Annotated in this window: 54 protein-coding genes and 1 tRNA gene (2 of these 55 cut by a window edge); 29 read left to right on the top strand and 26 right to left on the bottom strand. The window is 64.9% G+C overall.

Going from position 1 to position 56453, the window contains the following annotated elements; all coding sequences use genetic code 11:
• Positions 1-150 carry the 5' end (the start) of a bifunctional isocitrate dehydrogenase kinase/phosphatase gene (aceK, locus tag DNX69_RS16650; protein WP_110787058.1) on the bottom strand. Its footprint begins 1683 nt before the window's first position, so only the first 150 of its 1833 coding nucleotides appear in the window; it begins with the start codon at positions 148-150; its stop codon lies off the left edge, out of view.
• 390 nt (positions 151-540) lie between these two features.
• Here aceK and DNX69_RS16655 point away from each other — a divergent pair, with 390 nt between their 5' ends.
• From DNX69_RS16655 to DNX69_RS16665, 3 genes are read left to right on the top strand one after another with little or no spacing between them, the layout of a single operon-like run.
• The gene (locus DNX69_RS16655) at positions 541-1713 is read left to right on the top strand and encodes a DNA cytosine methyltransferase (RefSeq protein ID WP_110787059.1); all 1173 of its coding nucleotides are present in this window, start codon (positions 541-543) and stop codon (positions 1711-1713) included.
• Entirely contained in the window at positions 1710-2129 is a 420-nt protein-coding gene (locus DNX69_RS16660) for a very short patch repair endonuclease (RefSeq protein WP_110787060.1), read from the top strand. The genes DNX69_RS16655 and DNX69_RS16660 overlap by 4 nt, the downstream gene beginning before the upstream one ends.
• 3 nt (positions 2130-2132) lie before the next feature.
• Positions 2133-2954, top strand: coding sequence for a hypothetical protein (locus DNX69_RS16665; protein WP_110787061.1), 822 nt, complete (start codon positions 2133-2135; stop codon positions 2952-2954).
• Positions 2955-2960: 6 nt separating this feature from the next.
• On the opposite strand, the gene lepA is transcribed toward DNX69_RS16665, so the two are convergent.
• Positions 2961-4772: a translation elongation factor 4 gene (gene lepA, locus DNX69_RS16670; protein ID WP_110787062.1), complete on the bottom strand. Its 1812-nt coding sequence runs from the start codon at positions 4770-4772 to the stop codon at positions 2961-2963.
• A 144-nt stretch (positions 4773-4916) separates the two neighbouring features.
• On the opposite strand from lepA, the gene DNX69_RS16675 reads away from it, so the two are divergent.
• Complete coding sequence (locus DNX69_RS16675) at positions 4917-6452, top strand: glycosyltransferase family 39 protein (protein ID WP_110787063.1); 1536 nt, start codon at positions 4917-4919, stop codon at positions 6450-6452.
• A gap of 18 nt (positions 6453-6470) precedes the next feature.
• Here the strand turns inward: DNX69_RS16675 and DNX69_RS16680 are convergent, their stop codons facing one another.
• The 5 genes from DNX69_RS16680 to DNX69_RS16700 all read right to left on the bottom strand — a co-directional run bounded on the left by DNX69_RS16680 (position 6471) and on the right by DNX69_RS16700 (position 10463).
• The gene (locus tag DNX69_RS16680) at positions 6471-6803 is read right to left on the bottom strand and encodes an HPr family phosphocarrier protein (RefSeq protein WP_110787064.1); all 333 of its coding nucleotides are present in this window, start codon (positions 6801-6803) and stop codon (positions 6471-6473) included.
• Positions 6800-7201, bottom strand: a complete 402-nt coding sequence (locus DNX69_RS16685; protein ID WP_011155923.1) for a PTS sugar transporter subunit IIA — start codon at positions 7199-7201, stop codon at positions 6800-6802. Before DNX69_RS16685 ends, DNX69_RS16680 begins: the two co-directional genes overlap by 4 nt.
• Positions 7202-7389: 188 nt before the next feature.
• A complete protein-coding gene (locus DNX69_RS16690) occupies positions 7390-7857 on the bottom strand; it encodes an HPr kinase/phosphorylase (RefSeq protein WP_110787065.1) in 468 nt (155 codons plus the stop codon).
• The gene (locus DNX69_RS16695; RefSeq protein WP_110787066.1) at positions 7854-9656 is read right to left on the bottom strand and encodes a sensor histidine kinase; all 1803 of its coding nucleotides are present in this window, start codon (positions 9654-9656) and stop codon (positions 7854-7856) included. Before DNX69_RS16695 ends, DNX69_RS16690 begins: the two co-directional genes overlap by 4 nt.
• Before the next feature lie 105 nt (positions 9657-9761).
• Entirely contained in the window at positions 9762-10463 is a 702-nt protein-coding gene (locus tag DNX69_RS16700) for a response regulator transcription factor (RefSeq protein ID WP_110787067.1), read from the bottom strand.
• A gap of 234 nt (positions 10464-10697) precedes the next feature.
• On the opposite strand from DNX69_RS16700, the gene DNX69_RS16705 reads away from it, so the two are divergent.
• Complete coding sequence (locus DNX69_RS16705; RefSeq protein WP_110787068.1) at positions 10698-11432, top strand: HugZ family protein; 735 nt, start codon at positions 10698-10700, stop codon at positions 11430-11432.
• A gap of 191 nt (positions 11433-11623) precedes the next feature.
• Entirely contained in the window at positions 11624-13237 is a 1614-nt protein-coding gene (locus tag DNX69_RS16710) for a phosphoenolpyruvate carboxykinase (protein WP_110787663.1), read from the top strand.
• 82 nt (positions 13238-13319) lie between these two features.
• Here the strand turns inward: DNX69_RS16710 and DNX69_RS16715 are convergent, their stop codons facing one another.
• Entirely contained in the window at positions 13320-14171 is an 852-nt protein-coding gene (locus DNX69_RS16715) for a hypothetical protein (RefSeq protein WP_234826990.1), read from the bottom strand.
• 315 nt (positions 14172-14486) lie between these two features.
• Here DNX69_RS16715 and bla point away from each other — a divergent pair, with 315 nt between their 5' ends.
• Positions 14487-15362: a class A beta-lactamase gene (bla, locus tag DNX69_RS16720; protein WP_110787070.1), complete on the top strand. Its 876-nt coding sequence runs from the start codon at positions 14487-14489 to the stop codon at positions 15360-15362.
• A gap of 18 nt (positions 15363-15380) precedes the next feature.
• Here bla and DNX69_RS16725 read toward each other — a convergent pair whose 3' ends face one another.
• Both DNX69_RS16725 and DNX69_RS16730 read right to left on the bottom strand, forming a co-directional pair.
• Positions 15381-16538 carry an endonuclease/exonuclease/phosphatase family protein gene (locus tag DNX69_RS16725; RefSeq protein WP_110787071.1) on the bottom strand — a complete coding sequence of 386 codons (1158 nt, stop codon included), beginning with the start codon at positions 16536-16538 and terminating at the stop codon, positions 15381-15383.
• Between the two features lie 110 nt (positions 16539-16648).
• Positions 16649-17452 (bottom strand): sulfite exporter TauE/SafE family protein, encoded by an 804-nt coding sequence (locus DNX69_RS16730; protein ID WP_110787072.1) that lies wholly within the window; start codon positions 17450-17452, stop codon positions 16649-16651.
• 141 nt (positions 17453-17593) lie between these two features.
• Here DNX69_RS16730 and DNX69_RS16735 point away from each other — a divergent pair, with 141 nt between their 5' ends.
• Together DNX69_RS16735 and DNX69_RS16740 are read left to right on the top strand one after the other, a co-directional pair.
• Positions 17594-18490 carry an MBL fold metallo-hydrolase gene (locus DNX69_RS16735; protein WP_110787073.1) on the top strand — a complete coding sequence of 299 codons (897 nt, stop codon included), beginning with the start codon at positions 17594-17596 and terminating at the stop codon, positions 18488-18490.
• Between the two features lie 129 nt (positions 18491-18619).
• On the top strand, positions 18620-18982 hold the full coding sequence (locus tag DNX69_RS16740; RefSeq protein WP_110787664.1) for a hypothetical protein: 363 nt from the start codon (positions 18620-18622) through the stop codon (positions 18980-18982).
• 125 nt (positions 18983-19107) lie between these two features.
• Here the strand turns inward: DNX69_RS16740 and rpoH are convergent, their stop codons facing one another.
• A complete protein-coding gene (gene rpoH, locus DNX69_RS16745) occupies positions 19108-20007 on the bottom strand; it encodes an RNA polymerase sigma factor RpoH (protein ID WP_110787074.1) in 900 nt (299 codons plus the stop codon).
• 221 nt (positions 20008-20228) lie between these two features.
• Positions 20229-21233, bottom strand: coding sequence for an RluA family pseudouridine synthase (locus DNX69_RS16750; protein WP_234826991.1), 1005 nt, complete (start codon positions 21231-21233; stop codon positions 20229-20231).
• A gap of 42 nt (positions 21234-21275) precedes the next feature.
• Between DNX69_RS16750 and DNX69_RS16755 the strand changes: the two genes are divergently transcribed.
• The 3 genes from DNX69_RS16755 to DNX69_RS16765 all read left to right on the top strand — a co-directional run bounded on the left by DNX69_RS16755 (position 21276) and on the right by DNX69_RS16765 (position 23873).
• Positions 21276-21611, top strand: coding sequence for a hypothetical protein (locus tag DNX69_RS16755; protein ID WP_110787075.1), 336 nt, complete (start codon positions 21276-21278; stop codon positions 21609-21611).
• Between the two features lie 224 nt (positions 21612-21835).
• A tRNA-Glu gene (locus tag DNX69_RS16760) sits at positions 21836-21910 on the top strand.
• 97 nt (positions 21911-22007) lie between these two features.
• Positions 22008-23873 carry a site-specific integrase gene (locus tag DNX69_RS16765; protein ID WP_133256021.1) on the top strand — a complete coding sequence of 622 codons (1866 nt, stop codon included), beginning with the start codon at positions 22008-22010 and terminating at the stop codon, positions 23871-23873.
• Positions 23874-23951: 78 nt separating this feature from the next.
• On the opposite strand, the gene DNX69_RS16770 is transcribed toward DNX69_RS16765, so the two are convergent.
• Positions 23952-24662, bottom strand: a complete 711-nt coding sequence (locus DNX69_RS16770) for a GIY-YIG nuclease family protein (RefSeq protein WP_133256022.1) — start codon at positions 24660-24662, stop codon at positions 23952-23954.
• Between the two features lie 132 nt (positions 24663-24794).
• On the bottom strand, positions 24795-25340 hold the full coding sequence (locus tag DNX69_RS16775) for a recombinase family protein (protein WP_110787078.1): 546 nt from the start codon (positions 25338-25340) through the stop codon (positions 24795-24797).
• Positions 25341-25587: 247 nt separating this feature from the next.
• On the opposite strand from DNX69_RS16775, the gene DNX69_RS16780 reads away from it, so the two are divergent.
• The 4 genes from DNX69_RS16780 to DNX69_RS16795 all read left to right on the top strand — a co-directional run bounded on the left by DNX69_RS16780 (position 25588) and on the right by DNX69_RS16795 (position 28519).
• A complete protein-coding gene (locus DNX69_RS16780; RefSeq protein WP_110787079.1) occupies positions 25588-26307 on the top strand; it encodes a hypothetical protein in 720 nt (239 codons plus the stop codon).
• Between the two features lie 75 nt (positions 26308-26382).
• A complete protein-coding gene (locus DNX69_RS16785; protein WP_110787080.1) occupies positions 26383-27042 on the top strand; it encodes a hypothetical protein in 660 nt (219 codons plus the stop codon).
• Between the two features lie 425 nt (positions 27043-27467).
• Positions 27468-27926: a helix-turn-helix domain-containing protein gene (locus DNX69_RS16790; protein ID WP_110787081.1), complete on the top strand. Its 459-nt coding sequence runs from the start codon at positions 27468-27470 to the stop codon at positions 27924-27926.
• A 2-nt stretch (positions 27927-27928) separates the two neighbouring features.
• Positions 27929-28519 carry a PIN domain-containing protein gene (locus tag DNX69_RS16795; protein ID WP_110787082.1) on the top strand — a complete coding sequence of 197 codons (591 nt, stop codon included), beginning with the start codon at positions 27929-27931 and terminating at the stop codon, positions 28517-28519.
• Positions 28520-28600: 81 nt separating this feature from the next.
• Here DNX69_RS16795 and DNX69_RS16800 read toward each other — a convergent pair whose 3' ends face one another.
• Together DNX69_RS16800 and megL are read right to left on the bottom strand one after the other, a co-directional pair.
• Positions 28601-31234, bottom strand: coding sequence for a sensor domain-containing protein (locus tag DNX69_RS16800; protein WP_234826992.1), 2634 nt, complete (start codon positions 31232-31234; stop codon positions 28601-28603).
• Between the two features lie 154 nt (positions 31235-31388).
• Entirely contained in the window at positions 31389-32573 is a 1185-nt protein-coding gene (megL, locus tag DNX69_RS16805) for a methionine gamma-lyase (protein ID WP_110787084.1), read from the bottom strand.
• 109 nt (positions 32574-32682) lie between these two features.
• Between megL and DNX69_RS16810 the strand changes: the two genes are divergently transcribed.
• Positions 32683-33177 (top strand): Lrp/AsnC family transcriptional regulator, encoded by a 495-nt coding sequence (locus DNX69_RS16810; RefSeq protein WP_110787085.1) that lies wholly within the window; start codon positions 32683-32685, stop codon positions 33175-33177.
• On the opposite strand, the gene DNX69_RS16815 is transcribed toward DNX69_RS16810, so the two are convergent.
• From DNX69_RS16815 to DNX69_RS16830, 4 genes are all read right to left on the bottom strand, one after another.
• Positions 33129-33923 (bottom strand): 50S ribosomal protein L11 methyltransferase, encoded by a 795-nt coding sequence (locus tag DNX69_RS16815; protein WP_207803156.1) that lies wholly within the window; start codon positions 33921-33923, stop codon positions 33129-33131. The two genes, DNX69_RS16810 and DNX69_RS16815, sit on opposite strands and share 49 nt — an antisense overlap.
• 101 nt (positions 33924-34024) lie before the next feature.
• Positions 34025-34462 (bottom strand): thioredoxin TrxC, encoded by a 438-nt coding sequence (gene trxC / locus DNX69_RS16820; protein WP_110787086.1) that lies wholly within the window; start codon positions 34460-34462, stop codon positions 34025-34027.
• 82 nt (positions 34463-34544) lie between these two features.
• Positions 34545-35528 (bottom strand): zinc-dependent alcohol dehydrogenase family protein, encoded by a 984-nt coding sequence (locus DNX69_RS16825; protein WP_110787087.1) that lies wholly within the window; start codon positions 35526-35528, stop codon positions 34545-34547.
• 75 nt (positions 35529-35603) lie between these two features.
• Complete coding sequence (locus DNX69_RS16830; protein WP_110787667.1) at positions 35604-35825, bottom strand: ChaB family protein; 222 nt, start codon at positions 35823-35825, stop codon at positions 35604-35606.
• 229 nt (positions 35826-36054) lie between these two features.
• Between DNX69_RS16830 and DNX69_RS16835 the strand changes: the two genes are divergently transcribed.
• Positions 36055-36777, top strand: a complete 723-nt coding sequence (locus DNX69_RS16835; RefSeq protein WP_110787668.1) for a protein-L-isoaspartate(D-aspartate) O-methyltransferase — start codon at positions 36055-36057, stop codon at positions 36775-36777.
• A gap of 153 nt (positions 36778-36930) precedes the next feature.
• A complete protein-coding gene (locus DNX69_RS16840) occupies positions 36931-37755 on the top strand; it encodes a universal stress protein (RefSeq protein ID WP_110787088.1) in 825 nt (274 codons plus the stop codon).
• A 163-nt stretch (positions 37756-37918) separates the two neighbouring features.
• On the opposite strand, the gene DNX69_RS16845 is transcribed toward DNX69_RS16840, so the two are convergent.
• On the bottom strand, positions 37919-39199 hold the full coding sequence (locus tag DNX69_RS16845; protein WP_110787089.1) for an alpha-glucosidase/alpha-galactosidase: 1281 nt from the start codon (positions 39197-39199) through the stop codon (positions 37919-37921).
• A 225-nt stretch (positions 39200-39424) separates the two neighbouring features.
• Between DNX69_RS16845 and DNX69_RS16850 the strand changes: the two genes are divergently transcribed.
• The 5 genes from DNX69_RS16850 (at position 39425) to DNX69_RS16870 (ending at position 46729) form a co-directional block, all read left to right on the top strand.
• Positions 39425-40363, top strand: coding sequence for a 1-phosphofructokinase (locus DNX69_RS16850; protein WP_110787090.1), 939 nt, complete (start codon positions 39425-39427; stop codon positions 40361-40363).
• Between the two features lie 121 nt (positions 40364-40484).
• Entirely contained in the window at positions 40485-42797 is a 2313-nt protein-coding gene (locus DNX69_RS16855; protein WP_110787091.1) for an FdhF/YdeP family oxidoreductase, read from the top strand.
• Positions 42798-43063: 266 nt separating this feature from the next.
• Complete coding sequence (gene glgC / locus DNX69_RS16860) at positions 43064-44326, top strand: glucose-1-phosphate adenylyltransferase (protein ID WP_110787092.1); 1263 nt, start codon at positions 43064-43066, stop codon at positions 44324-44326.
• Positions 44323-45774: a glycogen synthase GlgA gene (gene glgA, locus DNX69_RS16865; RefSeq protein WP_110787093.1), complete on the top strand. Its 1452-nt coding sequence runs from the start codon at positions 44323-44325 to the stop codon at positions 45772-45774. The genes glgC and glgA overlap by 4 nt, the downstream gene beginning before the upstream one ends.
• 163 nt (positions 45775-45937) lie before the next feature.
• Positions 45938-46729, top strand: a complete 792-nt coding sequence (locus tag DNX69_RS16870; protein WP_110787094.1) for a crotonase/enoyl-CoA hydratase family protein — start codon at positions 45938-45940, stop codon at positions 46727-46729.
• Positions 46730-46909: 180 nt separating this feature from the next.
• Here the strand turns inward: DNX69_RS16870 and radC are convergent, their stop codons facing one another.
• Both radC and DNX69_RS16880 read right to left on the bottom strand, forming a co-directional pair.
• On the bottom strand, positions 46910-47623 hold the full coding sequence (gene radC / locus DNX69_RS16875; RefSeq protein WP_425327309.1) for a RadC family protein: 714 nt from the start codon (positions 47621-47623) through the stop codon (positions 46910-46912).
• A gap of 115 nt (positions 47624-47738) precedes the next feature.
• Positions 47739-47981, bottom strand: a complete 243-nt coding sequence (locus DNX69_RS16880; RefSeq protein WP_110787096.1) for a hypothetical protein — start codon at positions 47979-47981, stop codon at positions 47739-47741.
• Positions 47982-48089: 108 nt separating this feature from the next.
• On the opposite strand from DNX69_RS16880, the gene DNX69_RS16885 reads away from it, so the two are divergent.
• Together DNX69_RS16885 and DNX69_RS16890 are read left to right on the top strand one after the other, a co-directional pair.
• Positions 48090-49082, top strand: a complete 993-nt coding sequence (locus tag DNX69_RS16885; RefSeq protein ID WP_110787097.1) for a Ku protein — start codon at positions 48090-48092, stop codon at positions 49080-49082.
• A gap of 237 nt (positions 49083-49319) precedes the next feature.
• Positions 49320-49850, top strand: a complete 531-nt coding sequence (locus DNX69_RS16890) for an REP-associated tyrosine transposase (RefSeq protein ID WP_110787098.1) — start codon at positions 49320-49322, stop codon at positions 49848-49850.
• Between the two features lie 122 nt (positions 49851-49972).
• Here the strand turns inward: DNX69_RS16890 and DNX69_RS16895 are convergent, their stop codons facing one another.
• The gene (locus DNX69_RS16895; RefSeq protein ID WP_207803157.1) at positions 49973-50809 is read right to left on the bottom strand and encodes a helix-turn-helix transcriptional regulator; all 837 of its coding nucleotides are present in this window, start codon (positions 50807-50809) and stop codon (positions 49973-49975) included.
• 98 nt (positions 50810-50907) lie between these two features.
• Here DNX69_RS16895 and DNX69_RS16900 point away from each other — a divergent pair, with 98 nt between their 5' ends.
• On the top strand, positions 50908-51813 hold the full coding sequence (locus DNX69_RS16900) for an SDR family oxidoreductase (RefSeq protein WP_110787100.1): 906 nt from the start codon (positions 50908-50910) through the stop codon (positions 51811-51813).
• 199 nt (positions 51814-52012) lie between these two features.
• On the opposite strand, the gene map is transcribed toward DNX69_RS16900, so the two are convergent.
• Positions 52013-52837 (bottom strand): type I methionyl aminopeptidase, encoded by an 825-nt coding sequence (map, locus tag DNX69_RS16905; protein ID WP_110787101.1) that lies wholly within the window; start codon positions 52835-52837, stop codon positions 52013-52015.
• Between the two features lie 204 nt (positions 52838-53041).
• Between map and DNX69_RS16910 the strand changes: the two genes are divergently transcribed.
• Positions 53042-54835 (top strand): potassium/proton antiporter, encoded by a 1794-nt coding sequence (locus tag DNX69_RS16910; RefSeq protein WP_110787102.1) that lies wholly within the window; start codon positions 53042-53044, stop codon positions 54833-54835.
• 25 nt (positions 54836-54860) lie between these two features.
• Here the strand turns inward: DNX69_RS16910 and mepA are convergent, their stop codons facing one another.
• Complete coding sequence (gene mepA, locus DNX69_RS16915) at positions 54861-55823, bottom strand: penicillin-insensitive murein endopeptidase (protein ID WP_110787103.1); 963 nt, start codon at positions 55821-55823, stop codon at positions 54861-54863.
• 386 nt (positions 55824-56209) lie between these two features.
• On the opposite strand from mepA, the gene DNX69_RS16920 reads away from it, so the two are divergent.
• On the top strand, positions 56210-56453 hold the start of the coding sequence (locus DNX69_RS16920) for a putative bifunctional diguanylate cyclase/phosphodiesterase (RefSeq protein ID WP_110787104.1). 1994 nt of this gene lie beyond the right edge of the window; 244 of the gene's 2238 nt are visible here — the first part of the coding sequence; the start codon lies at positions 56210-56212; its stop codon lies off the right edge, out of view.

Below are 56453 nucleotides of genomic sequence, written 5' to 3' on the forward strand. Positions count from 1 at the left end.
ACGCGCCAGCAACCGTGCCTGATCGTCCGGATCGTCGGTGCGATACAGTGCGTCGAGCAGGTCGAAATCCGGCTCGGCGATCCGCGTGGCGTGCTCGATCTCCGCGGCGCCGAGCGGCCGGGCGCGGATGTGGGGCGGGGAGGCGGTCATAGCATCGGGTCAGCGCATCTAATAGGTTCACCCCTCCGGCCGCCCGTCAGCGCCGACCTCTCGGCCGGCCGCAGGAAGAACCGCCGGAGCGATCCGACCATCATGGGAGGCTTTGGCCCTCGAAAGCGTGATCTGACGCAAACCACCCCCCGCCGAAAGGCGGATGCGACAATCTGCCGGGGCTACACGTCTCCTACAGCGGCAACGAGCGTGGTTCGGCGATCGATGCGGACAGTGTCGGGGTCCTGGCCCCGCAGGATGTTTCTCGGATGTACCCCCGTTTTGGTTCTCTGCATCAGCCGTCTCGGACGAGCGAAAAGCAGCAGCGCGTGCTCCGAAACAGAACTTGCCAAATGCGAACGATTCGGGAACATTGCGGGCGAGGGCATCATGAAAATTGCAGGACTCTTTGCCGGCGTTGGGGGGCTGGAGCTCGGATTGCATCGGGCCGGCCATGAGACCCTTGTGCTTTCAGAGATATGGGATCCCGCCGCTGCGGTGCTGGAGCGCCGCTTCGCAGGCGTACCAAATGCCGGCGACGTTGCGGACCTTCGTTCGCTGCCGACGGGCATAGAACTGCTAACGGCTGGATTCCCCTGCCAAGACCTCAGTCAGGCGGGAAAGACGGCGGGCATCAAGGGACGGAAGTCCGGTCTGGTCAGTCACGTCTTCCGGCTGATCGACCGCAGCCGGCCGAAATGGGTGCTGCTGGAAAACGTCTCCTTCATGTTGCGCCTCGATGCCGGCAGCGCCATGACCCGCTTGGTCACCGAATTCGAACAGCGCGGTTATCGCTGGGCCTATCGCGTGGTGAATTCGCTGAGCTTCTTGCCGCATCGCCGCGCGCGAGTGTTCTTCTTGGCGAGCCTCGAAGGCGATCCTGCCGATGTCCTTTTGGTCGACGACGCGGAGCCGGCGGAGCTGCAGACCAATCTGCAGAGCCACGCCCACGGCTTCTATTGGACCGAGGGAACGCGCGGGTTGGGATGGGGACCGGATTGCGTGCCGACCCTCAAGAACGGGTCCACGATCGGTATCCCTTCGCCGCCGGCGATTTTGCTGACGAACGGCGAGATCGTCACGCCCGACATTCGCGACGCCGAGCGGCTCCAGGGTTTGCCTGCGGATTGGACGAAGCCCGCGGAACAGGTCGCGCGCGCATCTTTCCGGTGGTCACTGGTCGGAAACGCCGTGAGCACGCCGGTCGCCGCGTGGATCGGAAAGCGTCTGGTCAAACCCGGAACTTACAATCCGTCACGCGACGGCGCTGACGTGGTGAAGGGGAACTGGCCGAAAGCTGCGCGGTCCGACGGAAAAGTTCGGCGCGCGGTGTCGATCTCCGAGTTTCCGAAATGGGCCAAACGCGACCGCCTCGAAGACTTTCTGCGCCACGAGCCCAATCTGTTGTCGGCACGTGCGACGGCAGGGTTTCTGTCGCGGATCGAGAAGAGCAGCCTGCGGTTCGTACCGGGCTTCAAGGACAAGGTTCGCAATCATCTCGAGCACGTTCGCGCCATCGACTCGTTCGTCGAACCGAGCCGCCTGCTCGTCGCCGCGGAATGACATCGCTGGGTTACGAGAAGCCCACGGACCCGGCTCGCTCCGCATTGATGCGGCGCGTCCGTCAGACAGGTACCAAGGCGGAAGACGAGGTAGCGGCGATCCTCCGTCAATCGGGTTTGCGCTTTCGCCGCAACGTCAAGTCCCTGCCGGGCTCACCCGATTTCGCCAACAAGACCCACCATTGGGCGATATTCGTCAACGGCTGTTTCTGGCATCGTCATCAGGGATGCGGTCGAACGACCACGCCGACCCGTAATCGGGATTTCTGGTTGGCGAAGTTCGCGGCGAACGTAAAGCGGGACAAGATCAAGACGTGCTTGCTGCGGGCACTGGGGTTCAGAGTAGTGACGATCTGGGAATGCGAAGTTCGCATGCCGACCAAAGTGCGACGTCGGCTGAAAGCGCTGATGAGGTAGCCGATGGCGAAAGCCAAGACACCCACAAGGCGGTTCACGACGGACAAGACCGACGTATCGGAGAATTCGATTCGTCGGGAGCTCGATTGGGCCGGTGATCGCAGCGTCGTCGAGAAAGGCTCTGCTACCGACAAGAAAAACTACGCAGAAAGCCTTTCGCGCGCTCTGTCGCAACGGTTTGCGGACGCCCTTCGAAAATCGTTCGACGGAATCTTGCCGAACCCGGACGGTCTCGGTCAAGAATCCAAAGCACGAACCGGCAAAGGTCTGAAGAAGCTCGACGTGAATTACTCGACGGTCGAGCTCGGGTTGGGACTCGGAGTCTCGATCAAGACGATCAATTTTCGCGACGCCAAGACCAAACGCTATACGAAGAATTACACGCGGGTCGACAACGAGCTGAGGGCCGAAGCTGCAGACTACCATGAGCGGCAGCCGTATTCGGTGCTGTGTGCGGTCATCTTTGTTCCGCTCGATGCCTGTGATGACGGGGGTAGTGCGCCGTCGAGCTTCGGACAGGCGATCCAAACCTTCCGCTATCGGGCCGGTCGCGAGAAGCCGGTCGACGATACGACTCTCTTCGAGAGGATATTGATCGGGCTTTATGATGCCGAGCCAGCGAGCTTTGGCGTTACCGGGTTCTTCGATGTGATGGACGCGCCGCCTCGCACCGGACGTCCTTCGTCCCTGATGACCTTCGAACAAGCGATCAGCACAATTGTCGAAGCCTACGATGCGCGGAACAAGTCAGCATTCAAATGGGCCGAGGGCGACACGGAGATTCTCGCTGCGCCTGAGCGCCAAGAGGATGACGAGGAGATCTAGGTCCCCTCAACTATCCACCTTCAACGCCGCAATGAACGCCTCTTGCGGAATGTCCACCTTGCCGAACTGCCGCATCTTCTTCTTGCCCTCCTTCTGCTTCTCCAGAAGTTTGCGCTTTCGGGTGATGTCGCCGCCGTAGCATTTGGCGGTGACGTCCTTGCGCAGGGCGCGGACGGTTTCGCGGGCGATCACCTTGCCGCCGATCGCCGCCTGGATCGGGATCTGGAACATGTGCGGCGGAATCAGCTCTTTCATCTTCTCGACCATGGCGCGGCCACGGCCTTCGGCGCGCGTGCGGTGCACCAGCATCGACAGCGCGTCGACCGGCTCGGCGTTGACCAGGATCTGCATCTTGACGAGATCGGCCGGCTTGTAGTCGGTGAGGTGATAGTCGAACGAGGCGTAGCCCTTCGATACGCTCTTGAGCCGGTCGTAGAAGTCGAACACCACCTCGTTGAGCGGCAGATCGTACTTCACCATCGCGCGGGCGCCGACGTAGGTCAGCTCCTTCTGATTGCCGCGGCGGTCCTGGCACAGCTTGAGCACGCTGCCGAGATATTCGTCGGGCGTCAGGATCGTGGCTTCGATCCAAGGCTCCTGGATTTCGGCGATCTTGACCACGTCCGGCATGTCGACCGGATTGTGGATCTCCATCTCGGTGCCGTCGGTGAGCTTCATCTTGTAGATCACGCTCGGCGCGGTCGCGATCAGGTCGAGATCGAACTCGCGGCTGAGCCGCTCCTGGATGATCTCGAGATGCAGCAGGCCGAGGAAGCCGCAGCGGAAGCCGAAGCCGAGCGCCGCGGAGGTCTCCATCTCGAACGAGAAGCTGGCGTCGTTCAGCCGCAGCTTGCCCATCGCGGCGCGCAGCGTTTCGAAATCGTCGGCATCGACCGGGAACAGGCCGCAAAACACCACCGGAATCGCCGGCTTGAAGCCCGGCAGCATGTCGGTGATCGGTTTCTTGTCGTCGGTGATGGTGTCGCCGACCCTTGTGTCGGCGACTTCCTTGATGGCCGCGGTGATGAAGCCGACTTCGCCGGGGCCGAGCTCGTCGACATTGACCATCTTGGGGGTGAAGAAGCCGACCCGCTCGACGTCGTAGGCGGCGCCGGTGCCCATCATCCGGATGCGCTGGCCCTTCTTGAGCACGCCGTCGACCACGCGCACCAGCACCACGACGCCGAGATAGACGTCGTACCAGGAATCGACCAGCAGCGCCTTCAGCGTGGCGTCGCGGTCGCCCTTCGGCGGCGGCAGCCGGGTGACGATCGCCTCCAGCACGTCGGGCACGCCGAGGCCGGTCTTGGCCGAGATCATCACCGCGTCGGAGGCGTCGAGCCCGATCACGTCCTCGATCTGCTGCTTGATCTTCTCCGGCTCGGCGGCCGGCAAGTCGACCTTGTTGAGCACCGGCACGATCTCGTGGCCGGCGTCGAGCGCGTGATAGACGTTGGCGAGCGTCTGCGCCTCGACGCCCTGGCTGGCGTCGACCACCAGCAGCGAGCCCTCGCAGGCCGCCAGCGACCGCGACACTTCGTAGGCGAAGTCGACGTGGCCGGGGGTGTCCATCAGGTTGAAGATGTAATCCTTGCCGTCCTTGGCATGGTATTTCAGGCGCACGGTCTGCGCCTTGATGGTGATGCCGCGCTCGCGCTCGATGTCCATCGAATCGAGCACCTGCTCCTTGCCGGCCATTTCACGGTCGGACATGCCGCCGGTGATCTGAATCAGCCGGTCGGCGAGCGTCGACTTTCCATGGTCGATATGGGCGACGATGGAAAAGTTGCGGATGTTATCGATGGGGACGGTGGTCATGGCCGCGAGATAGCACCCGGACTCCGGCCCGGCAAGGCGAACGGAAGCCGCAAGCTCCCGAAAAACCGCTGGTTTTGCCGCGCTTGACGCGGCTGGCGGAAGCGGATGATGTCCGGCCCCGCACGCCTCCAGCCCAGGGCCCGGATGTCTCCTCCTTCTCCTCCCCGCCGCGCCTTCGCCCCTTTGACGCGCTGGCTCGATGCCTTGCTCGATCCCAAGCGGCAGGAGCTTACCGTCGTCTGGACGTTGCTCGCCTATATGGCGATCTGGACCGCGTACCGGATCATCGCCACCTGGCCGCGCGATCTGCACGCCGACGAGACCGAGCTGTATGGCTGGTCGCGGCATCTGGCGCTCGGCACCGACAAGCACCCGCCGTTCTCGGCCTGGGTGGCGCGGGCCTGGTTCACGCTGGTTCCGGCGTCCGATCTGTCGGTGCATCTGCTGGCGACCGCCAATATCGCGCTGACGCTGTACATCGCCTGGCGGACGATGCGGCGCTACATGGACGCCGAGAAGTCGCTGTTCGGGCTGGCGCTGCTGACGCTGATCCCGTTCTTCAATTTCATCGCCCTGAAATACAACGCCAATGCGGTGCTGCTGCCGCTGTGGGCGCTGACCATTTATTGCTTCCTGCGCGCGCTGGAAAGTCGTGCGGCGCTGTGGGCGGGGCTCGCGGGGGCGTTCGCGGGCGCCTCGATGCTGGGGAAATACTGGTCGATCGTGCTGGTGGTGGCGCTCGGGCTCGCGGCGCTGATCGATCCGCGGCGCGGCCGGTTCTTCGCCTCACCGGCGCCGTGGCTGATGATCCTGTGTGGCGGGGTGGTGCTCGGGCCGCATGTCTGGTGGCTTGCCGCCCACGATTTTCCGACCTTCGCTTACGCTGCGGCGCATGAATCGGCCGGCTTGGCCGACAATTTGCGGGATACGCTGACCTATCTGCCCGGCACGCTGGCCTATGCGGCGGTGGCGCTGATCACCGCGGCGGTGGTGCTGCGGCCGTCGCGCGCGGCGCTGGCCGATATCGCATGGCCGGGCGATCCGCAGCGGCGCACCATTCTACTGATCCAGCTGTTGCTGCTGGGCGCGCCAATGCCGGTGGCGCTGGCGACCGGTATCCGCATCGTGCCGCTGTGGGCGATGCCGGCCTACACGCTGCTGCCGCTCGTGCTGCTGGCCTCGCCGCTGATCGCGGGCGGGCGCGACGCGGTGCGGCGCGGGCTGATCGTGGCGTCCGCGGTGTCGCTCGGCTCACTGGCGCTGTCGCCGGTGGTGGCGCTGGTGATCCACCTGAACGATCCGCCGGGGCCGTTCGAATATGCCTCGCTGCTCGCCGACCATGTCGACGGCGAATGGCGCCGGCACAGCGACGAGCCGGTCCCCTTGGTGGCCGGCGAAACCGTCCTGGCCGAAAACACCGCGTTCTATCTGCGCACCGATACGCTGGGCTTCGAAACCACCGACCTCGCGGTGCTGAAGCAGCGGGCGGCGCGCGGCGCGGTGCTGGTCTGTCCGGCGGAGGACAAGGGCTGCATCGCGACCGCCGAACAGATCGTCGCCGGTCAGCCGCAGATCCTGCGCGGCAAGGTGTGGCTCAGCCGACCGCTGTTCGGACAGCCGGGCGGGCGGGTCAGCGATGTGTTCTTCCTGGTGCTGCCGACAGCGACGAGCGCGAAATAGCGGGCGGGCAGCCGGCGGCTATTCCTCTTCGCCGAACTTCGAGCCCATCAGCTCGGTGAGCGCATCCAGCGCCTGGCGCGCTTCGGGGCCGCTGGCCGAGACGGTGACGGTGGTGCCGATCCCGGCCGCCAGCATCATCAGGCCCATGATCGAGGTGCCGCCGACGGTCTCGCCATTGCGGGTGACCCAAACCTCGGCGTTGAAGCGCTCGGCCATCTGCACGAACTTGGCCGAGGCCCGCGCATGCAGGCCGCGCTTGTTGATGACGGGGATCTCACGGGAGATCTTGTCGCCGGAAACGCCGGAGGCTTGGTCCGGTCCAGAACCTGGCTGAGGCGCGTCGACGGTCATTTACCGGCCAATACCCGACTGGCGATGGTGACGTATTTGCGTCCGGCCTCCTGGGCCAGCGCAATCGCCTCGGGCAGCGAGCGTTCTTCGCGGACCTTGGCGAGCTTCACCAGCATGGGCAAATTAATGCCCGCGAGCACTTCGACTTTCGGCCGGCTCATGCAGGAAATCGCCAGATTGGACGGCGTGCCCCCGAACATGTCGGTCAGGATCGCGACGCCTTCTCCGCTATCGACGCGGTTCACCGCCTCGATGATGTCACTGCGGCACAGATCGGCGTCGTCTTCGGCGCCAATCGTGACGGCTTCGATTTGTTGTTGTGGCCCCATCACGTGTTCCAGCGCTGCCTTGAACTCGTCGGCAAGGCGCCCATGGGTCACAAGTACCAGACCAATCATCGGAAACTCCTCGCGGGTGCCTTTGGTGCACCGCGCGAACCGGTCACTTTGACCATCCAGAGCCCCTATGCAAGAGGGGTCTTCGCGATTCTCCGTCGAAGGCAAGGCGCTGAGGAGCTGCGGCGGGGCCGTTCAGTGACGATTGTGTGGCTGATATAGTTACCAAATCGCTGCCAACCAACCTCCAATTAAGCATCCTCATCGGTGACGCAGGTTGTCGTCAGGGCGGCTACTACCAAGGGTAGTGGATCGTAGCCGGGTCCGATCGGGACCCGCGGCAATTGGACGCCGCCGATCTCGGTCCGGAGCGATGCCGTGTCCGGCATTCGCGCCGCATCCGACGCCGCGAGGTCGACCACCAGGCCGGCCACCGCGGCTGCGGTCGAGGCGATCTGCCGAAGCCCAAGGCCTCGAATCTCGATCATGCCCGCAAGCTCCGGCACTCGCCGAACCACCAGCCGTCCGTGGTCGGGTTCCATAAAGACACGGTCGTCGCCAATAAGTTCCGCCCGTGGGATCTGGCCGGCCCGGCCGGCCAGGATCAGCGCCCAAGCAAGCCGGGATTTGCCGGATCCGGAGGGGCCGCGAATCACCACCGCCAAGTCCCCGACCTTCACGGCCGAGGCGTGGACGGTGCGCGGCGCAGGCTCGGTCATGTCGCCGGCAGCCGGACGATGAAGCGGGCGCCGGCCACGGTCGGCTCACCATCCTTACCGCGCGGACCCGCGCGGTTCTCGGCCCAGATCTTGCCGCCATGGGCCTCGACGATCTGCTTGGAGATCGACAGCCCGAGGCCCGAATTCTGGCCGAAGCCCTGGTGCGGCCGGTCGGTGTAGAAGCGCTCGAAGATCTTCTCCAGCGCGTCGTCGCGGATGCCGGGGCCCTCGTCCTCGACGATGATCTCGATCTCGGTCTTGCGGCGACGGCACAGGATGCGGACTTTGCCGCCCTCGCGCGAGAACGACTGCGCGTTCGACAACAGATTGGAAATCACCTGGCCGAGCCGGGAGTCGTGGCCCGGCACCGTGAACTGATCGGCGGCCGGGCCGTCGAATTTGACCTCGACCAGCGCGTTGTGCCCGAGCCGGGTCTCGTTGGCGACCAGCGTCAGCGTCGTCAGCAGCCGTCGCAGATCGACCTGCGCGGCATCCTGGCGCTGCAATTCGGCGTCGAGCCGGCTGGCGTCGGAAATGTCCGAGATCAATCGGTCGAGCCTTTTGACGTCGTGTTCGATCACGCTCAGCAGTCGCGCCCGGCTGCTGTCGGTTTTGGCCAGCGGCAGCGTCTCGACCGCCGAGCGCAGCGACGTCAGCGGGTTCTTCAGCTCGTGCGACACGTCGGCGGCGAAGCGTTCGATCGCCTCGATCCGGTTGTACAGCGAGTCCGTCATGTCGCGCAGCGCGCCCGACAGGTGCCCGATCTCGTCGCGGCGCTTAGTGAAATCGGGGATTTCGACACGGGCGCGGATACGGCGACGGACCCGTTCGGCCGCGTCGGCGAGCCGCCGCACCGGGCCGGCGATGGTCGAGGCCAGCAGCACCGACAGCACGAACATCACCGCTGCGGCGAGGCCGAAGATCTTCAGGATTGCCAGCCGCTCGGCGGTGACCATCTGGTCGATGTCGTCGCCCTGGGTCGACAGCATCAGCGAGCCGTAGATCGCCCGGAAGCGCTGCACCGGCACCGACACCGAGACGATCACTTCGCCGCGATCGTTGATGCGCACCATGCTGCTCTTCTGGCCTTTGAGCGACTGCGCGACCTCCTGATAGCCGTTGCCGTTCTCCGGCCCGAGCTCCCGATACAGCGGCAGGTCGCCGCGATTGAGCCAGGTGCGGATCGCGATCATCGCCCGCTCGACGATGCCGGGCTTCTCTGCGGTGGGTGGCGGCAGCTCGAACCGCATCACGTCGCCGCGGCCGTACAGGCTGCGGCTGTCGAGGATCAGCACGCCGTCGCGGTCGTAGATCCGGGCGCGGGTCTTGGTCGGCGAGATCAGCCGCCGCAGCACCGGCGCGACCCGCTCCGGATTGATCGGGAAGTCCAGCACCGCATATTCGTCCGGCGGGCCATAGCTCTCGCCGGGCTTGAGATCGAGCAGCCGGTCCGGATCGATGGTGATGGTGTTGGTTTCGACCGTTGCCGAGGCTGCGATCGCGCCGGCGATGATTTCGGCCTGCACCAGCAGGCTCTGGGCGCGGGCGTCGATCAGGCCGGCGCGGAACTGCGACAGGTACAGAATGCTCGTCGACAGCGCGAGCAGGCCGGCGAGATTGAGCGACAGAATCCGCCGTGTCAGGCTGGAGAAACTGAGTGTGAAAAAGAACTGTCCGGTGCGGCGCACCCAATCGAACGGGCGCGGCCAACGGCGGCCGTGGGTCGCAGTCTGGTCGCGACCCGAGGACGCGTCCTCGTCGTCGCGGACATCTGGATCAGGCGAGGTGCGATCTAGCAATGGCCATCAGCCCGATGATTACCGACACGCGCTCGGCGCGCGTCGCGGAGTGTAACGCAATGCGGCGACATCGTCAGCCGCAGCGCCGGCGGCAAGCCGCCCGGATCAGACTTCCTTGAAGCGATAACCGACGCCGTACAGCGTCTCGATCATCTCGAACTCGTCGTCGACCGCCTTGAACTTCTTGCGCAGCCGCTTGATGTGGCTGTCGATGGTTCGGTCGTCGACATAGACCTGGTCGTCATAGGCCGCGTCCATCAAGGCATTGCGGCTCTTGACCACGCCGGGCCGGGTCGCCAGCGCCTGCAGGATCAGGAATTCGGTGACCGTGAGGGTCACCGGCTCGTTCTTCCAGGTGCAGGTGTGGCGCTCCGGGTCCATCCGCAGCGGGCCGCGGTCGAGCGCCTTGGCGTCGTTTTCCTTCGGGGCGGCGGCCGGGTCCTTCGGCGCCGAGCGACGCAGCACCGCCTTGACGCGCTCCACCAGCAGCCGCTGCGAGAACGGTTTGCGGATGAAATCGTCGGCGCCCATCTTCAGGCCGAACAGCTCGTCGATCTCCTCGTCCTTCGAGGTGAGGAAGATCACCGGCAGATCGGACTTCTGACGCAGCCGGCGCAACGTTTCCATGCCGTCCATCCGCGGCATCTTGATGTCGAGGATGGCGAGGTCGGGTGGCGTGGTCCGGAACCCGTCGAGTGCCGAGGCGCCGTCGGTATAGGTCATGATCCGGTAGCCTTCGGCTTCCAGCGCGATCGAGACCGAAGTCAGAATGTTGCGGTCGTCGTCGACCAAAGCGATTGTAGGCATGAAGCTTCTTTCCGAAACGGCGTGGCGAGACAGCGAAACGATTCGGCGATCCGCGGTGTGAGGTGGCCCAGAAAGCACAGTCAACCAGCAATGCAAGCTGGGCTGAAATGTGGCCGGTTCCGAATTCGCGCGATCGGGCCAAGCCGGCCCTGATATATGCCGCTTTTTCGGGCTGCAAAGGGGCCCGACGTGCCAATCGTTGGCAGAAACTGAACTCCAACAGACAGGTCTTCGATGCAGCCGACCCCCGATTTCAGCGCCCCCAAGCTTGCCAAATCGCTGCTGCGCCGCCGCCGCGAGGGTGCGCTGGCGACCCTGATGGAGAACGATGGTGCGCCGTACTGCTCACTGGTGAACCTCGCCAGCCATCCCGACGGCTCGCCCCTGCTGCTTATCTCGCGTCTTGCGATCCACACCCGCAACCTCCTCGCCGATCCTCGCGTGTCGCTGATGCTCGACGAGCGCGCCGCCGGTGATCCGCTCGAGGGGGCGCGGATCATGCTGCTGGGCCGGGCCGTTTCGGCGCGCCCTGAGGAGCTCCCGTTGTGGCGGCGGCGGTATCTCGCGGCGCATCCGGGGGCGGAGGGCTACATCGACTTCGCCGATTTCTCGCTGTTCAGGATCGAGACATCAGGGCTGCATCTGGTGGCCGGGTTCGGCCGGATCCTGGACCTTTCGCCCGACCGTTACTTGACCGATCTCACCGGCGCGGAGGCTCTGCTCGAGGTCGAGGCCTCCGCAGTCGAACACATCAATGCGGATCATTCAGGTACAATGAAGTTGTACGCCACTCGATTACTCGGCGCTGCCGAGGCCGACTGGCGCTGCACCGGCATCGACCCGGAAGGGTTGGACCTGCAATGCGAGCGCGCGACCCTGCGTCTCGATTTTCCAAGCCGCGTGGAAAACTCTGTTGCATTGCGGGACATGCTGAAACGCATGGCTGACATTGCCCGCAAAACGGAATGACTTGAGCCAGCGCAATGTCGCTCGGCGGTAAACGAAATAATGCCGGCCGGGTTGGCAAAGCCCTCGTTCGCCACTATTCAGTCGCCCCACCGGACCCGGCAGGTATATACTGATGTCTACCGCGGCCGGTGATGCGCGTTGGCGGCAATCGCGCGATCGAGACAACGCGGATTCCTCAGGAGGATCTATTCGTGCAAGAGACGGGCGTGCATAACGGTGCCTACGGCGCCGACAAATTCGGCCTCAAAAATCTCAAAGGCGTGTACTGGAACTTCGGTGCGCCCCAGCTCTATGAGCACGCGCTGAAGAACAGCGAAGCGGTGCTGTCGTCGGACGGCGCGCTGGTCGCGGACACCGGCGTGTTCACCGGCCGCAGCCCGAAGGACAAGTTCACGGTCCGCGACGCGACCACCGAAAACACCATGTGGTGGGGTGGTAATCAGTCGATCACTGCCGAGCAGTTCGAGACGCTGTATCAGGACTTCCTCAAGCACGCCGAAGGCATGAGCCTGTTCGCGCAGGACCTGTACGGCGGCGCCGATCCGACCTTCCGCATCAAGACCCGCGTTTACACCGAGCTCGCCTGGCACTCGCTGTTCATCCGCACGCTGCTGCGCCGTCCCGAGCGCGCCGAGCTGGAGAACTTCGTTCCTGAGCTGACGCTGATCGATTTGCCGAGCTTCCGCGCTGATCCGAAGCGCCATGGCTGCCGCTCCGAAAACGTCGTCGCGATCGACTTCGCCCGTAAGATCGTGCTGATCGGCGGCACTCAGTACGCCGGCGAAATGAAGAAGAGCGTGTTCACCACGCTGAACTACTACCTGCCCGAGAAGGGCGTGCTGCCGATGCACTGCTCGGCCAACGTCGGCCCGAACGGCGACACCGCGATCTTCTTCGGCCTGTCCGGCACCGGCAAGACCACGCTGTCGGCCGATCCGAACCGCACGCTGATCGGCGACGACGAGCACGGCTGGGGCAAGGACGGCGTCTTCAACTTCGAAGGCGGCTGCTACGCCAAGTGCATCAAGCTGTCGGCCGAAGCCGAGCCGGAGATCTTCGCCGCCTCGACCCGCTTCGGCGCGGTGCTCGAGAACGTCGTGCTCGGCGACATCGATCGCAAGCCGGACTTCGACGACGGCTCCAAGACCGAGAACACTCGCTCGGCCTATCCGCTGGAATCGATCCCGAATGCGTCGCTGACCGGCCGCGCCGGCCAGCCGAAGAACGTGGTGATGCTCGCCGCCGACGCGTTCGGCGTGATGCCGCCGATCGCCAAGCTGACCCCGGCGCAGGCGATGTATCACTTCCTGTCGGGCTACACCGCCAAGGTGGCCGGCACCGAGCGCGGCGTCACCGAGCCGACCCCGGAATTCTCGACCTGCTTCGGCTCGCCGTTCCTGCCGCGCGATCCGTCGGTGTACGGCAACATGCTGCGCGAGCTGATCGCCAAGCACAATGTCGACTGCTGGCTGGTCAACACCGGCTGGACCGGCGGCATCTACGGCACCGGCCACCGCATGCCGATCAAGGTCACCCGCGCGCTGCTGACCGCGGCGCTCGACGGCTCCTTGCGCAACGTCGAATTCCGCACCGATCCGTATTTCGGCTTCGCTGTGCCGACCGCGCTGCCGGGCGTGCCGAGCGAAATCCTCGACCCGGTGAAGACCTGGGCCGACAAGGCGGCGTTCGACACCACCGCGCGCAAGCTGGTCGGCATGTTCCAGAAGAACTTCGCCAAGTTCGAAGCGCAGGTCGACGCCGAAGTCCGCGCCGCTGCGCCGGACGTCAAGATGGCCGCCGAATAAGCGCGCCGACGATCGATCGAAATACGAAGGGCGGCCTCTTGCGAGGCCGCCCTTTTTTATTGGCTGCGCGCGGCGGTCGCGATTACTTCAGCGACGCGGTCTTGCCGGTGGCGACGGTCGTCACCGAGCCGTCTTCGAGGCTGATCCGATAGACCTCGCGCAGCACGTTGCCGGCGAAGCCGAGCTCGACGATCGACACGGTCTTGAAGGTGGTGTCGATGCCGTCCGGCAGGATCTGGTTGAACTCCTTGGCGGCCTGATTCATCTGCGCCTGCAGTTCCGGCGTGAACTTGGCCATGCTGTAGACCAGCGTGGTGTGCGGATTGTGCGAGCGCAGCTCCTTGCCGTCCTTGACGACGTTGACGCCGCTGACGCCGACGGTGCGGACCAGATCCTTGGCGGCGTCGCCCATCGCGGCATAGACCGGGCCGGTGCAGCGCGGCAGCGGGCCGTCGCGCAGCGGAGTCAGTGCCGCGGTCGCGGTGGTGTTGAACGCCATCATGTCGTCGAAGCTCTTGCCTTCCTTGACCAGGCCGAGGTCGAACCACCATGGCCGGCCGGCGCCCTTGGCGGCTTCGGTGGTGTAGAACGTCTTCAGCTTGACGGTGAGCACCGGCGGCAGCTTCGGCATCGCCGCCAGCATCTTCTCGGGCGTCGCCGGATCAGCGCTGTGGACGTGCACCACGGTGACGTGCGGGATGTTGAACATCTGCGCTTCGGTGTCGAGCTTGGCGTTGAGCAGCTTTTCCTTCAGCGGGCCGCGGATGGTGCTGTCGAGCACGTCGTTGACGTTCTTGGGCAGGGTGTAGACCAGGCCGAAGGTGCGGGCGTGATCGCGGAATTCGGATTTCGACAGCGCGCTGTTGTCGATCGTGCCGTCGGCGGCAGCGGCGACGCCGGCGGAGACCGCCACGGCGATGAGCGCGGAAGTCATCGAAGTCAGCAGGATATTGCGCATGAGTTGGCCCTTCGCGGGATTTGAACGGAGGCGATGCGATCGCGCCGGCGCGGTCCGGATCGGGCGCGACGTTGGATCGGCATCGAGCGGTCGATGACGAGACATCGACTGCGAATTACCGATGCCGCATGACAGTGTTGTTGCAGACACCCGGCCGTGGCGTGAGGCGCACTGTCGCAGATCGGCGCGACGGCAGGCGCCAGATCGTCGCGATGGACGACAAAGTGGCCGCAACACCGCCTCGATTGGTCCTGATACGTATCGCGCCAAATGCTGCGTAGCGGGTGATGAATGATCAATCGGCGTGAATTGATAAAGGCGGCAACGGGGCTTGCCGGATTTGGCCTGTTCGGCAGTTCTGCCGCATTGGCAGCCGACGCATTGGCTGATCGATGCGCGCGGCTCGAAGCCGACAGCGGTGGCCGGCTCGGCGTCGGTGTGCTCGACACCGCGAGCGGCCGCATCGTCGGTCATCGGCTCGACGAACGATTTCCGATGTGCAGCACCTTCAAGGTGCTGGCCGCCGGTCTGGTTCTGTCCCGCGTCGACCGCAAGCAGGAGAGCCTCGATCGCCGGGTCAGCTATACTAAGTCGGACCTCGTCACCTATTCGCCGGCGACCGAGAAACACATCGAGGGCGGCATGACGATCGCCGAGCTGTGCGCGGCGGCGATTACGCTGAGCGACAATACTGCCGCCAATCTGTTGCTCGGCAGCTTCGGCGGACCGGCCGGCCTCACCGCGTTCGCCCGCTCGCTCGGCGACGAGACGACGCGGCTCGACCGGATCGAGACTGAACTCAATGAGGCATTGCCGGGCGATCCCCGCGACACCACCTCGCCGCGGGCGATGGCGCAGGATCTGCGCGCGCTGACGCTGGGCGACACGCTGTCGCCCACTTCACGCGCGCAACTGATCGCCTGGCTCAAGGCCAACACCACGGGCGGCACGCGCTTGCGCGCCGGCGTGCCGGCGGGCTGGACCGTGGGCGACAAGACCGGAACCGGCGATCGCGGCACCGCCAACGATGTCGCGGTGCTGTGGCCGCCACAGCGCGCGCCACTGATTGTCACCGTGTATCTCACCGGTGCCACGGCGGCGCGCGATCAGCAGAGCGCGATCATTGCCGCGGTGGGCGCTGCGGTCGCGACCAAGTGGGGCGGTTGAACCTCCCCTAGCCGCGGCCTACGCCGCTTTCTTCGCCGTCTTCCTTTTGGCGGCCTTCTTCGTCGCCTCCTTGGTCTTGGCCGTCTTCTTCGCGGTTGCCTTCCTCGCCGATATCTTCCCCGTCGTTGCCCTTGCGGCTCTCTTGCTCGCGCCCGGCGCCGCGTCGGCGTCCTCGCGCATCAGGTTCCTCAGATAGGCGTCGGTCTTGTCGACTTCGAATTCGGTCCACATGATCAGGTGGTCGGACATCTGATAAGTCCGCCAGCTGTCGAACTTGGCGGTCGTCGGCATCACCTTCTTGTACGTTCGTGCGTCGTTGAAGATGTATCGATAGAAATTGAAGACGCCGGCGGCCTCGCATTTCAGGCCGCTGCCCTGCCGATAGAACGCGATCTGGTCGTAGAACTTGTCCTCGGCGACGTTGCTGCCCTTCTGCCGCAGCAATTCCTCTGGAATCGTGAACCTGTTCTTGGTCAGCGCCTGGAAGGTGGCGTCCTCGCGGCCGAAAATGTTGAAGTCGCCGAGCAGCACCAGGTTTTCCGGCGAGTAGTCGACCGGATGGTCGAGGTCGATGTAGCTCTTGGCCTTGGTCGCCAGCAGTTTGGCGGTCTCCTCGATATCCCGGAGACGATCGGGATCGTCCTTCTTGCCGGTGCCGTAGTAAATATGGACCGTGCAGAGATTGAACTTCGCCCAGCCGGACTGGAAGCCGCAGATGAACGGCGTCCGCGCGACCTGCGCGACCAGCTCGGTGGCCGATTTGCTCGGCAGCACCAGTTCACCGGCGAGCCCGGTGAAGCTCACGCGCGAGCGGTTGAACAGAAAAGCGAGCCGTTCCCCGTTGCCGCGGGAGCCGAAGGTGACGTCGGTGTAAACGTAGTCCCAGTCGCGGCCGAGAATCCGGACGACCTGCTTGAGCGCGACCAGATCCTGCCGCACCTCCTGCACCGCGACCAGGTCGAACCGATTGATGCATTCGGCGATGCAGTACAACGCGTCGAGGGTGCGGCCGCCATATTTGGAGCCGCCGAACTCGCGGATGTTCCAGGTGGAGAGCAGGAAGTTGCCCGGCTGCTTCGGCGGCAGCTTGCGCAGGCCGGCGCGCAGCGCGATCAAGGCGGTGATGATGCGGGCTCGATCGGGCCCCTTCAATCGGCGTAATCCGGTGTAGTCCATCTAATCCTCCCTTGGTGCTGAAAGGAGGAAGTGTAGCTGCGCACAACCAAGAGACGCAACGCCCCGGCGCGCGAGGTCGGCGCACTCGCAGACGGCCGCGCCCAGGATAGTCAGGATAGGAAGTACATCGCGCCGCGATAGCAGACGTACAGGCCGACCGCGATCACCACGACGGAGAACACGCTGCGCAGCACCTTGTCGTGGCCGCCGATCAGCTTGCCGGTGCCGATTCCGATCAGGCCGCCGAGCAGGCCTCCGCCGATGAAGGTGCCGGCGAGCCGCCAGTCGATCAGTCCGGACAGCGCGTAGCTGGTCGCAGTCGAGGCGCCGAACGCCACCACGGCGACGAGCGAAGTGCCGATCGCCGAGATCAGCGGCATGCCGGTGGCGAGGATCAGGCCGGGTACGATCAGGAAGCCGCCGCCGATGCCGAAGAAGCCGGCGAGCAGGCCGACGCCGAATCCGGTGCCGATCAGCCGCGGCAGCATCGCCTTGGCGGTGGCCAGCGTCAGCCTCACCATCGGGTCGCCGCCGCCGCTGCGCTTGCGCGACATCAGCGTGCCGATCACGATCATCAGCAGCCCGAACAGGATCAGCAGCTTCTGGCCGTCGATCTGCTTGGCGATGGTGGCGCCGGCGAATGCGCCGCCGATTCCCGCCGCCGAGAACACGATCGCGCAGGCCCAGCGCACATTGCCGGCGGCCCAATGCGACAGCATGTTGGCAAGTGCGCTGATCGCCACCGCGATCGACGACGTGCCGATCGCCATGTGCGGCGAGCGCACCCCGACGACATAGACCAGCAGCGGCACCGCCAGCACCGAGCCGCCGCCGCCGATCAGCGCCAGGATGAAGCCGACCAAACCGCCGCAAGCGACGGTGACGAGATCGCCGGAGGCTATCAGTCCTGTCACCGCGGTCGTTCCCGCAGTGCGAAGACAGTGGTTGCATTGCGGAGCATGGAATTCTCCAGATTGACACTTGCAGAATGCGAATATGCTAATAAATCTCACATGCGCGCAACATTCATTCTACCCGAGAGCAGGACTGTGATCATGTCCAGTGCACCCCAGGCGGCCATCCGGGCATTCTTCGACGAGCCGACCAACACCGTCAGCTATCTGGTCTCCGATCCTGCGAGTGGTCGCGCCGCGGTGATTGATCCGGTGCTCGATTTCGACCACCGCGACGGCTCGGTCGACATCCGCTCGGTCGACACCATCCTGGCGGCGGCACACGACGCCAAGCTCACGATCGAGTGGGTGCTGGAGACCCATGCGCATGCCGACCATCTGTCCGGCGCGCCGTATATCAAGGCCAAGACCGGCGCCAAGATCGGCATCGGCGAGCACATCAAGGACGTGCAGAAGATCTTCCGCCCGCTGTTCAACGCCGACGATCTCGCCACCGACGGCAGCGACTTCGATCATCTGTTCAAGGACGGCGAGCGGTTCACCATCGGCGGCCTCGAGGTCGAGGTGATGCACACGCCCGGGCATACGCCGGCCGACATCGCCTACAAGATCGGCGACGCGGTGTTTGTCGGCGATACGCTGTTCATGCCGGACTATGGCACCGCCCGCGCCGACTTCCCGGGCGGCGACGCGCATCAGCTCTATCGCTCGATCCAGAAACTGCTGGCGCTGCCGCCGCAGACCCGCCTGTTCATGTGCCACGACTACAAGGCGCCGGGCCGCGACAGCTATGCCTGGGAGACCACCGTCCAGGCGCAGCGCGACGGCAACGTGCATTTGCGTGGCGGGGTGAGCGAAGACCAGTTCGTCGAGATGCGGACCAAGCGCGACGCGACCCTGAAGGCGCCGACGCTGCTGCTGCCGTCGATCCAGGTCAACATCCGGGCCGGCCGCTTTCCCAAGGCGCAGCACAACGGCGTGCACTACCTGCTGCTCCCGGTCCGGCCGCGTGCCGGCGCAGAAGCCGTGGTGAATTGAGGCTCGGCCGGTCGTCCTTCAGGCGCGCTGCGACAATCCGGCCGGGCCGCGCCCCCAATCCTTAACGTTGCATTAACCCGAAGCGGTGTGGAGTGACGCGGCCGAATTCTCGAAGCCATGGAGAGCACGATGGGCGACATCCTCAGTGCGATCGCCACCGGCTACAGCCAGGCGGGACTGCTTAATCCGTCGCGCACGCCGTACAAGAATGTCGATCCGGAGAGCTATCAGGGCACCTGGAGCGGCACCTATTCGAACACCAAGAAGTTCGCCATCACGGTGTCGAACGTCCAGGGCTTTCGCGCCCAGGTGAAGTATCAGAGCGAAGGCACGATCAAGTACCAGAGCGTGCTGATCAAGGACAATTCGTTCCGGGTCGGCGACACCAAGTTCACGCTCGGCAACAATGGCAGCGCCTCGATCCGCACCGCGGTCACCGATCCGGTCACGAACCAGGTCAATCTGCTTCAGGGCACCGCCAAGCGCGACTGAGGCGGGCGGTCGCCGCGATCCGGCATCGCCACGATCGAACGCAACGCCCGGCCAAACAAAAACCCCGCCGAAGCCGGCGGGGTTTGGTGTTTTCAGCTCGCGTGCTGGTCAGGTTTGCGGCGCGATCAGTGCGCGGCTTCCAATGCCGCCTGTTCCTGCTGGGCGATGGTGCCCTTGACGGCGCTCTGCACCTTCTCGAACGCCCGCACCTCGATCTGCCGCACGCGCTCGCGCGAGACGCCGAATTCGGCCGCGAGGTCTTCCAGCGTCATCGGTTCGTCGGCGAGGCGGCGGGCCTCGAAGATCCGCCGCTCGCGGGCGTTGAGCACCTGGATCGCGCCGTTGAGCGCGGCCCGGCGCTGGTCGAGCTCTTCGTGCTCGGCCATTACTGCTTCCTGGCTCGGCGACTGATCGACCAGCCAGTCCTGCCATTCGCCGGGCTCGCCGTCGTCGCGGATCGGCGCGTTGAGCGAGGCGTCGCCGCCGAGGCGGCGGTTCATGTCGACCACGTCCTGCTCGGTGACGCCGAGGCGGTTTGCGATCACCTTGACCTGGTCGGGATGCAGATCGCCCTCGTCGAGCGCCGAAATCTTGCTCTTCGCCTTGCGCAGGTTGAAGAACAGCTTCTTCTGGTTCGCGGTGGTCCCCATCTTCACGAGCGACCACGAACGCAGAATGTACTCTTGAATCGACGCCTTGATCCACCACATCGCGTAGGTGGCGAGGCGGAAGCCCTTCTCGGGCTCGAACCGCTTCACCGCCTGCATCAGGCCGACGTTGCCTTCCGAGACGACTTCGGAGATCGGCAGGCCATAGCCGCGGTAGCCCATCGCGATCTTGGCGACGAGGCGAAGGTGGCTGGTGACGAGTTGATGCGCCGCGTCGCGATCACCGTGTTCGCGCCAGCGCTTGGCCAGCATGTATTCTTGCTGGGGCTCGAGCATCGGAAACTTGCGGATTTCCGCAAGGTAACGAGCAAGGCCGGATTCTCCGTTGAGAACCGGCAGCGTAGCAGCACGGGCCATTGAGCGCCCTCCAATTGGGTTTCAGGCCCCCGATAGCGGGCGGCCAGGCAGACAGACCGCTGTGTCAAAGCCGACCGGCCTGCGATGTTCCGCGTTGGCTCATCCCAACGCACCTGCAATATACAATAGGTTAGTCGCGCAAGTTTAGTTACGGTCTTGTCACGTCGTTGTTACGCCGCAACAACGCTGTGAAATGATTTACGTTTTCTGACTTCGCTGCGTCATTCCGTCGCCGCCAAAGCGGCCTGCAGGCGGGCCAGATCGGCCGGCAGCGGTGATTCCCAGCTCATCACCTCGCCCGACGACGGGTGCTCCAGCGTCAGCAGATAAGCATGCAGCGCCTGCCGGCCGAGCTCGGACAGCGCGGCGCGGGCGGCCGGGACGAGCTGATTCGCCTTGGTCTTGAAGTGCGGCCCATAGACGTCGTCGCCCAGCAGCGGATGGCCGGAATGCGCCAAGTGGACCCTGATCTGATGCGTCCGCCCGGTCTCGAGCTGGCAGGCGATCAGCGACGCCACTGGCTTGCCGTCCTTGCCGGCAAAGCTCTCCAACACCTCCCAATGGGTGATCGCCTCGCGGCCGCCCTGGCGGACCGCCATCTTTTCCCGCGCGTGCGGGTGGCGGTCGATCGGCGCGTCGATGGTGCCGTATGTCCGGCCCGGCACCCCCCAGACGAAGGCGAAATAGCCGCGGCGCAGTTCCCCGGTGCGGCCATGGTCGGCAAATTGCGCGCTCAAGGACTGATGCGCCTTGTCGTTCTTGGCCGCCACCATCAGGCCGGTGGTATCTTTATCCAGGCGATGCACGATACCCGGCCGCCGCACCCCGCCGATTCCGGACAGCGATGCGCCGCAATGCGCGATCAGGGCGTTGACCAGGGTTCCGGTCTCGTGCCCGGCCGCCGGGTGGACCACCAGCCCGCGCGGCTTGTCGAGCACGATGATGTCGGCGTCCTCGTAGACGATGTCGAGCGCGATGGCTTCGCCGGCCGGTTCCGCCGGCACCGGCGGCGGCACGTCGATTGTGATCGTCTCGCCCGGGGAGGCGTGATAAGCGGGGTCGCGGACCGGGTTGCCGGCGATCGCCACCCGGCCGTCGAGGATCAACGCCTTCAGCCGCGACCGCGACAGCTCGGGGCAGCGCGCCGCCAGCACGCGGTCGAGCCGCGCCGAGCCCTCGTCGCCGGCCACCACCACAGTCACGGGATTTTCCGGCGTTTCGGCCACGATCGTACCTTCCAAAACACCCGCCTTGAGACAGAGATTCGCATGACCGACACCGCCACGCCCGACCCCACTCCAGAGCAGGCCGCGCTGTTTGCGCGGGTGCGGCGGATGATGCTGATCGCGGGTCTGACCACCACGGTGGCGGTCGCCGCGGTGTTGATCGCCATCGGCTATAAGCTTTTCCGCGCCGAGGGAAGCGCGCCGGCCGCCACCGAGCACACGCTGCGGCTGCCGAAGGGGGCTCGCGTGGTCTCCACCGCCTCCGCCGGCGACTATGTGGTCGTCACCCTGGACATCGGCGGCGCCACTGAACTGCGCACTTTCGAGGCCAAAACCCTCAAACCCACCGGCCGCTTGACCTTCGCCAGCGAGCCGTAGGCGGCGGATGGGGCGGTACGCCGTTCGGGCACCGTTCGATTGTTGAGCCGACCGCTGCCCCATCAAAGCCGTCATGGCCGGGCTTGACCCGGCCATCCACGCCACAGGCACGGACATTTCTTGCCGATGGATGCCCGGGCCGAGCCCGGGCAGGACGGATTTCGGAAAAGGCCGCCCCCGATCTTGCGGCGGCGCGGTTTCGCGGCTATTGGTGCGGCCCTCACGCTCCCTTCGTCTAGCGGTTAGGACGCGGCCCTCTCAAGGCTGAAACAGGGGTTCGATTCCCCTAGGGAGCGCCAACGCCATTCATGGCGTTGATCTGTCAGTCTTTTCTGCATAATCCATAGCTTACGTCGGCCCGCTGCTACATGCGCTTGCTACATGCAGGGCCGTTTGATGGGCTTCATGACGTACCTAATCCGCCGCGGGGTGACGTGGCATTTCCGCTTCCGCCTTCCCGACGACCTCCGAGGCCGTGCTGTCGCCGCGTACTGGCCGAACAACCTCTCTGCGCTGATCAATCCGAAGCTCGGCAGGATCAAGCAGGAGATCACCGAGAGCCTGCGCACCTCCGACAACTCGATTGCGAGGGCACGGGCTGGCGTCCGGATCAGCGATACCGAACTGCTGGTCCGTGAGGCCCGCCGGTTTCTTGCCGAGGGTCCGGCGCGAACCATTCCCGAGGACGTGATCGAGCACCTTGCTCAACGTCGCCTCCAAGAACTGTTGGCCGCTGACGACGCGGTGCGGGCCAAGGGCCTCGGGCTCGACATGACAGCGATGCGGAGCGCGGCGGCGTCGGGGCTGCTCATCTGCAAACGAGAGAACCAACCGCCGCACGGTCCCACATCGCCGGATCGATCCGGTATGACGCGTGACGATCTCGACCTGTTCGCGTTCGGCGTCGACCGGTTGGCCGCCGACCTCCGTCTCGGCGTGGCATTGCGGCGACCTCCGAACTGGGTTCAAGCCGCTGTAGATGCGGCGCTGGCCGAACGAGGCATAGTGCTTCCCCCGGATGCACCAGAGCGCGAGGCGCTGGACATCGAGTTTCTTGCGGCCACCCAACGGGCCTTCGCTGCGCTGAAGATGCGGAACGAGGGGCATTTCGTCCCTACACCGCCCTCGCCGCCGGACCCGGCCGAACGGCTTGGCCCTACCCTCTCTGAAACTTTCGAGCAGTGGAAGGCGGGCACGTTGCTCCCGGGCATGAAGGTGCCGCGCTCCAGCACGGCGACCGAGGCGGAGTTTTGCATCCGCCGCTTCCGTGAACTGCACGGCGATCCACGCATCGGCGCGATCACGCGAGAGCACGCCCGCAGCCTTCGGGACGCGCTGTGGCGCCTGCCGACCCGACTGCCCGCCCATGTCGAGAAACTCCCGCTCCCTGACATCCTCGCCCGCAACGACCTCGGGGACTACCCGCGCCGTTCGTCGGGTACGCTTGGAAAACACATCACTTTGATCACCGCGATCCTGAGCAAGGGCGCGGATGCCTACGATCTCAAGTTCAACGGAGCTGGCTGGTCGAACCCGTTTGAGGGGCTGAAGCCAGAGAACAACGACGACGAACTAAACCGTGATCCGCTATCTCCCGAGGAACTGGCCATCGTCTTCTCTTCGCCGATCTACACACAGGGGGAGCGGCCACGGGGCGGAAAAGGAGAGGCCGCCTATTGGCTGCCGGTGCTGTCGGTTATGACCAGCGCGAGGTTGTCCGAGTTGGCGCAGTTGCGTGTCTGCGATGTTCGCCGGGACGAAGGCACAGGCATCGATTATCTCGACATCAACGACGAACGCGGGAAGACGCTGAAGGCCGCCAGCGCCAAGCGTCAAGTACCGTTGCACATGGTTCTGCTACGGATCGGCTTCTTGGACTTCGTTGCTTGGCGCTATGCCTCGGACGAAGATGCCACCGCAAAGCTCTTTCCCGGGCTGGAGCCGACAGGCAAGGGCGGCCGGATCGGGAAATCGTGGTCGAAGTGGTTCAACAACTGGCGCCGGAGCAAGCTGAAGATCGTTGGTGAGGATAGCCGGAAAGACTTCCACTCCCTACGCCACACCTTCAAGGACATGTGTCGCGCGGCAAGGATCGAAGAGGAGGTGCACGATGCGCTCACCGGCAACAGCTTCAAGGGCGGTGGGAAGGGTGTTGGTCGGCGCTATGGCAACGGCGTCCCGCTGGAGGTGCGAGCGGAGGTCGTTGCGAGCCTCAAGCCACCAGGAGCCCTCCTGCAACTAAGGTGGACCAAGCCATCGTGATGAGGCCGCGCCTTCGCCTCTTGCGAGGGAGAAGCCGCAACTTTGCCGCCGATGCGATCGGAATGGTCGGGTGGCAACCTACTGAAACTTTCGCTTCTTAAAAGCCGCTACGTCCTGCGCCGTGAGCTTGAACCACTCGCCATTCGCCCGACGCTCCACAAAGCGACGGTGCCAATAGGCTTCGATGCCGGGCGGATCATCGGTTCGGATTGTGTGGAACAGTTCAGCCTTGTCGGGTAGGGCAATCGTGATCTGCTTGAAGCGTCGTTCGGCATCTTCGCTACGGCCAATCTTGTAGAAATCCCCCGATTTGATCAGGTACACGAACCCATCGGCTCGCTTGGATGACGGTTGCTCGCGTGGGGCGTCGTCCCTTTGATCAGGTAGCATCGCGGCGATGTCGCTCAGTCCTGCATCCGTTGCCACGAGTCTGGCAAGCGCCGCGACCACATCGGTTCGGCGCCCCAAGTGGCGTTTGATCACATTGGGATGTGGCACCGATGGATTAGCCCGCCTCAGGATGTCGATCTCGGACTGCGTTGGAAAGCGGCCGTAGTGCCGACAGGCTTCAACTATTCCGGAGAGCACCGCGTCACTGTCTGCCTTGCTGTTCCAATCGTTCGGCTCAAGCCCGGCGTCCTTAATCGCGTCACCCCATCGAGCCCAGTGCCGACCGCGCCACTGGTGCTCAGCTATCCCCGTCTCCTTGGCAAAGAGCTTTTGCCCCGGAGCCTGCCCGCCGCTTGCCGACGCCAGCCGTCTAATCTCTTGAAGGATGAAGTCCCGCATCCGATTGGCTATCCAGTTGAGGGCGGGTTGGCTGCTAAGCCCGATCGTTCGGTGCTGTGTAGTATCGAAGATGCATTGCAAAAACACTGATCGACGCGGTTGATCAAGCTTAGCTGCCGGTCACGCCTGTCTTCAACCCGCCTCCAATGCCCTGTAGACCGACGCCCGGCCGATGTTCAGCGCCTTGGCGATGGCTGACGGCCCCATGCCCTCGGCTTTCAGCGCCTTGATCTTGGCCGCGTCGATGCTCGGCTTGCGCCCCTTGTAGACGCCTCGGGCCTTGGCATCGGCGATCCCCTCCAGTTGACGCTCCTTCCGCAAGTTCGTCTCGAACTCGGCGAACACGCCCAGCATATCGAAGAACGCCTTGCCCGCTGCGGTGCTGGTGTCGATCGGTTGCTCGGTGGCCTTGAGGCTCGCGCCCTTGGCCCTGACGGCGCGAGCGATGTCTTGCAGATCGCCGATACTGCGGGCTAAGCGGTCGATCCGCGTCACCATGAGCACGTCGCCGTCGCGAAGGAAGTCCAACACGGTCTGTAGCTCAGCCCGGCCGGTAGTCGTGGTCCCGGACCTCTTCTCCGATCGGATCAGGTCGCAGCCCGCAGCGCGTAGCGCGGCTTCCTGTAGGGAGAGGTTCTGGTCGGTGGTGCTGACGCGGGCATAGCCGATGACGGTCATGGGACGGTGCCTCAGTGTCTCATTAGGTTCTAGACCCAAGAACCATGACGTCTCGGAACCTGCAAGTCAACCCTATTGAGACAGAAAATCCGTCTCAGCGCGACGTCTCGTATCGGTGTAGCCGAATGATGCAAGAAGGAAGGGACTGCAGCACAACTAAAAGGTGCCGGCAGGGATAAGCACCTAGCGAATCAGTTCCTCACCCCTAAGATACTCCCCGGAGGATTTTGCTCCGAGGGTTGCCCTGATGATTGCTGAAGAAGATTTCGCCGCAGCTGCGGATTGTCCGCCGGAGATGGCATTCGTTCGACTTGAGCGTAAGTTCCGAGAAATTTTGGAGCGCAATTTGAACGAAACGGATAGCGGAGGAGCCGCTACCCACCTTGTGATCGAGTATATGAACCACACCTTGGCCGCCGCAGAGGCGCTTCGGTTAGATTTCTTGGATTTCTATGCGGTACCGGATGAGAACCAGAGCGACGTCTGGTCGGACTACAGGCGATTTCGGCAAGCAGTTGATGCCTTCGCTGTTCGAATTCAAATAAGCCACCTACGAGTAGGACCGGCTTATGCTTTGCCACTTGACCAGAACGAGAAGACGCACTTACGCGCTTACGTAACGCGTATCAAGGAGATCATCGACCAGTCATCACTGGTCACAGCCAAGAAAGAGCGACTGTTCGACAAGCTGAATGCGTTCCTAAAGGAGTTGGATCGAGACCGGACAGCCCTTCAAAAATTCAACGACGTCATCTTGTCTCTCGCCAATACTGGTGGCGAGGCGGCTGAAGGGTTAGAGCCCGCTTGGAAGTGGGCCAAGCTCGCGGCAGCAGTTCTCGGTGTCCGCCAAGAGACGGAGCAGACCAAACAATTACCGCCGCCCAAAAAAGCCGAGGCAAAGCGACAACTACCGCCACCAACCAAAAAGAACTCTCACGTTGACATCGACGACGACATTCCGTTCTAGAGCTGCGTCACTCGAAGGTGGTTACCTGCGGCCCGCACCTCCCTAGGAAGCGACACTGCATTCCCAGAGGCCCGTATGGTCGATATTTTTGGATTCTGGAAGAACATCGACAGATCAGCGACCATCCACCCTGCTGATAAACCAATCTTCGACCGTTTGAAGAATGCTCACGGGTTTGACCTTCGTTGTCTGCCCCTTAATTTTGCAGGCAGGCTCCGCGATGCGCCGGTCGTGCTCCTTTACCTGTCGCCCGGCTTCGCGCAGTTCGACCTCAAGATTGCCAGAAGCAAGGAAGGCCAGGAGCACCTTGCTTGTCAGCGGACCGGCCGCGCTGGTCTCGTCGACATCAACCCGGCTGCTGCTAGATGGCGGGCTGAGCGCCTTGGCTGGCTAGGCGATCCCGAGCAACTGCAGAAGAAGGTCGCCATTGCCAACATCGGTGCCTATCATTCTCGGACCTTTGTTGATCATCACGTTTTGGCTGCGCTTCCGTCCAGCCGCGCAATGCTGGACTGGGCTCAAGGAACTCTGTTCCCACAAGCCGAGCGCGGTGACCGTATGGTCGTTTGCATGAGGGCGGCCAACTTCTGGGGCCTTGAGCCGGGTCAGCGATACGGCAAGGCCCTCTATGCTCCCCTAACGACGCGTGGGGGTCACATGATACGGGGAGAACTCCGGAACGAGATTGAGCGGAGGGCCCGTCATTACCTAGATGGCTCGCACCGCAAATCCTAGCGTTTTTGCATCTGCGAACGTAACTGAGCCAACGCCTCCCCTAGGGAGCGCCATTTCCGAAGACCTTGATTTGGAGGGGTTTTCGGGGGGTCGTGGTACCGATTTCACGATTTGCAGACCGTCGTCGTCCCGACGTCTTCTCGATGGCGTCCGAAGCTCCAACAGGCTCAGCTAAGACGCTTTTTGCAGCAGCGCGACGTGGTGCTGCTGCGTAGGCTCCGGCAGGTCTCATCATCGTTAATAGATCTTCTGCACGGCCCGCCCTGCCGCCGCTAGTGGTGGGTGAGCGGTGCAAGATCTGCTCCTTCGGCCGAGGGCTATCGACCACACGCTCGATTTGGAACCGGGCCCTGTTTCGGCTGTTTTGATTATTGCGAATATTGCGAATATTTCGTAGGGGGAGCTTGTAGAAGGGAGAACTCGCGATGACGTTACCGGCATTTTCGGAGGGACTTGGCGGGCGTTTGCCATCCGCGAGCGAAAAGGCGGCCGCGAACCACTTGCGCCGAATCTTGGCGATGCACGCGGCTGGGGATACGAAGCTGAGCGTCCTCGACGAAGAGACAAAGCTACCAACAGAGATCACACTGAGCCCTGCGCTATCGAACCTGCTGATGGAGCTGCTGCGCCATGTCGGGCGTGGCGATGCAGTGACGTTAGTCCCCGTCAGCCAGATGCTGACAACGCAGCAGGCCGCCGACATCCTAAATGTCTCGCGTCCTTTCCTCATTTCACTTCTCGAAAAGGGAGAGATCGAGCATTCGCTGGTTGGACGGCATCGACGCATTAAGGCCGACCGCCTTTTTGCGTACAAAGAACAGCGCGATAAAAAGCGCGGGAATGCCCTCAGCGGTCTAGCCGAGCTCGACGGCGAGAACCTGTAGCCTTGTTCGCCAACCGCTACACCGCGTTTATCGACGCATGCTCGCTCGCTGGAGCGCTTAAGCGTAATCTCTTACTGACATTGGCGGAGGGCGAATTCTTTCGCCTCCGCTGGTCGTCCCGGGTCCTCAACGAGACCGAAAAGGCCATCTCGAAAATCCTCCTAAACAAAGGCGTTACTGATGCTGCGGATCGCGCTGCACGGGCCCGGGGATTTATGGAGGAGGCGTTCGAAGAGGCCTGCGTCCATGACTACGACGACTTCCTTTACGCGTGCAAAAGTTTGCCCGATGCCAACGATGCCCATGTGTTGGCGGCAGCTCTGAAGACACAAGCCGCAACGATCGTTACTGACAATCTCAAGGATTTCCCCGAGACAATTCTCACTCCGCTCAATATCGAAGCTCGGTCGACTGACGCATTTATCGCAGATACCATCTCCCTGGATTTAGGGAGGGCAGTCGCCGTCATTCGTAATATGCGTCTCAGGTTGAAAAGGCCGGAAAAGACGCCCCAAATTCTTCTGCTCGACATGGAGGCCGAAGGATTAACGGAAACCGTTGACGTCCTGCGGGCTCACGTTCGATCCCTGTAGTTTGGTCCTTACGTTCACCCACGGGCGCCGAGCAAGCCCCCCTTCAGATCGTCATCGCCCTCCGGATTACCAAGAGCCGGATTAGTCCGTCGAAAGATCCGCGAACTCAGCACGGTTCGTCGATCGGATGAGCGCGGCTTCCTGTTCGATCTCAGCCGCCACCTCCACCGCCTGATCCGCCCCGACCGGCCGTGAGAACGCGAAGCCCTGCACGAAATCGCAGTCGAACGCGGTGAGCAGATCCACCTCTTCGGCCAGTTCGGCGCCTTCGGCGACGACGCTCATGCCGAGGCCGTGCGACAGCGCGATGATGCCGCCGAGCAGTTTGCGTTTCTCCGGCACGGTGGCGATGCCGCTCACGAATGACCGGTCGATCTTCAGGCAGTTGAACGGCAGGCGCGTCAGATAGCCGAGCGACGAATAGCCGGAGCCGAAATCGTCGAGCGCCAGCCCAATGCCCAGCTTCGACAGCGCCGCGAGCGTCGTGCTGACCCTCTGTTTGGTATGATCGACGAACAGACTTTCGGTCAGCTCCAGCCACAGCAGTTCCGCAGGCAGGCCGGTCTCGGCGAGCACCGCGGCGACGACCTTCTCGAAATCGCCGGTCCAAATTTGCGCCGGAGAGACGTTCACCGAAATCGATCGGGCGGGCAATCCGGCGTCGAGCCAGGCGCGCATCTGCTTGCAGGCGTCGCGTAGCACCCAATGGCCGAGATCGACGATCAGGCCGGTGCTTTCCGCGATCGGAATGAACTCCGCCGGCGAGATCGGTCCGCGCTCGGGATGGCTCCACCGTAGCAGCGCCTCGAAACCAACGACTCGGCCGGTCTTGAGATCGATCTGCGGCTGATAGTGCGTGGTAAGGCCGCCGCTCTCGACGGCGTGGCGCAGACGCCGGCCGAGGTCGAGCTTCTGATCGACCGCCTCGGCGTAGGCCGGTTCGAACAGCTGCGCGCGGCCGCGTCCGGCCTCTTTGGCCATATAGAGCGCAAGGTCGGCATTGCGCGAGGCCTTCTCGGCGGTTGCGCCATGCTGCGGCAGGAGCGCGATGCCGATGGTGGCGCCGATGCAGGCCTCGCCTTCGGCAAGCTCGACCGGGACCGACAGTTTCGCGATCAATCGATCAGCAAGAGCGATCGGCGCTTCGGCAGTCGTGCCGGAGCCGCTCATCAGCACCGCGAATTCGTCGCCGCCGATCCGGGCGATGAAAGCCTGAGGATCCAGCTCCCGTCTCAGCACGCCAGCAACATGGATCAGCAGACTGTCGCCGGTGGAATGGCCGAGCGAATCGTTGACCTCCTTGAAGCGATCAAGGTCGATCAGATACAGCGCGCTGTGTCCGTCTTCCGGGATGGGGGCCTCGAAGAGATCGGCGAGTCTGCGCTTGAACAGCGCGCGATTGGCGAGCCCGGTCAAAGGATCGGTATAGGCGAGCTGCTCGAGCCGGCGCTCGGCCTCTTTGCGCTCGGTCACGTCCTGGGCGGTGCCGATCAGGCCGATGATCTGCCCGTTCGCGATCTCGGCCTTGCAGATGATGGCCAGATCGCGCGGCGCGCCGTCGGCGTGCGCCACTCGGATGTCGGTGGCTTCGGTGTTGCCGCTGCGAAGGACACGGGCCTGAAGTTTCAGAAGACGCCGAGCATCATCGTCCAGAAAATAGGACGTCGTGTTTTCATAGGTCGGCGGGAACGCGTCGGCCTCTAGTCCCAGCAGGTGATAGAGTTCGGGAGACCATATGGTTCGGCCGACGTCCAGCCGGTGATGCCAGGTTCCGATCTTGCCGAGCCGATGCGCCTCTTCCAGCGCTCCGGTGCGCTGATCGAGCAAGGCGCGCGCGACTTCGAGTTGGGTGATGTCCCGCGCCGTGCCGCGATAACCCAGGAATGTCCCGTCATCGGCAAAGATCGGCTTGCCGCTTGTGGAGATGCTGACCCGCGAGCCGTCATGCCCGATCGAGGTGTAGACGAACTCGCGGAAAGGGCGATGGGCTTCCATGTCGGCCCTGTGCAGCGCCATGGAGCCTTCATCGCCGGGCGCGCAAGCCAACTCCCACCGGGGCTTCCCTCCGGACGCGACGGTCTGCAGGGCCACATTGCCTTCGACTGATTTCGGATGGGGAAGCAGCCGATGGTCGGGGTCGCTTTCCCAGCACCAGTCCGACGCGGTGCTGACGAAATCCGCGAGCCGCTGTTCGCTCTCGGCGAGTTGCCGGAGGGCAGACGTCTCCGGAGTCGCATCCCGGACAATGCCGAAGACGCGCTGGACCTGGCCGCTGGAGTCGAACTCCGGCTCGCCATGCACGACGCAATCAAACTGACTGCCGTCGGGCTTGAGGAGCTTCGTCTCGACCGCAAATGGGCGGCCTTCCGTCCAGCACGCCACATAATGCACCTGCAAGACGTCGCGGCTTTCGGCGAGGTCGCGTTCGCGCAACGGGGCGATCGGAATGGACTCAGTGACCGTCTGGAAGTCGTAGAGCGCAGCGAACTCGGGCGACATCCAGAAGTCGGTCGCGGCGGAGTCGTAAGACTCCCAATATGCGATGCGCGCCATCTTCATCGCGCGACGCAGCGACCACTCCTGATGCCACCCCCGCGGTTCTCGTGGGTAGCGCTGCCGCAGTGACGCTCCCCGAAGAGCCATCTTTCCCCACCGAAGACCAACGCGCACTATGATACAGTCGTAACATGACGCGGCTGGGTAGCAGAGCGGCAAGTGTCAATACGAGGAGAGCGCTCACCATCGTGGTATAAATTGCGTGAACCTGGGCGGGAACCGTTTGAAGCCTCGCCGTGCAGATCAAAATTGCACATTCAGGCTGGGTTTGATTGAGCCCCGCTTCTGTCGATCACGTCGGCAGTCGCGTACTTCACAGTGCCCCCAGCAGATCGTCCCGCAAATCCTCATAATCCTCCAGCCCCACCGAGATCCGGATCAGTCCGTCGGTAAATCCGTGTCGGGCGCGTTCGGCCGGATCGTAGGTCGCATGGGTCATGCTGGCAGGATGTTGGATCAGTGTCTCGGCGTCGCCGAGGCTGACGGCGCGGGTGGCTAGCTTCACCCGGTCCATGAAGCCGCGGCCGGCGTCCAGTCCGCCTTTCAGTTCGAGCGCGATCATGCCGCCCATTGCGCGCATCTGCTGCTGTGCGAGCTTGCGCTGCGGATGGCTGCCGAGGCCCGGATAGTACACCGCGGCGACCGCGGGATGCGCTTCGAGGTCGTGCGCGAGCTTTGCGGCCGTGGCGCTGTGGCGGTCCATCCGCAAATTCAGCGTCTTCAGGCCACGCAGGATCAGGAAGGCGTCGAACGCGGAGATGCAGGCGCCGTTCAGCTCCTTGACGCCGACGAAGCGGAGCTGGTCGATGATTTCTTTGGATCCCACGACCGCGCCGGCGAGCAGGTCGCCGTGGCCGCCGAGATATTTGGTGGCCGAATGGGTGACGAGATCGGCGCCGAGATCGAGCGGGCGCTGCAGATACGGCGTGCAATAGGTGTTGTCGACGACCAGGCGGATGCCGGCGCGCCGGCACACCTCCGCGCAGGCTGCGATGTCGACCAGCCGCATGTTCGGATTGGTCGGGGTCTCGGTGAACACCAGCCTGGTATTGGCCGCGAGCGCCGCCTGCAGATTGGCCGGGTCGGTGAGGTCGGCGAAGGTCACCTGGATGCCGAACCGCGGCAAGTGATGTTCGAACAGCCCGAAGGTGCAGCCGTACAGCATCTGGTCGGCGACGATGTGGTCGCCGGCCTGCAGCAGCGTCCAGATCAGCGCGGTGAGCGCGCCGACGCCGGACGAGGTCGCGAGCGCCGCTTCGCCGCCCTCCAGCGCCGCGAGCCGGCTCTCCAGCACCGCGACGGTCGGGTTGCCGACGCGGCTGTAGATGAAGCCTTCGGCCTCGCCGGCAAACCGCGCCGCACCCTCAGCGGTGCTGGCGAAGGCGTAGGTCGAGGTCAGGAACAGCGGCGGGTTCAGGGCACCGTGATGCGCCAGCGGGTCGTAGCCGTGGTGGATCGCGGTGGTGGCAAAGCCGGGCGAGCGGGCGGATTCTGTCATGAGCGGGCTCCTTCGCGCTCAGTATGCTCCGAAACCCGCCGCCGAACTTGCCAATCATGCCACTCTAGGCGTAGCAAATGGCAATCTTCGTCACTTTGCCGCGCAGCATATGCAGAATTCTGCCAAGATCGCCTTGGACGCGATCGACCTCAAGATCCTCGCCGAGCTGCAGGCCGACGCCCGGATCCCCAATATCGTGCTGGCCGAAAAGGTCGGGCTGTCGCCGTCGCCGTGCTCGCGGCGGGTCAAGCTGTTGGAGCAGGCCGGCGTGCTGGCGAGCTACCGGGCGCTGGTCGACCGCGCCGCGGTCGGGCTGGCGGTGACGGCGTTCGCGTTCATCCGGGTCGAGCGGCATTCCCGCGACAATGCCGAGAGCTTCATCGCCGCGGTGCAGACCATGCCGGAGGTGGTCGCCTGCCATCTGGTGTCCGGCGACAGTGATTTCCTGCTCGAAGTGGTGGTGCCTGATATCGCCAGCTACGAGGCCAGCGTGCTGCGCGGCCTGTTGGCCCTGCCGACGGTGCGGGATATCCGCACCTCGTTCGCGATGCGGAGCTACAAGCTGAGTGGCCCGCTGCCGCTGCCGGCGGTTTCCAACGGCTGACGATCAGCACCGCCGCGCTCCGATACATTTGCCTGCAGACGAAAGATCACGAAACTCTCGATCAGGATCGATTTCTCCGCGACCTGCTGCCACGAGAATCCGGCCTCCTGCGCCCAGGCTTTGAGCAGCGCAATGTTGGTGTCGGAGGACAGCAGCAACAGCATCTCGCCGCCAGTCGCCAGGTGCCGGCGCGCCGAGCCGAACAGGTTGCGAAGATGGCAGTAGCCGGGGCCGGCGACCCAGGCGTGGTCGGCAATGTCCACCGGCTCACCGGCGAATGACGGCGGGCTCGAGATAATCAGATCGAATCTTTCCTCCGCAGCTACGGCCGAGAACAGGTTGGACAGCCGTGCATCGATCCGATCAGCGACGCCGTTGGTGGCGGCGTTGATCCGGGCCGCGTGCACCGCGTTGGGATTGATGTCGAGCGCCACCACCCGCTCGGCGCCGGCCAATGCGGCGGAGAGCGCCAGGATGCCCGAGCCGGTGCCGACCTCGACGGCGCATTTGCCGCGCAGGTCGAGCCGCCGCAGATGCGCGGCAAACATCCCGCTGGTGACGAATACGCCGGGATGAAACACCGAGGGTGGCACATCGAGCACCACGTCGCCGACACGGGTCCGCCGGGTCCGCTTGCTGGACAGGATGAAGGTGTGTGACGCCCAATGGACGAATTTGCGGAACAGTGTGCGAGGCAGCGAGTATCTGTCGGTCGTGGCGGGGCCACGCAGCGCTGAATCCGTCAATGTCTCCCCCCAGCTTTGAGCTTGGTCCGGCGACAACGACGCCAACACGCCATCGTTCCTATGTGCGGAAGGGGACGATTTGTAAGGGGCAGCCCCGCGGCTCAGCCCGGCAGCTGCTGTCGGACCCAGCGCACGATCGCTTGCGCCGGCATCGCCCCGGAGGTGCGGGCGCGCTCGCGGCCGTTGTCGAACAGGATCATGGTCGGGATACCTTGGATGCCGAGCCGGGCGGCGATCTGCTGCTCGTTGTCGGAGTTGAGCTTGATCAGCCGAACTTGCGGCTCCAGCTCGCGCGCGGCCTGCTCATAGGCCGGCACCATCGCCCGGCACGGGCCGCACCACGGCGCCCAGACGTCGACCAACACAGGTACGCTGCTACGCGATACCTGTTTGTCGAACAGATCGCCGCCGACATCGGCCGGATGGCCTTCGAACAGTTTGGCGCCGCACTTGCCGCATTTGCTCTCCAGCGCCGGGCGCTGCTCCGGCAGCCGGTTGACGCCGCCGCAATGCGTGCACACCACCAGATGATCGGACATGATCGGAGCCTCCTCGATTCGTCATCTAGGCGTTCGGTTCGCCATTGCGAGGAGGCGAAGCCGATGACGGGGCGAAGCGTTGCTACGGCACCAGCACCGCCGCACCGAGCAGTTCGCCGGCGCGGAGCTTGGTCAGAACCGCGTTGGCCTCATGCAGCGGAAACGCGTGGGTCTCGGTCCTGATCCCGGCCCGCGCCGCGACGGCGAGAAAATCGACGCCGTCCTGCCGGGTCAGATTGGCGACCGAGACGAGCTGGCGTTCCTCCCACAGCAGATCGTAGGGAAAGCTCGGGATGTCGCTCATATGAATGCCGGCGCAGACCACGCGGCCGCCTTTGCGCACCGCCTTCAACGCGGCCGGCACCAGGCTGCCGACCGGCGCGTAGATGATCGCGGCGTCCAGCGGCTCGGGCGGCAGCTCTTCCGACGCGCCGGCCCATACCGCCCCGAGGCTGCGGGCGAACTCCTGCGCGGCAGCATCGCCGCCCCGGGTAAAGGCGTACACCTCTCGTCCCTGCCAGCGCGCCACCTGTGCAACGATGTGCCCCGCGGCGCCGAAGCCGTAGATGCCGAGCCGCTCCGCCTCGCCGGCGATCACCAGCGAGCGCCAGCCGATCAATCCGGCGCACAGCAGCGGCGCGATCGCGACGTCATCACCGCTCTCGCCGAGCGGAAATGCGTAGCGTGCGTCGGCGACGGCGTGGGTCGCGAAGCCGCCGTCGCGGGTGCAGCCGGTGAACAGCGGCGAATCGCACAGGTTTTCCATGCCGCTGCGGCAGTAGCGGCAGACGCCGCAGGTGTAGCCGAGCCACGGAATGCCGACCCGGTCGCCGATGCGGTGGGTGACGACGCCGGCGCCGACCGCCGCGACCCGGCCGACGATCTCGTGGCCGGGGATGATCGGATAGCGGATGTTGGGCAGCTCGCCGTCGACGACATGCAGATCGGTGCGGCAGACGCCGCAGGCGCTCACCGTCACCAGCACTTCGCCGTCGCCCGGGTGCGGGGTGTCGCGCCGCTGCCATTGCAGCGACGTGCCCGGCGCCGTCAGCACCATCGCATCCATCGCGGGCCTCCCGGATCGGAGATCGGATACGTTCAATTATATTGCGCTGGCGCGGATCGATCAAAGCGGAGCCGGTCAACTGCGCTCGCGCGCCACCCAGTTTTCGCCCTGCTTGCGGTACAGCTTCTTCACCGCCGCCCAGGCGACGCGATGCGCAGTGGCTTCCTGCTCCTCCGGGCCGCGGTCCTGGTATTCGGCGAAGGCGTTGTTGAAAGCCGCGACGTAGATCTCCTGCGCGTGCAGCGGCAGCCGCACTTGCAGCCCCGGCGGAAGATCGTCGGTGGAAGCATAAGGCACGCGCACCCTCCCCTGTCGCGCTGGTTCGCCGAGGGGCCGGCCGTCAGGAATTCCTGAGCCAGTCCTGCGCGGCGCGGCACGACCTTCGGTGACGCTCGCACCCGATTGCGGCGAGCTCGCGTCGCGACCCTGGGGTTGACGCCGGTCAATCAGCGGTCCGACCGCCGCTCCTAGACTGCGGCCAGCCCCGCCGATCAGGCCTGGCCAATAGCGCGCATAGGAGATGGCGATGACGTCTCCAGCCTCCGATCCGCCGCCTCTGAGCGGTCGCTCGTTCGCGGTGCTGCGCGAGCTGATGGTCGAGCGCCAGATCGTTGCGCGCGGAATCCGCGATCCTCTGGTGCTCGCGGCGATGCGGAAAGTGCCGCGCGAAGTCTTCCTGCCCGAATCGAAGCGTGATCTGGCGTACGAGGACGCGCCGGTGCCGATCGCCGCCGAGCAGACGATGTCGCAGCCCTACATCGTGGCGCTGATGGCCGAGGCGCTGCTGCTGCAGGGCGGCGACAATGTGCTCGAGGTCGGCGCCGGCTCCGGCTACGCCGCCGCGGTGCTGGGCGAGATTGCCGGGCATGTCACGACGGTCGAGCGCATCGCCGCCCTGGCGGACGCCGCCGCGGCGAAGCTCGCCGAGCTCGGCTACCGCAACATCGACCTGCAGCAGGGCGACGGCACCCGCGGCTGGCCGCAGGCCGCTCCCTATGATGCGATCGTGGTCGCCGCGGCCGGACCGCAGGTGCCGGAGTCGTTGAAGGCGCAGCTCAAGATCGGTGGACGGCTGGTGATGCCGGTCGGCGCCGATCAGCACGCCCAGGAGCTGGTGCGGCTGACGCGGCTCGGCCCAGCCGATTTCACGCGCGAGCACCTCGACGACGTCCGCTTCGTGCCGCTGCTCGGTGCCGAAGGCTGGCCGTCGCCGGAGCCGGCCGGCAGATCGGCGCGCGACGGGCGATGATCGACCTTGCGGAAGATCAGCATTGCCCGATCTTCATCGGTCTAAGACAAAGGTGGTGCTAAACCATCGAGGGGCGGCCGCCGGCGCTCGTCACGGCCCCCTCACGAGTCATTTCGAATCAAATCCCAACAAGACGCCGCCGGGGAGCGCGACATGATCAAGGATCTCATCGTCAATCTTGAACGGAGCAAGGATCGCCAGCAGGTCACCGACCTTGCAATCGGCGTCGCCGAAATGTTCGGCGCCCATGTGGCCGGCTGCTGCTTCGCCTATGATTCGCTGCCGAGCTTCACGATGCCGGACTTCCCGTCCGACGTGCTGACCAAGATGCTGGCGGCGAGCGAGGAAGCGGCGCGCGCCGCGATCACGCAGTTCGAAGCGGCCTGCAAGCGCGAAGGTGTCTCCGCCGAGCATCATCTGCTGGAGACCGCCTACGGCACCTCGGGACGTTTCCCCAAGATGGCGCGCCGGTTCGATCTGTCGGTGATCATGCAGTCCGACGACGAGAACGGCGACAACGACATTCTGATCGAGCAGGTGTTGTTCGACTCAGGCAGGCCGCTGCTGATCCTGCCCTACATTCAGAAGACTCCGGTCAAGCTCGATCGGGTGATCTGCTGCTGGGACGGCAGCCGCGCCGCGACCCGCGCCATCAACGATTCCAAACCGTTCCTGCGCCGGGCCGGCCAGGTCGAGCTGCTGATCGTGCGGGACCATAAGGTGCGCGATCCGAACGAGCTGCGCGGCATCGAGATGGCCAATCATCTGGCGCGCTACGACGTCAAGGTCGACATCAAGACCATCACCGCCCCCGACATCGGCGTCGCCGGCACCATCCTGTCGCATGTCGCTGATACTTCCGCCGACCTCCTGGTGATGGGCGGCTACGGCCACTCCCGTCTGCGCGAATTCGTGCTCGGCGGCGTCACCCGCGAGATGCTGACGTCGATGACCGTCCCGGTGCTGATGTCGCATTGAGGCGGTCGTTCGGCACTCACTCCGGACTCCTCATCGTCATTCCGGGGCGCGCGCAGCGCGAACCCGGAATCCCGAGATTGTCGCGCATCAGGACGTTTACATCAGGTCGGGATTCCGGGTTCGCTTGCTACGCAAGCGCCCCGGAATGACCGGGCGATTGCTGCTACACACATTGCCGAATATACGGCCGGTTGATCTCCCACAGCTCGTCGAGGATCTTCTCGGCCGCGACCGCCGAGTTGACCACCGGGTCGATCAGCAGCGCTTGCAGCGCCAGTTCTTTCGAGGCGTGGACGGCGGCTTCGACGGCGAGCTGCTGCACGCTGGCCTGCATCAGCATCAGCTTGGCGATCGGGTCGGGCAGCGGGCCGAGTGACACCGGATGCACGCCGGCGGCGTCCACCGTCACCGGCACTTCGACCGCGAGCTCGGCCGGCAGGTTGGGGATCACGCCGCGATTGAGCACGATGCCGGATTCGATGAAGCGCTTCTGGTTGTGCAGCATCGCGGCGATCGCCGCCGCGCCGCGCTCGCCGGACGGCTCGGTCCACCATTGCGGAATCGGCATCGTGCCGCCGAGCACGCCGTTGAGCTGGGTGAGGAATTCGCCACGCCAGCGTTCGTCCTGGTCGAAATCGTAGCCCTTCTCGCCGGCTTCCCAGCCGTAAGGCAGATACTCGCCGAGATGATCGTCGCTGCAGGTCAGCCAGTAGCCGAATGCGCGATACAGCCGCCGCGTGAACCGCCAGGCATCCGGATCGAAGCTCTGCTCGGCGGCGCGAAACCGCGGATACAGATCCTCGCCGGTGTCGCGGTGGCGGATCTCGGTCAAGCACTGGAAGTGATTGAGCCCGGCGCCCCACACCTCGATCTCGTCGCGCGGCATCTGCATGATGTAGGCGATCGCGTCGCGGCCCATGAAGATGCCGTGACACAGTCCGATATGGCGCACCTTGGTGTAGCGGCCGAGCGCCAGAATGATCCGGCTCTCCGGATTGGAGTAGTTGAGGAACAACGCGTTCGGGCACAATTCCTCGATGTCGCGGATGAAGTCGAACACCAAGGGCAGCGTGCGCAGCGTGAAGAACAATCCGCCCGGACCGCCGTTCTCGCCGAGCGTGTGACGGATGCCGTGCTTCTTCGGCACCTCGAAGTCCTGCTTCCACAGCCGGTTGCGATCGATCGCGGTGGCGTTGATGACGAACCCGGCGCCGTCGAGTGCGGCGCGGCGGTCGGTGGTCTGCTCGATGATCAGTCCGGCGCCGGACCGTGCATTCATCAGCTTCGCCAGCTCGGTCATTCGGCCGAGCGTTTCCGGATTGCGTCCGACCAGCGTCAGCGTCGAACCGGCCAGCACCGGCGACGCGAACAGGTCGCGAAACATGCTGAGACCGAACGACGCACTGGAGGCGCCGAGGAACACGATCTTGGTGGTGTTGGGCATCTCAGATCGACTCCGCCAGCAGGCCAGTTAGCCGCGTGAAGCGGGCAGATCCGCGCGCGGGCCTTCGCCTGCTATCTGTTGCGAACGGACCTCGAGTGAACCGCAACCTTGCGGCTGCGGTCTTGACGCCGATCAACGGCGTCGGCACACCGCCACGCCACACTGCTTCCCCGCCCCCGCCTGTCGGAATTTCATCAGCAGCATCAAACCGGAGTGCGCCCCGCGATGGTCGACATCGTCACCCTTACGCCCAATCCTGCGATCGACCTGTCGACATCGGTCGAGCGTCTGGTGCCGAGCCGCAAGCTGCGCTGCGCGGCGCAGAAGCGCGATCCCGGCGGTGGTGGTATCAACGTGGCGCGGGTGGTGAAGCGGTTCGGTGGTGACGTCGAGGCGATCTTCCCGGCCGGCGGCTTCACCGGCAAGCTGCTCAAGCTGCTGCTCGACGAAGAAAACGTGCCGAGCCGGATCGTCGAAGCGGTGGCCGAGACGCGGGAGGATTTCTCGGTCAGCGAGAACGCCACCGGCGAACAATACCGCTTCGTGCTGCCCGGCCTGCCGCTCGCCGAGCACGAATGGCGCGGCATGCTCGATGCCTTGGCGGCAACCTCGCCGGGACCGAAGATCGTGATTGGCAGCGGCAGCCTGCCGCCGGGTGTGCCGGTCGATTTCTACGCGCAGGCTGCCGCGGTGGCCAAGCAGCTCGGCGCCAAGTTCTTTCTCGATACCTCCGGCAAGCCGCTGGTGGCAGCGCTGGCGCAGGGCGTCACCCTGATCAAGCCGAACCTGCGCGAGATGCAGGAGCTCGCCGGCCGGCCGCTCGGCTGCGAGAAGGAATGGGTCGACGCCGCGCGCGCGCATATCACGGCCGGTCAGGTCGAGATCGTGGCGTTGTCGCTCGGTCATCTCGGCGCGCTGCTGGTCACCAAGGACGAGGCGCTGCGGTCGCCCGCGCTGCCGGTGACCGCGGTGTCGACCATCGGCGCCGGCGACAGCTTCCTCGGCGCCATCGCGCATCGCTTGGCGCAGGGCGGTTCAGTCGCTGATGCGTTTAGGCTCGGTCTTGCGGCGGGGGCCGCGACCCTGACGGTGCACGGCACGCAATTGTGCGGCCCTGCCGAGGTCGAGCGGCTGTACGGGCAGGTGATCATCGAGCCGATCTGAGCGAACCCTGCTTCGGCGCCGCATCGCGGCTCGCGCGGTTTTGCCGCACCCAGCCGGAACTGATCGCGAGACCCCCGGTTGATGTGCCGCATTGGCTGGCGGCGCCTTGCCAGGAGCTCGCATGTCCCAAGACGAATCCCGACTGAACGACACCGAAATTCCCGACAGCGCCGACGGCACGGTCACATATGACGGTCCCGCCGGCGGTTGGGGTTCGTTGCAGGGGATCAGCCGGATCTTCGGCAAGGAGTGGAGCTCGCCGGCCGCTATCGAAACCTTGATGCGCCAGAATAAGCCGAAAGGCTTCATGTGCGTGTCGTGCTCCTGGGCGAAGCCCGCCGACTATCACACCTTCGAATTCTGCGAGAACGGCGCCAAGGCGACGCTGTGGGAGCTGACCAGCGCGCGCTGCACGCCGGAGTTCTTCGCCGAGCACAGCGTCACCGAGCTGCGGGGTTGGTCCGACTACGATCTCGAGATGCAGGGCCGGCTGACGCATCCGATGCGCTACGACGCCGCCACCGACCATTACGTGCCGTGCTCGTGGGACGAAGCGTTTCAGGCGATCGGCGAGCATCTGCGCTCGCTCGATCCGAAGTCCGTGATCTTCTATGCGTCCGGCCGCGCCAGCCTCGAGACCTCATATCTCTACGCGCTGTTCGCGCGGCTGTACGGCCACAACAATCTGCCCGACAGCTCCAACATGTGTCACGAGACCACCTCGGTGGCGCTGAAGAAATTGCTCGGGGTCGGCGTCGGCACGGTGGTGTTCGACGACCTGTCGAAATGCGACGCGATGTTCTTCTTCGGTCAGAACACCGGATCGAACAGCCCGCGCTTCCTGCATCCGCTGCAGGACGCCGCCGAGCGCGGCGTCGAGATCGTCACCTTCAATCCGGTGCGCGAGAAAGGGCTCGAGAGTTTCGTCAATCCGCAGAACCCGGCCGAGATGCTCACCGGGCGCGAGACCCGGATCAGCAGTCAGTACCATCAGGTCAAGGTCGGCGGTGACATCGCCGTCCTGACCGGCCTGTGCAAGCACGTGTTTGCGCGCGACGACGAGGCCAAGCGCGACGGCCGTCGCGTGATCGACGCCGATTTCATCAAGGCGCACACCCATGGGTTCGAGGAGTTCGAGGCCAAGATTCGCGCGACTTCGTGGGACGAGATCGAGCGGGAGTCCGGCCTCGGCCGGGCGGCGATCGAGGCCGCCGGCGAGGTCTATGTGAAGGCCGAGCGTGTCATCGGCATCTACGGCATGGGCCTGACCCAGCACGCTCACGGCTTTCTCAACGTTGCGATGTTCGTCAACCTGCTGCTGCTGAGGGGCAATATCGGCCGCGACGGCACTGGCATTTCGCCGGTGCGCGGTCATTCCAATGTGCAGGGCCAGCGCACTGTCGGCATCTCCGAAAAGCCCGAGCTGGTGCCGCTCGACAAAATGGCCGAGCAGTTCGGCTTCGACCCGCCGCGCGACAAGGGCATGAACACCGTGGAAGCCTGCCATGGCCTCATCGAGGGCCGCGTCAAAGCCTTCATCGGGCTCGGAGGCAATTTCGTTCGGGCAATTCCCGAGCGGGACGCGATGGAAGATGCCTGGACGCGGATGCAGCTCACCGTGCAGATCGCCACCAAGCTGAATCGCAGTCATCTGATCAATGGCAAGGCGGCCTATCTGCTGCCCTGCCTCGGCCGCACCGAGCAGGACATCCAGGCCACCGGCCCGCAGGCGGTGACGATGGAAGACACCTTCAGTTGCATTCAAGGCTCGGTCGGGCTGCGCCGTCCGGCGAGCGACCAGCTGAAGTCGGAGCTGGAGATCGTCGCCGGAATGGCCAAAGCCACGCTGCCCGACAATCCGAAGGTGAGATGGGACGATTGGGTCGGCGACTATGGTCTGGTGCGTGACCTGATCGCCGAGAGCTATCCGGAGATGTTCCACGACTTCAATGCGCGGATGTTCACCCCGGGCGGGTTCTACAAGGGCAACGCGGCGCGCGAGCGGATCTGGAAGACCGAGAGCGGCAAGGCGGAGTTGACCGCGCCGGAGCGCTTGAATTCGATCGGCTTCGCGGACAAGGCGGGACGCTATCGATTGATCACGATGCGATCGAACGACCAGTTCAACACCACGATCTACGGCATGAGCGATCGGCTGCGCGGCATCGAAGGCCGCCGCGACGTGCTGCTGATCAACCCGGACGAGATCGCGCGCGCCGGCCTGACGGAGGGCCAGGAAGTCTGGCTCGAAGGCGATGCCGGCGACGGCGTCCATCGTGAAGTCGGCCCGCTGCGCGTGACGCCGTTTAGGCTGCCGGATGGTTGCCTCGGCGCCTATTATCCCGAGATGAATCCGCTGATGCCGCTATGGCACCACGATGGACCGTCGAAGACCCCGGCTGCGAAATCGGTTCCGGTGCGGATTCGAACCTGATCGCGTGCCAGCTTGATCCACGTCATCGCCAGTTCACGCCGCTCGGTTAATCCGCGACTGAATGCATGCCGGCCACGGCGTGACGCCGCGGCATGGTCAACCGCGCCCACCGAACGATGCATGTTGCATCGGCACACGGTTGGCTGGCATTGCAAGGCCTGCACGCGTCAGCCACTATGTGGCACTGCGACATCGCTGTCGAAGCGCGTAAGACGCGATTGCGAAGTAGGAATGGCCGGTTTTCGGCCGCTGGAATGAGAGGCCGCATGAGTCAAGGTGTCACCGCTCCGCTCGCCCGTCACGCAATGGCCTATGTGCTGGCAGGGGGACGTGGCAGCCGGCTGATGGAGCTGACCGATTGGCGTGCCAAGCCTGCGGTGTACTTCGGCGGCAAGTCACGCATCATCGATTTCGCGCTGTCGAACGCGCTGAATTCCGGTATTCGCCGAATTGCAGTGGCCACGCAATACAAGGCGCACAGCCTGATTCGGCATCTGCAGCGCGGCTGGAACTTCTTCCGTCCGGAGCGCAACGAGAGCTTCGACATTCTGCCGGCGAGCCAGCGCGTGTCCGAGGAAATGTGGTATCGGGGCACAGCCGACGCCGTCTATCAGAACATCGATATCATCGAGAGCTACGATCCGAAGTTCATCGTCCTGCTGGCCGGCGATCATGTCTACAAAATGGACTACGAGAAGATGCTGCAGCAGCACGTCGAGCAGGGCGCCGACGTCACTGTCGGCTGCCTCGAAGTCGAGCGCGCGGAGGCGACCGCATTCGGCGTGATGCACGTCGATGAAACCGACCGCATCATCTCATTCCTGGAAAAGCCCGCCGATCCGCCGGCAATGCCCGGCAAGCCCGACAAGGCGCTGGTCAGCATGGGCATCTATGTGTTCGAGACCAAGTTTCTGCTCGACCAACTGCGCCGCGACGACGCCGAACCGAATTCATCGCACGATTTCGGCAAGGACATCATTCCCTATCTGGTCAAGCACGGCAAAGCGGTGGCGCATCACTTCAACAAGTCGTGCCGTCGCTCGAATTCCGAGGCGACCAGCTATTGGCGCGACGTCGGAACGGTCGACGCCTATTGGGCGGCCAACATCGATCTGACCGACATCGTGCCGCAGCTCGATTTGTACGATCGGGAATGGCCGATCTGGACCTACGGAGAGATCACGCCGCCGGCGAAATTCGTCCACGACAAGGACGGGCGCCGCGGCGAAGCGGTGTCGTCGCTGGTTTCGGGCGGCTGCATTATCTCGGGCGCGTCACTGCGGCATTCGCTGCTGTTCACCGGCGTCCGGGTTCATTCCTATTCGCATGTCGAAAACACCGTGGTGCTGCCCTATGCGGACATCGCGCGTTCGTGCCGGCTGACCAACGTCGTGGTCGACGCCGAGGTCAAGCTGCCGCCCGGCCTGGTGGTGGGTGAGGACCCCGAACTCGATGCCAAGCGGTTCAGGCGCACCGAAAGCGGCATTTGTCTGATTACCCGCGCGATGATCGAGAAGCTCGACTCATGACCTCTCTGACGGCGCTGTCGATCGCGTCGGAACTGTTTCCGCTGATCAAAACCGGAGGGCTCGCCGACGTTGCCGGCGCGCTGCCGACCGCCCTGCGCGCTCACGACGTCGCCGTCACCTCGCTGCTGCCGGGCTATCCGGCCGTGCTCGGCGGCATCGAGGATCCACGCCAGGTGCACGACTTCCACGATCTGTTCGGTGGCACTGCGCGGCTGCTGTCCGCGCGCTGCGGCGAACTCGATCTGCTGGTGCTCGACGCCCCGCATCTCTATGTCCGGCCCGGCAATCCCTATCTCGGTCCGGACGGCAAGGACTGGCCCGACAACGGGCTGCGCTTTGCGGCGCTGGCCCAGGTCGGCGCGCGGATCGGCCAGGGCCTGCTGCCGCACTACGCGCCCGACGTGCTCCACGCCCATGACTGGCAGACCGGGCTGCTGCCGGCTTACCTGAAATACAGCGGCCGGCCGGGGCCGAAGACCGTCTTCACCATCCATAATCTGGCGTTCCAGGGACGGTTTCCCTATGAGCTGCTCGCCAAGCTCGGCCTGCCCCAGCGCGCCTTCAGCCTCGACGGTATCGAGTATTACGGCGGCATTGGCTATCTGAAGGCCGGCCTGCAGCTCGCCGACCGGATCACCACGGTGTCGCCGACCTACGCGGCCGAGATCCAGGGCTCGGAAGCCGGGATGGGGCTCGACGGTCTGTTGCGGCTGCGGGGCGGCCGACTCTCCGGCATCCTCAACGGCATCGATACCGACGTCTGGAATCCGGCCAATGACGCGCTGATCGCCGCCACCTACGATGTCGAAAGCATCGCGGCCCGCGCTCGGAACAAGAAGGCGCTGCAGGCGCGGTTCGGTCTCAAGCCCGAGCCCGGCGCGCTGCTATACGGCGTGATCAGCCGGCTGTCGTGGCAGAAGGGGCTCGACCTGTTGCTCGAAGCGCTGCCGCAACTGGCCGGCGGCGGTGCACAGCTCGCCCTGCTCGGCGCCGGCGACGCCGAACTCGAGCAAGCCTATGGGGCTGCGGCCCGCAAGTATCCCGGCCAGATTGGCGCGGTGATCGGCTACGACGAAGCGCTGGCGCATCAGATCCAGGCCGGTGCCGACGCGCTGTTGGTGCCGTCGCGGTTCGAGCCTTGCGGGCTGACGCAATTGTGCGCGTTGCGCTACGGGGCGGTTCCGGTGGTGGCGCGGGTCGGGGGGCTAGCCGATACCGTGGTCGACGCCAACGAGATGGCGACTGCGACCGGTGTCGCGACCGGCGTGCAGTTCGCACCGGTGACCACCGACGCGCTGATCAAGGCGTTCGGCAAGACCCGCGCGCTGTTCGCCGACGTCGTCGCCTGGCGCAATCTGCAGATCAACGGCATGACCACCGACGTGTCGTGGAAGAACCCGGCCCAGCACTACGCCAAGCTGTATCGCGATCTGGTGGCGGAGCGCTGAGCCCGCCCCCCGGGTGTGAGCCCGAGCGACGAGCCGTCGGTCGAACGCTGCAAGGCGCGCGTCCTCCCGAAGCCGAGGTCTTGATCGCGATCGCGGCTCGTGACAGCGATGTCGCATGACGATCCCGCCAAGGGACGCAAGGCGACAACAACGGGAGAAACCCATGCCCAGCCAGGACAGTGTCCGGATCGATCGCGACGGCCCGGTGACCATTGTCACCATCAACCGCCCCGAGCGGCGCAACGCCGTCGACGGCGCCACCGCCAAGAAGCTGTACGACGCCTTTCTAGCCTTCGACGCCGACGAGACCGCCTCGATCGCGGTGTTCACCGGTGCCGGCGGCACCTTCTGCGCCGGCGCCGACCTCAAGGCCGTGGCGGCGGGCGATGCCGAGAAGAAGCGCGAGATCGCCGGCCACAATACACTGGCACCGATGGGACCGAGCCGGCTGCGGCTGGGCAAGCCGGTGATCGCGGCGGTGGAGGGCTTTGCAGTCGCGGGCGGCCTCGAACTGGCGCTGTGGGCGGATATGCGGGTGGTCGCCGAAGACGCCACGTTCGGGGTTTACTGCCGCCGCTTCGGCGTGCCGCTGATCGACCTCGGCACCATCCGGCTGCCGCGGCTGATTGGGCATTCGCAGGCGATGGATCTGATCCTGACCGGCCGTCCGGTCGCGGCCGACGAAGCCCACCGCATCGGGCTCGCGAACCGCTTGGTGCCGCGCGGCGAGGCGCTGCCGCGCGCGATCGAGCTCGCCAAGCAGATCGCGCAATTCCCGCAAACCTGCCTGCGCGCAGACCGCCTCTCCGCCTTCCAGCAATGGGATCTGCCGGAAGAAGACGCGATCATGAACGAGATGCGCGGCGGGCTGAAAGTGATCCAGTCCGGCGAGACCCTGTCAGGTGCGACGCGGTTCGCGCAAGGCGAGGGCCGGCACGGCGCGTTCACGTCCTGACAACCGATGCCGATCGGCGGGATCAAGCACTTTCCGCTCGCACTTCGTCATCCTGAGGCACCGCCGCGTAGCGGCGGCCTCGAAGGATGGGCCGCCGAGACTTCGTCTCCGCATCCTTCGAGGCTCGCCCTTACGGGCGAGCGCCTCAGGATGACGAGTCAGCGAAGAGACGGCGTCGCCTCAAATCAGCCTTAGTCCCTTCAGGCTGGCGTGGCCGTTCTTGCCGACGATGATGTGGTCGTGCACCGCGATGCCGAGCGGCTCGGCGATCGCCATGATCGACTTGGTCATCTGAATGTCGGCCTGTGACGGTGTCGGATCGCCGGAGGGATGATTGTGCACCATGATGACCGCGGTCGCCGATAGCTCCAGCCCGCGTTTGACGATCTCGCGCGGGTACACCGGCGTGTGGTCGACGGTGCCGACCTGCTGCAATTCGTCGGCGATCAGCTGGTTGCGCTTGTCGAGAAACAGGATGCGGAACTGTTCCTTGTCGGCGAACGCCATGGTGGTGCGGCAATAGTCGATCACCGCCGACCACGACGACAGCACGGTGCGCTGCTTGACCTGTCCCTTGGTCACTCGCGCCGCCGCAGCGGCAATCAGCTTCATCTCGATCACGGCGGCGTCGCCGAGCCCGTTGACTTCGCGCAGCCGCTCGGCCGGCGCCTGCACCGCCTCGGCGAACGAGCCGAACCTGGCGATCAGCGCCTTCGCCAGCGGCTTGACGTCCCGGCGTGGCAGCGCCCGAAACAGCACCAGTTCGAGCAACTCGTAGTCGGACAGCGCATCGGCTCCGGCCTCGCGGAACCGCTCCCGCAGCCGTTCGCGATGGCCGTGATAATGCGGCGCTTCGGCAAATCCCGGTTGCGGCGATCGCTCGGCATCGTCCATCGGCATGTCCACGACCGGGTATCATCCGGATCGCTCAACCATGCCGTGCCGGGCAGCTTTTGCAACCGGAATTCCGTCGCCTCGCCCGCCGCTTAACAGGCTTTTGGCCGGTCGCTCAATCGGCGCTGGGCAGCCGCCGCATGGTGAATTCGATGGTGTCGTCCGGCAGTTCCCGCCAGGTTTCGACGCTGCTCATATAGGCGGCTTTCGGCCATGCCTCGAGAAACGCCTTCGCCTTGGCCCGAGCAGCGGGCCGCGGCAGCACGAAGGTCTCGCGCAGGAAGCCGTCGGCCGGCGTGCTGCGCCGCGCCATCCGCGTCGCAAGATCGCGCGGCAATTCCCGGGGACGATCGACCATGGCGGCGGCTCCGCTGACGCTCCTCGGCACACAAGATAGTCGGTCCCGGGAACGAATCCGAGTCCTTCCGGCTTTGAGTCCGGTTCGAGTAGCAGTGGAGTATGCGTCATGGCCCCCCGCGCCAACTGGAAGGGCTTTCTGAGATTGTCGCTGGTGACCTGCCCGGTGGCGCTCTACCCGGCCACCTCGGATTCCGAGAAGATCAGCTTCAACCAGATCAACCGGGCCACCGGCCATCGGATCAAATACCTCAAGGTCGACGCCGAAACCGGCGACGAGGTCTCATCCGACGAGATCATGAAGGGCTACAAGGTCGACACCGACAGCTACATCGAGATCACCAAGGACGAGCTGGACAACATCGCGCTGGAATCCACCCGCACGATCGAGATCGATCAGTTCGTGCCGCGCTCAGAGATCGACGATCTGTATCTGGTGCGGCCGTACTATGTGGTGCCGGACGGCAAGGTCGGCCACGATGCCTATGCGGTGATCCGCGAAACCATCCGCAGCATGGACAAGGTGGCGCTGGCGCGGGTGGTGCTGACCAATCGCGAGCATGTCATCGCGTTGGAGGCCCGCGACAAAGGTCTGGTCGGCATGCTGCTGCGCTATCCCTACGAGGTGCGCGACGTCGGCGACTATTTCGACGACATCCAGGACGTCAACATCACCAAGGACATGCTCGATCTCGCCAAGCATATCGTCGAGCAGAAGTCCGGCCACTTCCAGCCGGATCTGTTCGAAGACCATTATGAAAGCGCGCTCACCGAACTGATCAACCGCAAGATGGCCGGACAGCCGGTCAAGCCGCAGGCCCGGCCGCGCGGTGACAACGTCGTCGACCTGATGGATGCGCTGCGCAGGAGCCTCGGCGAAAGCGGCAAGTCGGCGCCGGCTGCTGCGCCCAAGAGCTCAACTGCGGCCAAGCCCGCCGCCGCAAAACCTGCGAAGACCAAGAAACGTAAAACGGCAGCCGGCCAAAAGGAAATGCTGCTGCCGATCTCCGGCCAGGGTGCCGGCAAGGCGAAGGACGAGCCGGCGAAGGGAAAGAAGCCCGCGCGGAGCGTGGCGGGCAGCAAGGCTCGGAAGGCCAGTTAGTTCACCGCAACCTCAGTGCCCGCGAGGACTGAGGTGACTCTCGCGCGCGGGCACGGCGCACGGCGCCTTTGCCCACCCTACGTTTGCTACTCCCCTCGCTTCGCCAGGATCAGCTCGGCGACTGCGAAGACGCGGAAAGCTGGTTAGTTATTGTTGTGACCCAAGAAGTAGCTAGCGTAGGGTGGGCAAAGGCGCTCTGGCGCCGTGCCCACCTCGCAGTTGCAGATCGGGCGTTCGATGTCTCGATACCGGAGAGCCAGATTCGAAGGCGGCCTCTATTTCTTTACCGTCGCACTCGCCGACCGCCGTAGCAGCCTGCTCGTCAACGAGGTCGATAGGCTCCGGCAAGCCTATCGCTCGGCTCGGCAGCGCTGTCCGTTCGACACCGTAGCGATCTGCGTCCTGCCGGACCATCTTCACGCGGTCTGGGCACTGCCGGCGGGCGACGCCGATTTTCCGACCCGATGGAGCCTGATCAAGCGCGGCTTTTCCCGCGGCCTGCCGCCGTCGCCGGCACGATCCGCCAGCAAACTCGTCAAACGCGAGAAGGGCATCTGGCAGCGCCGTTACTGGGAGCACGTGATTCGCGACGATGGTGATCTTGCGCGTCACATCGACTACGTTCATTTCAATCCGGTCAAACACGGCATTGTCGCGCGGGTTTCCGACTGGCCGCACAGCAGCTTTCATCGCTATGTCGCACAGGGATTACTCGCGCCGGATTGGGGCGGCGATGCGCGCGCGATTGGCGGTGACTTCGGGGAATGAAGATCGTCATAAGGTCGGCAAGGTGCAGCGTGCCCACTGGTCGGTGACGCCAGTCGCGCAGCTATCGGACGGCGCGTGGGCACGGCGCAAGGCGCCTTTGCCCACCCTACGTTTGCTTCAAGCTACTCCCCTCGCTTCGCCAGGATCAGCTCCCGCACTTTCGCGGCTACGGTGGGCGTCGCCGGATTGTAGACGATCATGCCGAGTTCGGGGCGGCCTTCGACCGCGAAGGAGGAGAATTCGAGGTCGAGCGGGCCGGCTTCGGGGTGATGCATGCATTTGATGCCTTCGCCGTGGGCGACGATGTCGTTGTCTTGCCACAGCGCGGCGAACTCCGGGCTCATCCGGCACAGTTCGTCGACGAGGCCGAACACTTCGTCACTGCCGCCGGCGCCCGCCCGCGCGACGTCGGCGCGGAAGGCGCCGACCACGAACCGCGCGATGGCGCTCCAATCCTCGCGCCGGACGCGCTTGCGGCCGTCGCTGAACATCAGACGCAGGATGTTGCGCTGGCCGGGCTCCAGCTTGGCGTAGTCGGTGAGCAGCGCCGCTGCCGCCTTGTTCCAACCGACCACATCCCAGGTCGCGGTCTTGATAATGGCCGGACTCCATTCCAGCGCATCGAGCACGCGCTGCAGCCGCGGCGTGATGCCTTCGGCCGGCCTGTAGCGCACCTCGGGCGGGCGGCCGAGGGCGAGCATGAACAGATGCTCGCGCTCCGGCTCGGTCAGCATCAGCCCCTTGGCGATGCGGTCGAGCACTGCGGCCGACGGCGCGCCGCCGCGGCCCTGTTCGAGCCAAGTGTACCAGGTGGCACTGATATTGGCGCGCTGCGCCACTTCCTCGCGCCGCAGACCCGGCGTTCGCCGCCGCCCGGTCGCGAAACCGAACGCGGTGGGGTCGAGCCTGGTACGGCGGCTGCGCAGGTACGAGCCGAGTGCATTGGGTTGATCGGGCACGAGCGATCCTATTGAGAATTATACCAGGATAACGTCACGACTTTAACCGGGTGAGACATACCGCCAAATTTGCCGCCGACCAAATTGGAGGTATCTCGATGCGTGTTTTTCTCACCGGCGCGACCGGCTTTATCGGCTCCCGCGTCCTCAAACAGTTGCTCGGCGCTGGCCACCAGGTGATCGGACTGACGCGGTCCGATGCCGGCGAGCGCTGGCTCGCCGAAGCCGGGGCCAGCGTCCATCGCGGAACGCTCGACGACCCTGCCAGCGTCGCAAGCGGTGCCGAGCAGGCCGAGGCCGTGATCCACACCGCGTTCGACCACGAGTTCTCGCGCTTTGCCGAGAATTGCGAGAAAGACCGCCGCGTCATCGCGGCGATGGCGCAGGTGCTGGCCGGTTCGAACCGCCCGCTGATCATCACCTCGGGCACGGCGATGGGCGCCACCGGGCCGGGACAGCCGGCCGTCGAACAGGCGGCCGACTGGGATCATCCGCTGCCGCGGGTCGCCAGCGAACAGGCCGGCCGCGACGCCGCCGACAAGGGTGTATCAGTGGCGGTGGTGCGGCTGCCGCAGGTGCACGATCCGGAGAGGCAGGGACTGATCTCACCGCTGATCGAGATCAGCCGCGCCAAGGGTCTGTCGGCCTATGTGGGCGACGGAACGAACCGCTGGCCGGCCGCCCATGTCGACGATGTCGCGCGGCTGTATCGGCTCGCGCTCGACCATCACGAGCCCGGCGCGCGCTATCATGCGGTCGCCGAGGAGGGCATCAGCCTGCGCCTGATCGCCGAAACCATCGGCGCCGGACTCGGCGTCCCGGTCCGCTCGCTCGCCCCCGACGCGGTCGGTGATCACTTCGGCTGGATGAGCCCCTTCATGGGCCTCGACATGCCGGCGTCCAGCGCCTGGACCCGCAAGCGCCTGAACTGGACGCCGTCGGGTCCGGACCTGATCAGTGATCTGAAGGCGATGGATTACGGGCGGGTCGCGGCAGCGGGTTAGTCCTCAAGCGTAGGGTGGCCAAAGCGAAGCGTGCCCATCGTCTCGCGGAACGTCGACGCGCCAGGGGTCACGCGTGGGCACGGCGCCAGTGCGCCTTTGCCCACGCTACACGCGCTGCGCTTGCTCTGCGGAGCGAGGTCTCGCAACGAGTCATTCCGGGTTCGCGCCTGACGGCGCGCCCCGGAAGGTCGACTGCCGTTCAGCTCTGGAACGGCGGCTTGTCGAGGTTCTTCGGCGACAGCGTGAAGATCTCGCAGCCGTCTTCGGTGACGCCGATCGAGTGTTCGAACTGCGCCGAGAGCGAGCGGTCGCGCGTCACCGCGGTCCAGCCGTCGGACAGGATCTTCACATAGGGTTTGCCGAGATTGATCATCGGCTCGATGGTGAAGAACATGCCGGGCTTCAGCACCGCACCCTGCCCCGGGCTGCCGACATGGATGATGTTCGGCTCGTCGTGGAACAGGCGGCCGAGGCCGTGGCCGCAGAAATCGCGCACCACGCTCATCTGCTGCGGTTCAACGAAGCTCTGGATGGCGTGGCCGATGTCGCCGGTGGTGGCGCCCGGCTTCACCGCGGCGATGCCGCGCAGCAGCGACTCGTAGGTGACGTCGATCAGCCGCTCGGCTTTGCGGGCGATCGGCCCGACCGGATACATCCGGCTGGAGTCGCCGTACCAGCCGTCCAGGATCATGGTGACGTCGACATTGACGATGTCGCCTTCCTTCAGGGGCCGGTCGCCCGGCATGCCGTGGCAGACCACGTGATTGAGCGAGGTGCAGGTCGAGTAGCGGTAGCCGCGATACATCAGCGTCGCCGGATAGGCGCCATGGCTGAAGGCGAATTCGCGCACGAAGTCGTCGATCTTCGAGGTCGGACCCCCCGGCTTGACGATGTCGACCAGCTCATCGAGGCAACGCGCCACCAACTGGCCGGCCTTGCGCATGCCGGCGAAGCCGGCGGGGCCGTGCAGCTTGATCTGCCCGGTCTTGCGCTGGGCGGTTTCGGTGGCGTCGACGTAGCTCATGCGGACCAGTCTTATGAGAGTGTGTGTGATTTGAGCCCAATCTAGTGACCGCGGCCCCGGGCAGCAAGCGCAGGCGCCGGCCGGCTGGGTCGCCGGCCGGACATGGCCGCGGTCGGCGTGGTCGGTCGCAATGCTCTCTTGGCGATGCAATCCGGCGACGTTAAGGATGCAACAGCCGCACCCTCACCAAATTGCAGAGAGGCAATGGAGTCCCTCGACTCGGTCAGCGTCGCCATTCTGCTCGGATCGATCCTGGTGATGGCGGGGATCCTGTCGAGCCTGCTGGCGCTGCGCTTCGGCGCGCCGCTGCTGCTGGTGTTCCTCGTCATCGGCATCCTGGCCGGCGATTCCGGTCCTGGCGGTCTCGCCTTCAACGATCTCGGCACCACTTACCTGGTCGGCTCGGTCGCGCTGGCGCTGATCCTGTTCGACGGCGGCCTGAAAACGCGGTTCTCCAGCATCAAGGCGGTGTTGGCGCCGTCGATGGGACTGGCCACGTTTGGCGTGCTGCTGACGGCGCTGATCACCGCGCCGGTGGCGAAATACATGCTCGATCTGAGCTGGGTCGAGGCCCTGCTGGCCGGTGCCGTGGTGGCCTCGACGGATGCGGCAGCGGTGTTCCTGCTGGTGCATGCCCAGGGGCTGCGGCTGCGCCCGCGCGTCGGCGCGACGCTGGAGGTCGAGTCCGGCACCAACGACCCGTTCGCGGTGTTCCTGACTCTGATGCTGGTCGAGCTGATCACCCGCGGCGAAAGCTCGATCCTGCATGTGCTGATCGAATTCGTCCGCGAAGCGGCACTCGGTGCGGTGATCGGGGTGGTCGGCGGCCGCATCGTGGTGATGGCGCTCAATCGCGTCGCGCTGCCGCAAGGCCTGCACGCGCCGTTCGTCACGACCGCAGCCCTGGTGGTATTCGGCGCTGCGCAGATGTCGCACGCCTCGGGATTTCTGGCGGTGTATCTCGCCGGCATGATCATCGGCAATCAGCCGACCCGCGCCCACAATTCGGTGGTGGCGTTTCTCGATGCCGCCACCTGGCTGGCGCAGATCGTGATGTTCGTGCTGCTCGGCCTGCTGGCGTCGCCGCAGCGGCTGATGAGCAGCATCGGCCCCGCCGTGGTGATCGCGCTGGCGTTGATGCTGGTGGCGCGGCCGGTCGCGGTGTTCATCTGCCTGGCGCCGTTCCGGTTCAATTGGCGGGAGCGGCTGTTCATCGCCTGGGTGGGGTTGCGCGGCGCTGTTGCGATCTTCCTGGCGTCGATCCCGATGCTGGTCGGGCTGTCGAACGCCTATCAGTATTTCGATGTCGCCTTCGTGGTGGTGCTGATCTCGCTGATGCTGCAGGGCTGGACGCTGGCGCCCGCGGCCCGCAAGCTGCACGTCGCGCTGCCGCGCAGCGATCGCGGCCCGCGCCGCATCGAATTGGATCTGCCCGGCCAGCTCGAACAGCAGCTGGTCGGCTATGCGGTGCGGCCGAAGAGCCTGTATCTGAAGCGCGGGCTGATCCCGTCCTGGTCGAAGCCGACGCTGGTGATCCGCGACCAACGCATCCTGACGCCGGAGGAGGCCGAGCCGATCGCGCCCGGCGACTACGTCTATCTGCTGGCGCCGCCCGAGAAGGCCGAGTCGCTCGACCGTTTCTTCGTCGACATGCCGCCCTCCGCCGCGCCGGACCCGCATCTGCTCGGCGACTTTGTGGTGCCGGGAGAAACTTCGCTCGGCGACCTCGCCGCCGCCTACGGCGTCAGCGTGCGCTCCGGCGAGGAGGCGCTGACGCTGGCCGATTATTTCGACATCAACCTCGACCGTGCTCCATCGGTCGGCGCCGAGCTGCCGCTGGATGCGATCGTGCTGGTGGCGCGCAGTCTCGGCGGCGGACGGGTCAACGTGGTCGGTCTGCGGTTGCCCGAAGACGAGGACGAAGCGCCGCCGCCGACCCGGCTCGACAAACTGAAGACCAAGCTTTCCGAAGTCTGGTCGCTGCTCGCAGGCGTTTAGTCTGGCCCAGACGCCTTGGACATGGTTAGTCCGGCTTCTTGTCCGGCGCGTTCAGCACCGCGCGGCATTCGGCCGGCAGCTCCGACAGTGTGAGCTGGTGCCGTGGCGGCGGCGGCTTGGTCGGCGGCTTCGGATGCAGCACCGCGTCGCTGAACCAGTAGGCGAAATCCGCAGCGCCACAGCCCTCGCCCGGCGGCGGTTCGGCCTGTGCCTCGCAGCCGTCGACACCGGCCGGGCAGCGCAGCCGGATGTGGAAGTGATAATCGTGCCCGTACATCGGCCGCACCTTGTGCAGCCAGCCCCGGTCGCCTTTGGCTTCGCGGCACAGCGCCTTCTTGATCGCGGCGTTGACGAAGATGCGGTCGACCTGCGGCTCCTGCGCCGCGCCGCGGATCACCTTCCAATGCGTCGGCGTCCAGGCCGAGGGCTCGATGTCCAGCCGGTCGCGGCGCACCATCATCACCGCCGACATCTCTTCCCGCTCGTTGCGTGATAGCTGCCGCTTCGGCATCGGCGTCAGCCAGATATCGGCGTCGAGTCCGACTTGGTGGCTGGCGTGGCCGGTCAGCATCGGCCCGCCGCGCGGCTGCGACATGTCGCCGATCAGGATGCCTGGCCAGCCGGCCTGCTCGTGGGCCTTGCCGGCGATGCGTTCGATCAGCCGCACCGTCTCGGGCAGCGCCCAATTGCGGTTGCGCGACAGCCGCATCACCTGCCAGGTCGGGCCGTTGATCGGCAGCGCCTCGCCGCCCGCCATACAGCCCTTGGCGTAGAATCCAACCGGCCGCGGCGGCAGCGCGGCTGGCCTGAGCTTGCGGGCGAACAGTTCGCGCGCCGCGACGCCCGGATCGTTCGGATGCGCCAGCGGCGGTAGCGGCTTGGGGTCGAGCGTGCCTTTGTCTTGGGCTACGGCGGCGGGGACGAACCAGATCATTGCGGCCAGCAGGCTGGCGAGCCGGATCGGAACTGCGGGAATCGCGCGGCGCATGGGGTCACTATACCGCACACCGGCCCGATCACGATCGGGTTGTGCCGGCGTTGGTGTCTCGACGGCGAGCCAAAAGAAGTCTTTGCCGGCAAATCCGCCGGTCTTTTAAGTCCACGCTAACCCTGCAGGACTCTGGCGCAATTTAGAGCGCTGGGTAGGCAATCGCTCACCGCGTGGGCAACCAGGCGTCCAAGTCTCGGAAAATCCGTCGAAATTCCGCGATGAGCGGTCTTTTCTTACCGAGGGGTTGCACCGAACTGCCTCCCCGTCGGGCAGATCAGCCGCGCTGGCGACACCCCCGGAACCTGCGGCATCCTGCCGTTACACAATTTTTTCAGACACTTATTGCACAACGAGGGCGTCATTTGCGTGGTGAGGCGTGGTGAATGCCGCAGTTCCGGCTGAAGAAAAAGAAGGCGGCTCGAATCCGTCCAGCTGCCGGCAGTGCCCAGACGCGCCGCAGCGCGCTGCCAGCACCTAAACTGTCGTCGAAATCGCGGCGGCCCGTCCGGTCCGCCGACGCAGCCCAACGCGAACATGCGGTCGAAGCCGCGCTCGAAGAAGCCCGCCGCTCGCACGCCCGGCTGCGCGAGGCCATCGACATCCTCCCCCAGGGCATCGTGTTTCTCG

The sequence above is a fragment of the Rhodopseudomonas palustris genome (assembly GCF_003226555.1).
Classification (GTDB): domain Bacteria; phylum Pseudomonadota; class Alphaproteobacteria; order Rhizobiales; family Xanthobacteraceae; genus Rhodopseudomonas; species Rhodopseudomonas palustris_I.

Coding starts and splice junctions, on each gene's coding strand:
- DNX69_RS16850 (WP_110787090.1), top strand. CDS start 39,425: ATGGTCGACATCGTCACCCTTACGCCCAATCCTGCGATCGACCTGTCG.
- DNX69_RS16840 (WP_110787088.1), top strand. CDS start 36,931: ATGATCAAGGATCTCATCGTCAATCTTGAACGGAGCAAGGATCGCCAG.
- DNX69_RS16685 (WP_011155923.1), bottom strand. CDS start 7,201: ATGATTGGTCTGGTACTTGTGACCCATGGGCGCCTTGCCGACGAGTTC.
- DNX69_RS16885 (WP_110787097.1), top strand. CDS start 48,090: ATGGCCCCCCGCGCCAACTGGAAGGGCTTTCTGAGATTGTCGCTGGTG.
- DNX69_RS16900 (WP_110787100.1), top strand. CDS start 50,908: ATGCGTGTTTTTCTCACCGGCGCGACCGGCTTTATCGGCTCCCGCGTC.
- DNX69_RS16735 (WP_110787073.1), top strand. CDS start 17,594: ATGTCCAGTGCACCCCAGGCGGCCATCCGGGCATTCTTCGACGAGCCG.
- glgA (WP_110787093.1), top strand. CDS start 44,323: ATGACCTCTCTGACGGCGCTGTCGATCGCGTCGGAACTGTTTCCGCTG.
- DNX69_RS16770 (WP_133256022.1), bottom strand. CDS start 24,662: ATGCGGGACTTCATCCTTCAAGAGATTAGACGGCTGGCGTCGGCAAGC.
- DNX69_RS16655 (WP_110787059.1), top strand. CDS start 541: ATGAAAATTGCAGGACTCTTTGCCGGCGTTGGGGGGCTGGAGCTCGGA.
- DNX69_RS16715 (WP_234826990.1), bottom strand. CDS start 14,171: ATGACTTCCGCGCTCATCGCCGTGGCGGTCTCCGCCGGCGTCGCCGCT.
- mepA (WP_110787103.1), bottom strand. CDS start 55,823: ATGCGCCGCGCGATTCCCGCAGTTCCGATCCGGCTCGCCAGCCTGCTG.
- trxC (WP_110787086.1), bottom strand. CDS start 34,462: ATGTCCGATCATCTGGTGGTGTGCACGCATTGCGGCGGCGTCAACCGG.
- rpoH (WP_110787074.1), bottom strand. CDS start 20,007: ATGGCCCGTGCTGCTACGCTGCCGGTTCTCAACGGAGAATCCGGCCTT.
- DNX69_RS16725 (WP_110787071.1), bottom strand. CDS start 16,538: ATGGACTACACCGGATTACGCCGATTGAAGGGGCCCGATCGAGCCCGC.
- DNX69_RS16700 (WP_110787067.1), bottom strand. CDS start 10,463: ATGCCTACAATCGCTTTGGTCGACGACGACCGCAACATTCTGACTTCG.
- bla (WP_110787070.1), top strand. CDS start 14,487: ATGATCAATCGGCGTGAATTGATAAAGGCGGCAACGGGGCTTGCCGGA.
- DNX69_RS16780 (WP_110787079.1), top strand. CDS start 25,588: ATGATTGCTGAAGAAGATTTCGCCGCAGCTGCGGATTGTCCGCCGGAG.
- map (WP_110787101.1), bottom strand. CDS start 52,837: ATGAGCTACGTCGACGCCACCGAAACCGCCCAGCGCAAGACCGGGCAG.
- DNX69_RS16790 (WP_110787081.1), top strand. CDS start 27,468: ATGACGTTACCGGCATTTTCGGAGGGACTTGGCGGGCGTTTGCCATCC.
- radC (WP_425327309.1), bottom strand. CDS start 47,623: ATGGACGATGCCGAGCGATCGCCGCAACCGGGATTTGCCGAAGCGCCG.
- lepA (WP_110787062.1), bottom strand. CDS start 4,772: ATGACCACCGTCCCCATCGATAACATCCGCAACTTTTCCATCGTCGCC.
- DNX69_RS16755 (WP_110787075.1), top strand. CDS start 21,276: ATGACCGACACCGCCACGCCCGACCCCACTCCAGAGCAGGCCGCGCTG.
- DNX69_RS16740 (WP_110787664.1), top strand. CDS start 18,620: ATGGGCGACATCCTCAGTGCGATCGCCACCGGCTACAGCCAGGCGGGA.
- DNX69_RS16870 (WP_110787094.1), top strand. CDS start 45,938: ATGCCCAGCCAGGACAGTGTCCGGATCGATCGCGACGGCCCGGTGACC.
- DNX69_RS16845 (WP_110787089.1), bottom strand. CDS start 39,199: ATGCCCAACACCACCAAGATCGTGTTCCTCGGCGCCTCCAGTGCGTCG.
- DNX69_RS16775 (WP_110787078.1), bottom strand. CDS start 25,340: ATGACCGTCATCGGCTATGCCCGCGTCAGCACCACCGACCAGAACCTC.
- DNX69_RS16910 (WP_110787102.1), top strand. CDS start 53,042: ATGGAGTCCCTCGACTCGGTCAGCGTCGCCATTCTGCTCGGATCGATC.
- DNX69_RS16855 (WP_110787091.1), top strand. CDS start 40,485: ATGTCCCAAGACGAATCCCGACTGAACGACACCGAAATTCCCGACAGC.
- DNX69_RS16890 (WP_110787098.1), top strand. CDS start 49,320: ATGTCTCGATACCGGAGAGCCAGATTCGAAGGCGGCCTCTATTTCTTT.
- DNX69_RS16665 (WP_110787061.1), top strand. CDS start 2,133: ATGGCGAAAGCCAAGACACCCACAAGGCGGTTCACGACGGACAAGACC.
- DNX69_RS16660 (WP_110787060.1), top strand. CDS start 1,710: ATGACATCGCTGGGTTACGAGAAGCCCACGGACCCGGCTCGCTCCGCA.
- DNX69_RS16675 (WP_110787063.1), top strand. CDS start 4,917: ATGTCTCCTCCTTCTCCTCCCCGCCGCGCCTTCGCCCCTTTGACGCGC.
- DNX69_RS16705 (WP_110787068.1), top strand. CDS start 10,698: ATGCAGCCGACCCCCGATTTCAGCGCCCCCAAGCTTGCCAAATCGCTG.
- DNX69_RS16810 (WP_110787085.1), top strand. CDS start 32,683: ATGCAGAATTCTGCCAAGATCGCCTTGGACGCGATCGACCTCAAGATC.
- DNX69_RS16835 (WP_110787668.1), top strand. CDS start 36,055: ATGACGTCTCCAGCCTCCGATCCGCCGCCTCTGAGCGGTCGCTCGTTC.
- DNX69_RS16785 (WP_110787080.1), top strand. CDS start 26,383: ATGGTCGATATTTTTGGATTCTGGAAGAACATCGACAGATCAGCGACC.
- DNX69_RS16880 (WP_110787096.1), bottom strand. CDS start 47,981: ATGGTCGATCGTCCCCGGGAATTGCCGCGCGATCTTGCGACGCGGATG.
- DNX69_RS16680 (WP_110787064.1), bottom strand. CDS start 6,803: ATGACCGTCGACGCGCCTCAGCCAGGTTCTGGACCGGACCAAGCCTCC.
- DNX69_RS16765 (WP_133256021.1), top strand. CDS start 22,008: ATGGGCTTCATGACGTACCTAATCCGCCGCGGGGTGACGTGGCATTTC.
- DNX69_RS16825 (WP_110787087.1), bottom strand. CDS start 35,528: ATGGATGCGATGGTGCTGACGGCGCCGGGCACGTCGCTGCAATGGCAG.
- megL (WP_110787084.1), bottom strand. CDS start 32,573: ATGACAGAATCCGCCCGCTCGCCCGGCTTTGCCACCACCGCGATCCAC.
- DNX69_RS16690 (WP_110787065.1), bottom strand. CDS start 7,857: ATGACCGAGCCTGCGCCGCGCACCGTCCACGCCTCGGCCGTGAAGGTC.
- glgC (WP_110787092.1), top strand. CDS start 43,064: ATGAGTCAAGGTGTCACCGCTCCGCTCGCCCGTCACGCAATGGCCTAT.